The 57,671-nt window shown below is 69.3% G+C and carries 44 protein-coding genes (1 of these 44 running past the window's edge); 16 read left to right on the plus strand and 28 right to left on the minus strand.

From position 1 onward, the window contains the following. Both HLB44_RS33250 and HLB44_RS33255 read left to right on the plus strand, forming a co-directional pair. The coding region (locus tag HLB44_RS33250; RefSeq protein WP_173133961.1) for a toll/interleukin-1 receptor domain-containing protein at positions 1 to 675 on the plus strand (675 nt) is incomplete at its 5' end. 808 nt (positions 676 to 1,483) lie between these two features. Then, positions 1,484 to 2,566: a DUF4062 domain-containing protein gene (locus tag HLB44_RS33255; RefSeq protein WP_173133964.1), complete on the plus strand. Its 1,083-nt coding sequence runs from the start codon at positions 1,484 to 1,486 to the stop codon at positions 2,564 to 2,566. A 137-nt stretch (positions 2,567 to 2,703) separates the two neighbouring features. On the opposite strand, the gene HLB44_RS33260 is transcribed toward HLB44_RS33255, so the two are convergent. From HLB44_RS33260 to HLB44_RS33310, 11 genes are all read right to left on the minus strand, one after another. Beyond that, the gene (locus HLB44_RS33260; RefSeq protein ID WP_173133967.1) at positions 2,704 to 3,279 is read right to left on the minus strand and encodes an NADPH-dependent FMN reductase; all 576 of its coding nucleotides are present in this window, start codon (positions 3,277 to 3,279) and stop codon (positions 2,704 to 2,706) included. Between the two features lie 13 nt (positions 3,280 to 3,292). Continuing rightward, a complete protein-coding gene (locus HLB44_RS33265; RefSeq protein WP_173133970.1) occupies positions 3,293 to 4,138 on the minus strand; it encodes a fumarylacetoacetate hydrolase family protein in 846 nt (281 codons plus the stop codon). A 19-nt stretch (positions 4,139 to 4,157) separates the two neighbouring features. Continuing rightward, complete coding sequence (locus tag HLB44_RS33270) at positions 4,158 to 5,129, minus strand: Bug family tripartite tricarboxylate transporter substrate binding protein (RefSeq protein WP_173133973.1); 972 nt, start codon at positions 5,127 to 5,129, stop codon at positions 4,158 to 4,160. A gap of 14 nt (positions 5,130 to 5,143) precedes the next feature. Then, on the minus strand, positions 5,144 to 6,397 hold the full coding sequence (locus HLB44_RS33275; RefSeq protein WP_173133976.1) for a flavin-dependent oxidoreductase: 1,254 nt from the start codon (positions 6,395 to 6,397) through the stop codon (positions 5,144 to 5,146). Beyond that, the gene (locus HLB44_RS33280) at positions 6,394 to 7,407 is read right to left on the minus strand and encodes a cupin domain-containing protein (protein WP_173133979.1); all 1,014 of its coding nucleotides are present in this window, start codon (positions 7,405 to 7,407) and stop codon (positions 6,394 to 6,396) included. Before HLB44_RS33280 ends, HLB44_RS33275 begins: the two co-directional genes overlap by 4 nt. A gap of 99 nt (positions 7,408 to 7,506) precedes the next feature. Next, positions 7,507 to 8,499 carry a substrate-binding domain-containing protein gene (locus HLB44_RS33285; RefSeq protein WP_173133982.1) on the minus strand — a complete coding sequence of 331 codons (993 nt, stop codon included), beginning with the start codon at positions 8,497 to 8,499 and terminating at the stop codon, positions 7,507 to 7,509. Continuing rightward, positions 8,496 to 9,596, minus strand: coding sequence for a Gfo/Idh/MocA family protein (locus tag HLB44_RS38285; RefSeq protein WP_173133985.1), 1,101 nt, complete (start codon positions 9,594 to 9,596; stop codon positions 8,496 to 8,498). The genes HLB44_RS33285 and HLB44_RS38285 overlap by 4 nt, the downstream gene beginning before the upstream one ends. A 99-nt stretch (positions 9,597 to 9,695) precedes the next feature. Then, positions 9,696 to 12,620 (minus strand): response regulator, encoded by a 2,925-nt coding sequence (locus tag HLB44_RS33295; RefSeq protein ID WP_173133988.1) that lies wholly within the window; start codon positions 12,618 to 12,620, stop codon positions 9,696 to 9,698. 3 nt (positions 12,621 to 12,623) lie between these two features. After that, positions 12,624 to 13,772 carry a sensor histidine kinase gene (locus HLB44_RS33300; protein ID WP_173133991.1) on the minus strand — a complete coding sequence of 383 codons (1,149 nt, stop codon included), beginning with the start codon at positions 13,770 to 13,772 and terminating at the stop codon, positions 12,624 to 12,626. Positions 13,773 to 13,898: 126 nt separating this feature from the next. Then, positions 13,899 to 15,530, minus strand: a complete 1,632-nt coding sequence (locus HLB44_RS33305; RefSeq protein ID WP_173133993.1) for a right-handed parallel beta-helix repeat-containing protein — start codon at positions 15,528 to 15,530, stop codon at positions 13,899 to 13,901. A 116-nt stretch (positions 15,531 to 15,646) separates the two neighbouring features. Then, positions 15,647 to 16,396 carry a helix-turn-helix transcriptional regulator gene (locus HLB44_RS33310; protein WP_173133995.1) on the minus strand — a complete coding sequence of 250 codons (750 nt, stop codon included), beginning with the start codon at positions 16,394 to 16,396 and terminating at the stop codon, positions 15,647 to 15,649. A 354-nt stretch (positions 16,397 to 16,750) separates the two neighbouring features. Between HLB44_RS33310 and HLB44_RS33315 the strand changes: the two genes are divergently transcribed. From HLB44_RS33315 to HLB44_RS33350, 8 genes are all read left to right on the plus strand, one after another. Continuing rightward, positions 16,751 to 17,947: a substrate-binding domain-containing protein gene (locus tag HLB44_RS33315; protein ID WP_173133997.1), complete on the plus strand. Its 1,197-nt coding sequence runs from the start codon at positions 16,751 to 16,753 to the stop codon at positions 17,945 to 17,947. Between the two features lie 94 nt (positions 17,948 to 18,041). Beyond that, positions 18,042 to 19,475 (plus strand): extracellular catalytic domain type 2 short-chain-length polyhydroxyalkanoate depolymerase, encoded by a 1,434-nt coding sequence (locus HLB44_RS33320; RefSeq protein WP_173133999.1) that lies wholly within the window; start codon positions 18,042 to 18,044, stop codon positions 19,473 to 19,475. A 13-nt stretch (positions 19,476 to 19,488) separates the two neighbouring features. Beyond that, positions 19,489 to 20,268, plus strand: a complete 780-nt coding sequence (locus tag HLB44_RS33325) for an ABC transporter ATP-binding protein (RefSeq protein ID WP_173134001.1) — start codon at positions 19,489 to 19,491, stop codon at positions 20,266 to 20,268. Then, positions 20,265 to 20,999, plus strand: coding sequence for an ABC transporter ATP-binding protein (locus HLB44_RS33330; RefSeq protein ID WP_173134003.1), 735 nt, complete (start codon positions 20,265 to 20,267; stop codon positions 20,997 to 20,999). The genes HLB44_RS33325 and HLB44_RS33330 overlap by 4 nt, the downstream gene beginning before the upstream one ends. Continuing rightward, complete coding sequence (locus tag HLB44_RS33335) at positions 20,996 to 22,027, plus strand: branched-chain amino acid ABC transporter permease (protein ID WP_173134005.1); 1,032 nt, start codon at positions 20,996 to 20,998, stop codon at positions 22,025 to 22,027. Before HLB44_RS33330 ends, HLB44_RS33335 begins: the two co-directional genes overlap by 4 nt. Positions 22,028 to 22,038: 11 nt before the next feature. Continuing rightward, the gene (locus HLB44_RS33340) at positions 22,039 to 23,115 is read left to right on the plus strand and encodes a branched-chain amino acid ABC transporter permease (protein WP_173134008.1); all 1,077 of its coding nucleotides are present in this window, start codon (positions 22,039 to 22,041) and stop codon (positions 23,113 to 23,115) included. Between the two features lie 28 nt (positions 23,116 to 23,143). Next, a complete protein-coding gene (locus tag HLB44_RS33345) occupies positions 23,144 to 25,258 on the plus strand; it encodes a 3-hydroxybutyrate oligomer hydrolase family protein (RefSeq protein ID WP_173134011.1) in 2,115 nt (704 codons plus the stop codon). Between the two features lie 17 nt (positions 25,259 to 25,275). After that, complete coding sequence (locus HLB44_RS33350; RefSeq protein WP_173134014.1) at positions 25,276 to 26,121, plus strand: alpha/beta fold hydrolase; 846 nt, start codon at positions 25,276 to 25,278, stop codon at positions 26,119 to 26,121. A 15-nt stretch (positions 26,122 to 26,136) separates the two neighbouring features. Here HLB44_RS33350 and HLB44_RS33355 read toward each other — a convergent pair whose 3' ends face one another. Both HLB44_RS33355 and HLB44_RS33360 read right to left on the minus strand, forming a co-directional pair. After that, on the minus strand, positions 26,137 to 28,557 hold the full coding sequence (locus HLB44_RS33355) for a PAS domain-containing sensor histidine kinase (protein ID WP_173134017.1): 2,421 nt from the start codon (positions 28,555 to 28,557) through the stop codon (positions 26,137 to 26,139). A gap of 60 nt (positions 28,558 to 28,617) precedes the next feature. Next, positions 28,618 to 29,727, minus strand: coding sequence for an ABC transporter substrate-binding protein (locus HLB44_RS33360; protein WP_173134020.1), 1,110 nt, complete (start codon positions 29,725 to 29,727; stop codon positions 28,618 to 28,620). Positions 29,728 to 29,962: 235 nt separating this feature from the next. On the opposite strand from HLB44_RS33360, the gene uvrA reads away from it, so the two are divergent. Then, entirely contained in the window at positions 29,963 to 35,671 is a 5,709-nt protein-coding gene (uvrA, locus tag HLB44_RS33365) for an excinuclease ABC subunit UvrA (protein ID WP_173134023.1), read from the plus strand. A 6-nt stretch (positions 35,672 to 35,677) separates the two neighbouring features. Here the strand turns inward: uvrA and HLB44_RS33370 are convergent, their stop codons facing one another. After that, positions 35,678 to 36,823 (minus strand): trans-sulfuration enzyme family protein, encoded by a 1,146-nt coding sequence (locus tag HLB44_RS33370; protein ID WP_173134029.1) that lies wholly within the window; start codon positions 36,821 to 36,823, stop codon positions 35,678 to 35,680. 414 nt (positions 36,824 to 37,237) lie between these two features. Between HLB44_RS33370 and HLB44_RS38430 the strand changes: the two genes are divergently transcribed. Beyond that, entirely contained in the window at positions 37,238 to 37,342 is a 105-nt protein-coding gene (locus HLB44_RS38430) for a hypothetical protein (RefSeq protein WP_425500892.1), read from the plus strand. Here HLB44_RS38430 and HLB44_RS33380 read toward each other — a convergent pair. From HLB44_RS33380 to HLB44_RS33390, 3 genes are all read right to left on the minus strand, one after another. Continuing rightward, positions 37,324 to 37,563: a hypothetical protein gene (locus HLB44_RS33380; RefSeq protein WP_173134031.1), complete on the minus strand. Its 240-nt coding sequence runs from the start codon at positions 37,561 to 37,563 to the stop codon at positions 37,324 to 37,326. The genes HLB44_RS38430 and HLB44_RS33380 overlap by 19 nt on opposite strands. A gap of 73 nt (positions 37,564 to 37,636) precedes the next feature. Further along, complete coding sequence (locus tag HLB44_RS33385) at positions 37,637 to 39,289, minus strand: phosphoethanolamine transferase (protein ID WP_173134035.1); 1,653 nt, start codon at positions 39,287 to 39,289, stop codon at positions 37,637 to 37,639. Continuing rightward, the gene (locus HLB44_RS33390) at positions 39,283 to 39,966 is read right to left on the minus strand and encodes a phosphatase PAP2 family protein (protein ID WP_173134038.1); all 684 of its coding nucleotides are present in this window, start codon (positions 39,964 to 39,966) and stop codon (positions 39,283 to 39,285) included. The genes HLB44_RS33385 and HLB44_RS33390 overlap by 7 nt, the downstream gene beginning before the upstream one ends. Positions 39,967 to 40,033: 67 nt before the next feature. Between HLB44_RS33390 and HLB44_RS33395 the strand changes: the two genes are divergently transcribed. After that, on the plus strand, positions 40,034 to 40,711 hold the full coding sequence (locus HLB44_RS33395; protein WP_173134041.1) for a response regulator transcription factor: 678 nt from the start codon (positions 40,034 to 40,036) through the stop codon (positions 40,709 to 40,711). Further along, a complete protein-coding gene (locus HLB44_RS33400; RefSeq protein WP_173134044.1) occupies positions 40,708 to 42,057 on the plus strand; it encodes a histidine kinase dimerization/phospho-acceptor domain-containing protein in 1,350 nt (449 codons plus the stop codon). The genes HLB44_RS33395 and HLB44_RS33400 overlap by 4 nt, the downstream gene beginning before the upstream one ends. Before the next feature lie 20 nt (positions 42,058 to 42,077). Here the strand turns inward: HLB44_RS33400 and HLB44_RS33405 are convergent, their stop codons facing one another. The 7 genes from HLB44_RS33405 to HLB44_RS33435 all read right to left on the minus strand — a co-directional run bounded on the left by HLB44_RS33405 (position 42,078) and on the right by HLB44_RS33435 (position 49,882). After that, positions 42,078 to 42,680 (minus strand): hypothetical protein, encoded by a 603-nt coding sequence (locus HLB44_RS33405; protein ID WP_173134047.1) that lies wholly within the window; start codon positions 42,678 to 42,680, stop codon positions 42,078 to 42,080. A 111-nt stretch (positions 42,681 to 42,791) separates the two neighbouring features. Next, a complete protein-coding gene (locus HLB44_RS33410) occupies positions 42,792 to 43,943 on the minus strand; it encodes a tetratricopeptide repeat protein (protein ID WP_173134050.1) in 1,152 nt (383 codons plus the stop codon). Positions 43,944 to 44,002: 59 nt separating this feature from the next. Then, on the minus strand, positions 44,003 to 44,638 hold the full coding sequence (locus HLB44_RS33415) for a ferric reductase-like transmembrane domain-containing protein (RefSeq protein WP_173134053.1): 636 nt from the start codon (positions 44,636 to 44,638) through the stop codon (positions 44,003 to 44,005). 10 nt (positions 44,639 to 44,648) lie between these two features. Further along, positions 44,649 to 45,611 carry a protein-methionine-sulfoxide reductase catalytic subunit MsrP gene (gene msrP / locus HLB44_RS33420; protein ID WP_173134056.1) on the minus strand — a complete coding sequence of 321 codons (963 nt, stop codon included), beginning with the start codon at positions 45,609 to 45,611 and terminating at the stop codon, positions 44,649 to 44,651. Positions 45,612 to 45,672: 61 nt separating this feature from the next. Then, complete coding sequence (gene ccsB, locus HLB44_RS33425) at positions 45,673 to 47,034, minus strand: c-type cytochrome biogenesis protein CcsB (protein WP_173134059.1); 1,362 nt, start codon at positions 47,032 to 47,034, stop codon at positions 45,673 to 45,675. Then, the gene (locus HLB44_RS33430) at positions 47,031 to 49,175 is read right to left on the minus strand and encodes a cytochrome c biogenesis protein ResB (protein WP_425500891.1); all 2,145 of its coding nucleotides are present in this window, start codon (positions 49,173 to 49,175) and stop codon (positions 47,031 to 47,033) included. Before HLB44_RS33430 ends, ccsB begins: the two co-directional genes overlap by 4 nt. A gap of 86 nt (positions 49,176 to 49,261) precedes the next feature. Then, entirely contained in the window at positions 49,262 to 49,882 is a 621-nt protein-coding gene (locus tag HLB44_RS33435; protein ID WP_173134062.1) for a c-type cytochrome, read from the minus strand. Between the two features lie 59 nt (positions 49,883 to 49,941). On the opposite strand from HLB44_RS33435, the gene yihA reads away from it, so the two are divergent. After that, positions 49,942 to 50,655, plus strand: a complete 714-nt coding sequence (yihA, locus tag HLB44_RS33440; protein WP_173134065.1) for a ribosome biogenesis GTP-binding protein YihA/YsxC — start codon at positions 49,942 to 49,944, stop codon at positions 50,653 to 50,655. A 16-nt stretch (positions 50,656 to 50,671) separates the two neighbouring features. Here yihA and HLB44_RS33445 read toward each other — a convergent pair whose 3' ends face one another. Then, positions 50,672 to 52,909, minus strand: coding sequence for a patatin-like phospholipase family protein (locus HLB44_RS33445; RefSeq protein WP_246312618.1), 2,238 nt, complete (start codon positions 52,907 to 52,909; stop codon positions 50,672 to 50,674). A gap of 32 nt (positions 52,910 to 52,941) precedes the next feature. After that, positions 52,942 to 54,486 (minus strand): DUF1631 family protein, encoded by a 1,545-nt coding sequence (locus HLB44_RS33450; RefSeq protein WP_173134071.1) that lies wholly within the window; start codon positions 54,484 to 54,486, stop codon positions 52,942 to 52,944. A gap of 226 nt (positions 54,487 to 54,712) precedes the next feature. On the opposite strand from HLB44_RS33450, the gene HLB44_RS33455 reads away from it, so the two are divergent. Further along, positions 54,713 to 55,570, plus strand: coding sequence for a choice-of-anchor L family PEP-CTERM protein (locus HLB44_RS33455; protein ID WP_173134074.1), 858 nt, complete (start codon positions 54,713 to 54,715; stop codon positions 55,568 to 55,570). Positions 55,571 to 55,712: 142 nt separating this feature from the next. Here HLB44_RS33455 and groL read toward each other — a convergent pair whose 3' ends face one another. Further along, positions 55,713 to 57,356, minus strand: a complete 1,644-nt coding sequence (gene groL, locus HLB44_RS33460) for a chaperonin GroEL (protein WP_173134076.1) — start codon at positions 57,354 to 57,356, stop codon at positions 55,713 to 55,715. Between the two features lie 54 nt (positions 57,357 to 57,410). Further along, positions 57,411 to 57,671: the 3' portion of a co-chaperone GroES gene (gene groES, locus HLB44_RS33465; RefSeq protein WP_173134078.1), read on the minus strand. It continues 30 nt past the right edge of the window; 261 of the gene's 291 nt are visible here — the last part of the coding sequence; the start codon falls outside the window, past its right edge — the gene reads right to left on this strand; it ends in the stop codon at positions 57,411 to 57,413.

The raw sequence follows: 57,671 nt of genomic DNA on the forward strand, positions 1-57,671 counted from the left end.
ACCTTCATCTCGTATGCCGTCGAGGATCACGTCGTGGCGGCGCGTGTGCACGAGGACCTACTTGCTGCGGGCCACATGCCTTGGTTCGCCCCGAAGGACATGCCGCCGGGTGTGCCTTGGCGAGAGTTCATCATGGACAAGATCAGGGGATCGCGCTGCTTCCTTGCACTTCTGTCGAAACAGGCAATTCGCAAGCGAGGCTATGTTCAGACCGAAATTCGGGAGGCGATTGAGTTCAGCCGATCCATGCCGAACCATCGGGTCTTTATCATTCCCGTTCGCCTGGATGATTGCCGACCACGTGACAAGGCGCTCGCCGAACTGAACGGCGTTGACCTCTTTCCGGCCTACGAGGCCGGCTTTGACAAGATTCTGCGTGTCCTTCCTCGGGCCAAACGGCAGCGCCCGCAATACTTCTACGCATATCATGGCGTCGTTGTTCCGCCTGACGTTGCGAATTGGCACGCAACGAAACAGGATCAGTTCATCAAGCAAGTCCTGTGGCCCGCGACGCTGGAACGGGCGAACAGGGCCTACTTGGGTATTGAGGAGGATGGCGTCGCCGACGACAAGCTGAACTATGCCAAGCAGCTTCTTTTGGACACTGCTACCTCCAAAGGGCTTGTCACGGCTTGCGACCGATTTGTCGGTCAACTGCCCAAGCGCGCCGCCTAATTGGCGAACGCCTCACCTCGTCGGGATGCCCACAATGCAAACAGATCCGCCTGTACTCTTGGTACTTCACGACTCCGACATGCAGGCGATCAACCAAGCTCCACACCCTGAGACGGGTATGAATGTGCAGGTCGTGCTGATCGCCGATGGTCCGATAGCAGTCTTGGCTGATGGCTCTGCGCTTCCCTGCTATGCGACTCAGAGTTACTACAACCTATTCGACCTGATGGGGGGAGTTCCGGCGCCCCAGCGCAGCCAGCCGAACTTCACCTTGCCCGCGCTGTATCGCGTTGTTTCAAGCCGACTGCAGGCACAGGCTGCGATCTTCGCAGGTGGCGTCGCTTCGGCGACCACGCCCGCTGTCGGTGCTCATCCATTGATTGCGCGTCGCACTCTCACGACTCCGACCGTATTTCTTCGATACATCAGCTCAGCGAAGGATCGTCGGTTCACGGGGACGAATCTGCTCCCACAGACGTACCTCACTACGACCCTTGAAGCTGGTACAGCCACGTCTGGTTTCGCGGCAGTCGGGAGATTTTCTCTTCCACTGCCCGTACCCGCATGCACGGTGATCGAGTACGAGTTGCCAGTAGGTTCGGTAGTTGACGCAGGGACAGTGGCTCCCTTGTTCGGTCAGTCGGGCGGGGGGGTCGAAGTATGTCTTGCGAGCAGTCCGCACGTCACCCAGCTCAGGTCGAGAACTGTGCCAGAGTACTGACGGCTACCCATCGAGCGGCCGTCGTCCGGCGGGCTTCCCTCCGCCAACAGCACCGCTTACCTCATTCGATAGAGGGCCTCACAACACATGCAGAAGCGCTATCAGGTATTTCTCAGCTCAACCTTTCGGGATCTCGAGTCGGAGCGCCTAGAGGTGATGCGTGCGCTGTTGGAACTGGACTGTTTCCCCTGTGGGATGGAGTACTTTCCCGCCTCCAATGACGATCAATGGTCCTTCATCAAGGACTTGATCGACCAGTGTGACTACTACATTGTGGTCGTAGCCGGACGTTACGGCTCAGTTGATGCTGCTGGAATTAGTTTTACCGAACGCGAGTATCGCTACGCGCTGGAGAAGGAAATTCCCGTCTTGGGCTTCGTCCACGCGGACCCTGGACAGATTCCTCAAGGTAAGTCTGAGCTCGACTCAGAAGGGCAAAGGCGACTCGCGGAGTTTCGCGCGCTCGTGCAGACGCGCCTATGCAAGGACTGGACCACTGCAGCTAATTTGGGAGCGGTTGTCTCCCGCAGCCTAACCCAGCTTATCAGGCGATCACCGCGACCGGGCTGGGTTCGTGCTGATCACTTGGCCGGACCGGAGGCCGCTGAGGAGATCGTTCGGCTCCGGCAGTTGAACGATCAGTTGACTCATAACCTCGGCCGCCTAGCGGTATCGCGTCCAATTGGCTCGGAATCACTCGCGCAGGGCGCAGACGAGGTCGAACTCGCCTACACCGTTACCCTTTCTGAACGAAGCAACGCATATCCCCGCCAACACCATCGACTGGCTGACACGGAGACCTTCACCTGGAAGGACCTACTGGTCGCCGCGGGACCCTACCTGCTTTCAGAGTCCAAGATCTCGAATATCAAGTCCTCCCTCAACCGCATCATTCGAGAGCGCGTCTACGACGAGGTGGTTACCTCCAACCCAGATCTGGACTTTGGTGCTGCGACAGTTCACGAGTCCAGTCTTCAGATGGTGACCGTCCAGTTCGCAGCGCTCGGCTACCTTTCGATCGCGACCACGCGAGAAGAAGGAGGCAAAGAACTGCGGACTGCCGTTTTGACGCCGTTGGGCCGCCAGGAGTTGATGACAGCCACGGCCGTACGAAAGGGAGTGAAGGCGGTTGCCCAGCATAGTAGTTCTGTTGACGAACCAACCGAGTGAGGCCTAGCCAGGTCAGATCCGGTCAGACCCACCTGCGGTCATACATGACCTCATCGGAGGAATCGGCAACAAGGTTCAGGCGCAGGGGACCGGCAGCACCTAGCCTCACTCGGTGAGGGTGCAGCGAACGACCGGCATCACAGCACCTCGACCAGCCGCCGCACGACCCCGGCCACCGATTCCAGCTGCCCCGCATCCTTGAACACCCCGTCGGCATCGAACGCCTCGTGCGCCTTGCCCACCGTGTGCTGCTCAGCCAACGTCGTCACCCCCAACGTCTGCATCATCGCCCGCAAGGCCACGAGCCCCCGCATCCCGCCGTGAAAGCTCGGCGACGCCGCCAGCAGCGCCGCGAACTTGCCCTTGAACGGCTGCGGCCCGGCCGGCCCGCCTTGGCTTGCCGGAATCGGCCGCGACATCCAGTCGATCGTGTTCTTCAGCAGCGCAGAGACGCAGGCGTTGTTCTCGGGCGAGGCAATCAGCAAGCCCTGGTGCTCGGCAAACAAGGCCTTCAAGGTCAATGCCGCCGCGGGCAGGCCTTCGCGCGCTTCGAGGTCGCCGTTGTAGATCGGCATGTCGTAGTCCCGCAGGTCGAGCAGCGTCACGTCGGCGCCGATCTCGGTCGCGATGCCGGAGGCAATGCGGATCAGCTTGCGGTTCAACGAGGCCTCGCGGGTGCTGCCGGCGAACGCGATGATCCTGGGTGCAGTCATGTTGATGTCCTCCTCACGCCGCGCGAACGGTCACATCCATCGCGCCGAGCGCTTCGCATTCTGCGCGCAGCCGGTCGCCCGGCCGGATCGCCCCGACCCCTTCAGGCGTGCCGGTGTACAGCAGGTCGCCCGGCTCGAGCGTGTAGAAGCTCGACGCGAACTCGATCAGCCGTGCGACGCCGTAGACCAGATCGGACGTATGCCCGCGCTGGCGCAATTCGCCGTTCTGATGCAGCGTGATCTGCAGCTGCCCGGGGCCGGGCAATTCGTCTGCGGTCGTCAGCCACGGCCCGAGCACTGTGTAGCTGTCGATCGACTTGCGGAAGCTGCGTTCCTCGGTGCCGCGCACGGTGATGTCCAGGCCCAGGCTGTAGCCGGCGACGTACTGCAGTGCATCGGCAGCGGCCACGCGATCCGCCCGCCGGCCGATCACGACCACCAGCTCGACTTCGAAATCGGTACGCCGGTCGAGAAAGCGCTGCGCGATCCCCTGCGAGGCGCCGACCAGCGACGAAGTCGCCTTGAGGAACAGCCCGGCCTTGCCGATGTCGGTGATGTTGAAGCCGGGCGACACGTTGTTGGCCTGCATCTCCGCGATGTGCGCGTGGTAGTTGACCGGCGCGGCGACGATCTTGCCCGGCTGCGCCACCGGCGCGAGCCAGCGCACCTGGTCCTGCGGTTTGGGCGTGCAGCCGCTCAGGTCGACCAGCATGGCCGGCAGCCGCGGCAGCGCCGCGATCAGCGGGTCGCCCGCGCCGGCGTGCACCGCCAGCAGCGGCGCGAGGCGCTCGGTGACATCGAACACCTGGCCGTGCCGCAGCACGCCGATGCGCTGGTCGTCGAATCGACAGATCTTCATTGCAATTGCTCCTGGGAATTCACTCGGCCTTGACGCCGACCGCGCGCACCAGCTTGCCGAGGCGGTCCGACTCGCGTGCGACGCGCTGCGCCAGCGCCTCCGGCGTGCCGGCGATCACCGCGCCGCCGAAGCCGTGCACCTTCTCGATCACGTCGGGCTGGCGCAGCGCCTTGACGATCTCGGCATTCAGCCTGGTGACCACGGCTTTCGGCGTGCCGGCCGGCGCGAAGATGCCGAACCAGGCGTTCAATTCGACGCCGGGGAAACCGGCCTCGGCCATCGTCGGTACGTCGGGCAGCACCGGTGCGCGCTGGCTGTCGGTGGCCGCCAGCGCGCGCAGCTTGCCCTCCTTGACCAGCGGCGCCGAGGTCGGTCCGTCGAAGAAGACGTCGATGCGGCCGCCGATCACATCGGGCAGCGCACTGGCCGAGCCCTTGTACGGCACATGGCCGAGCTGGATGCCGCTCTTGGCCTTGAACATCTCGCCGACCAGATGCGAGCCGCTGCCGATGCCGACCGAAGCGATGTTCAGCGATCCGCCCTTGGCCTTGGCGAGCGTGACGAACTCGGCCACCGTCTTGGCCGGGCTGGTCGCCGGCACCAGCAGGAAGTGCGTCGACGAGAAGGTCGCGCTGACCGGCTCGAAGTCTTTCACCGGGTCGTAGTTCAGCTTCGCGTACAGCGCGGCATTGATCGCGTGCGTGCCGATGCTGCCCCAGAACAGCGTGTAGCCGTCGGCCGGTTGCTGCTTGAGCGCGGCGATCGCCGTCTGGCCGTTGGCACCGGCCTTGTTCTCGACCAGCATTGGCTGGCCCGTGCTTTCCTGGAACTTCGCGGCGATCAGGCGCGCGGCCTGGTCGCTGGTCCCGCCGGGCGCGAAAGGCACCAGCAGCGTGACGGGGCGGGTGGGGAAGCTCTGCGCCTGCGCCTGCGCGGCGCCGGCGACCAGGAATGCCAACGCGCAAAGGACGTGGCGGAGTGGCAGCTTCATCGTGGGCTCCTTCGTCAGTCAGCCTTGCGCAGGTCATCGGCCGCAAAGCCGGCCACCTTGCGGTAGCGCTCCTGCCATTGCACCAGCTCGTCGCGCGAGATCACGTCGGCGATATCGCGGAAGGGTTGTCCGCCGGTGCGCTCGTGCACCACGCGCAGCACCGCATCGGGCGCGATCTCGCGGTTGGCGAGCACGACGTCGCCGGTGGCCTTCAGCCGCTGCGCTTCGTAGTCCTTCAGCACGGCAGGCCAGTCGTCGCGCGCGGCGAGCATCGGCGCCAGCGTGATGCCGTCGATGATGGCCTGCGCCGCACCGTTGCTGCCGCGCGGCATCATCGGGTGCGCGGCGTCGCCCATCAGCGTGGTGCGGCCGACGGTCCAGAACGGCAGCGGGTCCTGGTCGACCATCGGGTACTCGTAGATCGAGTCGGCCGCGCGCAGCACGGCGGGCACGTCCATCCAGTCGAAGCGCCAGTCTTCGAAGTTGGCGATGAACTCGTCGACGCTGCATTGGCGGTTCCAGTCGCGCAGCAGCTGGTCGTTCGGCTTCGACAGCTCGATGACCCAGTTGACCAGCTGTCGGCCCTCGGCATCGATGTTGTTGCGGATCGGGTAGATGATCAGCTTGCCGGTCTCGTAGGTGCCGAGGTAGGCCATGCTGGCGCCGCTCAGGAAGGGTTGAAGCCGCGTCGTGCCGCGGTACTGCGTCGTGCCCTCGTAGCGCGGCACGGCTTCCTTCGGATGGTGCTGGCGACGCAGCACCGAGTGCACGCCATCGCAGGCCACGGCGATCGCGCCGCGCTGCGGTGCGAGCGTCTCGCCCTTGCCGTTGTCGAAGCGCACGGTGACGCCGGTCTCGTCCTGTTCGACGGCGACGCACTTGTGGTCGAGCACCACCTTGTCGGCTCCGCAACGCTCTTTCACGGCTTCGAGCAGCACGCTGTGCAGGTCGCCGCGGTGGATCGAGATCTGCGGCCAGTCGTAGCCCGCGAACATGCCGCGCGGCTCGCTGTACACGTGCTGGCCGTGGCGCGTGTAGAAGCTGTATTCGCGCGTCTCGACGCCCTTGGCGAGCAGGCGCTTCTGCAGGCCGAGATCCGTCAGCGCCTTGATCGCGTGCGGCAGCAGGTTCAGGCCCACGCCCAGCGGCTTCAGCTCGGGCGCCGACTCGTAGATGCGGAACGGCACGCCGGCACGCTGCAGCGCCAGCGCGAAGGCCAGGCCGCCGATGCCGGCGCCGATGATGATGACGTCGTCGTCCGGATTCATGTCGTCAGTCCCTCCTCTTCACGCAGGTGGTCGATGCGCGACAGGAACTCACGGTCGCTCATCAGGAAGATCGTGGCCGGTCCGGCGCTGGCGCGGTGCTCGGTCCAGGCCCAGCGCGGCAGCGTGAAGACGTCGTGCGGCTTCCAGCGGATCTGCTGTTCACCGATGCGCGTGTCGCCTTCCCCTTCGATGACGATGGCCATCGCGGTGGCGGTGCTGCGCTGCGGTCGCGTCGTCGCGCCGGGCGTCAGGCGCAGCGCATGGCAGTCGATCGTCGGCATCACCGCACCGCCGCTCACCGGGTTGGTGTACCGCAGGCGCTTGCTGCCGTCGGCGGCGGCCGGCATCGCGTTCAGCGCGGCGTTGACCTGCGTCCACGGGTAGCGGTAGAGCGGCGAGTAGGCGGTGCGCGAAGGAAAACCGTCGGGCAGCAGCCCGCCGCCTTGCAGTGCGGCGTCGTCGAGGTCGGCCAGGCCCAGGTCACGCATCGGCCCCGGGCCGTGCTCGAAGAACACGTCCTGCAGCTGGCGCGCGAGCGGGTAGTCCAGGCCATCGAACCAGACCATCGGCTGGTCGCCCTCGTGCACGTGCTCGTGCCAGCTCCACGCGGGGGTCAGCACCAGGTCGCCGGGCTCCATCACGCAGCGCTTGCCGTCGACGATCGTCACCGCGCCGCGGCCGCGCATCACCAGGCGCAGCGCGGCCAGCGTGTGGCGATGCGGCGGCGCCGATTCGCCGGGCAGCAGGATCTGCAGCGCGCCGGACAGCGTCGGCGTCGTGAACACGGTGCCGGGCCAGTCGGGGTGCGTGAACAGCAGCGCGCGGCGCTCGGCCTCCTGCATGTTCACCTCGCGCGAGGCGCGGTCGACCAGCGGCTGCATCACGTGCCACGGCCAGTGCAGGGCGGCATGCGGATGGGGCTCGCGCGTGTTCAGCGCCTTGTAGCGGTCCCACAGCGGCACCGAGTTCACGGCGGCCAGGGCCTCGAGCAGTGGGGGTGGGGCGGTCATGGGGGTGTCTCTGGTGATGGATGCTTCGATGATGATCGGTAAACCAACTATGTCCGTCGAAAAAAGGCCGGTGGCGGCGGGCCCCGGCCGGTGAGTCAGTCAGATCAGGAAGTTCTCGAGCGATTCGGGCGCGAACAGCGCCTCCGGGGCCAGCCGTTTCGGCGACAGGCCTTGTTCGTGGTGGTAGCGCAGGAAGGTGTCGAGCACGTGGCGGTTCGCGGCGAAGCCGTAGGGCCACCAGTCCTCGCCCATCTCGCGCTTGACCTCTTCGACGTGCGAGGGCAGCCACGGCAGCATCGCCTTGAAGGCATGCGATTCGGCGAGGTCGGCGTAGGTCTTGCGCTGCGCGGCGCAGAAGGCCTTCAGCAGCGATTGCGCGATCCAGCGGTTGGCCTCGTAGACCTCGCGCCGGATCACCACGGTGTGCATGATCGGAAAGATGCGCGTGCGCTTGAAATACGCGCGCTCCTCGGCGGCGTAGTCCGGAAAGAGCCGGCGCACGGCATCGGGACGCGTCTCCAGCGTCGACGGCGGGCGCGCGGCCAGCAGCGCATCGACCTCGCCGTCGGCCAGCATGTCGGCCAGCGTCTGCTCGGGGCCGATCGGCTGCCAGCGGATCGACGGCGGCAGGTTCAGCTTCAGTTTCTCGATGCGCCCGGGCTGCTCGACGCCGCCGCTGTAGTGCAGCACCTCGCTCGGCCGCACGCCGTAGTCATCGGACAGGATGCCGCGCATCCACACCGGCGCGGTCATCTGGTATTCGGGGTAGGCGATGCGCTTGCCGGCGAGCTGCGTCGGGCTGCTGATGCCGCTCTTCGTCGAGACGAACATGCTGCCGTGGCGGAACACGCGCGACGGGAACACGGGAATCGCGATGAACGGCGCCGGGTCGCGCGCCAAGGTCATGCAGTACGAGGACAGCGACATCTCGGCGACGTCGAACTCCGCATGGCGCGCCATGCGGAAGAAGGTCTCCTCGACCGGCAGCGTCAGGAAATTCAGGTCGATGCCGTCCGGCCGGACCTGGCCGTTCGACAAGGCGGCGACACGGTCGTAGTCGGAGAAGGCGATCGTCAGCGGCAGTCGGCTCATGGTGCTTCGGTGGGTTCGTCGCGGCCCATCGGGTGAGCCAGGGCATGACGGCGTGCCTGCGGCGTGGCGGTCGCGGCGTAGGCCTGGTCGATGAGTTGCACGCCGCGCCAGCAGTCGTCGGCGCTGGCCGGCGGCGGTGCGCCGTCGCGCCAGGCGGCGAGCGTTTCTTCCAGCACGCGACGCGCGGGGGCCACGTCGGGCTCGCCCGGCAGTGTTTCTTCGCCGTCGCGGTCGACGATGCGCAGCAGTCCGTCCTTGGCCATCAGCAGCGCATCGCGGCCGCACACCTTCCATTCGCCGTCGGCGCCGTCGAGCAGCTTGTCGCGGCCGGGCAGCGGCTTGGCGGCGCCCTCGGTCGTGCGGCGCGGGTAGACGTTGCCGATCTCGACGGTGCCGAGCACGCCGCTGGCCGAGCGCAGCAGCACGGTGACGTAGTCCTCGACCGGCGTGCCGAGCGTGCGCGCGCTCAGCTGTGCGGCGGTGACTTCGGCCGTCTCGCCGGTGAGTTGCAGGAAGACATCGAAGGCGTGCACGCCGAGGTTGCGCAGGCAGCCGCCGCCGGAGGCTGCCGGGTCGAGCATCCAGCCCGAATCCCAGGCCGTGTAGCGCGCCGAGCTGAAGCGGTTCATGCGGATGTACAGGTGCGACAGCGGGCCGAAGCGCTCGCGCATCGCCAGCGCCTGGCGCATGAAGGGCGAATGGCGCTGCGGCAGCGGTGCCGCGACGAAGGCGCCGAGGGCGCGCGCGCGGTCGGCGATCGATCGAACTTCGCCGGCGTTCAGGCCCATCGGCTTTTCCATCAGGAAAGGCAGGCGGCGTTCGAGCAGCTCGTGCGCCAGGGCCGCCTGGCGGTCGTGGCGGCCGAGCGCGAGCACGAAGTCGGGCCGCGCCTGGTCGAGCAGCGTGTTCACCGCGGTGTAGCAGGCCGGCGGCTGCTCGACGCCCAGCTGCGCCGCGCGCCGCTGCACCACGGCGGCGTCGTCGTCCTGGATCGCGACCAGCTGCACGCCGGGCATCGCCACCAGGTGGCGCAGGTAGGCTGCGTCGTAAACCGCATGCCAGTGGCTGACGCCGATCGCGGCGACTCGAATGCTCACATCAGGCTCCTGCACGCTTTAGATGTCGTGCAGATCAATGGTATGCCAACCATTGGCGAGCGTCAAGTGCGCGCGCGGGCGCCTTGCACGCGGCGGTGCTTATTCGGTGGCGGGCGTGCCGGCGCCGAAACGCGCCAGCTGCCCGGCGGCACGCGCATTCAGCGCGCGCAGCGCCTGCAGCTCGCGCAGCAGGTCCGGCGGTGGTGCGGCGTTCGCAGCCAGGCGGCCGATGTTGCCGGCCAGCGCGGCGACCTCGGTGATGCCCAGTGTCGCCGCGGCACCGGCCAGCGCGTGCAGCAGCCGGCGCACGCCCTCGGTGTCGCCGGCCTCGAACAGGCGCAGCGCTTCGTCGGCGTCGCGCGCATGCAGCTGCAGGTAGGTGCCGAGCAGGCTGCGGTACAGGCGCACGTTGCCGCCCAGCCGCTCGAGTCCGCCGCGCACGTCCAGCGCCGGCAACAGCCGCTGCAGGCTCGACGCCTCGTCCTGCAGCGCGGGCGGCACGGCCGGCGCGGCGCGCTCGCCCGGTGTGATCCAGGCCAGCAGCACCGCCTGCAGCTCGGCCGGGTCGATCGGCTTCGGCAGGTGCGCGTTCATGCCGGCGTCGAGGCACTCCTGCCGGTCGGATTCGCGCGCCGCGGCGGTCATGGCGATCACCGGCAGGCCGCCGTTGGGCAGCCGGCGCAACAGGCGCGTCGCCTGCAGTCCATCCATCACCGGCATCTGCACGTCCATCAGCGCCAAGTCGAAGGCCGACTTGCGCAGCCGGTCGATCGCCTCGATGCCGTTGTTGGCGATGATCACCTGCATGCCGGCGCGCACCAGCAGCTCGCCGGCGACCTGCTGGTTGATCGGGTTGTCCTCGACCAGCAGCACGCGCGCGCCGCGGATCGCGCGCAGCGCGCGGGCCTCGGCGTTCGGCACCGCCGGGGCCTCATCGCGGTGGTGCGGCGGCGCTTCCGGCGCGGGCAGCGGCGAGCGCTTCTCGAGCCGCACGATCGCGTCGTACAGCCGCGAGGGCGTCGTCGGCTTCGTCAGCACGCGGTCGGCCGGCACCGCGCCGGCCAGCACCAGCGTGCGCTGCACGCTCGACGACGACACCAGCACCATGATCGCCAGCCGATCCACGGCGGCCGGGTGGCTCTTGCTGTGCAGCGCCTGCGCCAGCTGCGGATCGTCGCCGAGGCCGGGCGTGCGCTCGTCCAGCAGCAGCAGCTGGTAGGGCTGGCCGGCGCTGTCGGCGATGCGCAGCTCGTCGAGCGCGGCGGCGGCGCTGCCGACCACGCTGACCTCGAAGCGCCACGATTCGAGCAGCTGCCGCAGGATGCGCGCCGAGGTCTCCTGCGGATCGATCACCAGCGTGCGCAGTCCGGCGCCGGCGCCCCGTTCCGGGCGCTGACCATCCGGCACGCGGCCGAAGCGCGCGCTGAAGCTGAACACCGAGCCCTCCCCCGGCGCGCTCGTGACCGAGATGATGCCGCCCATCATCTCGACCAGCCGCTTGCAGATCGCCAGCCCGAGGCCGGTGCCGCCGAAGCGCCGCGTCGTCGAGCGGTCGGCCTGCGCGAAGGGCTTGAACAGGCCCGCGGCCTGCTGCGGCGTCAGCCCGATGCCGCTGTCCTTCACTGCGAAGCGCAGCACGGCGTCGTCGCCCTGCAAGGTCAGCAGCTCGGCGCTCAGCACCACCTCGCCGCGGCGCGTGAACTTCACCGCATTGCCGACCAGGTTGTTCAGCACCTGCGTCAGCCGCAGCGGATCACCGATCAAGCGCGGCGGCAGCCGGGGGTCGAGCTCGACGAACAGGCCGAGGCCCGACAGCTCGGCACGCGCCGAGAACAGGCTGGCGACGTTGTCGAGCACCCCCTCGGGATCGAAGGCCTCGTGCTCCAGCGTCAGCTTGTCGGCCTCGATCTTCGAGAAGTCGAGGATGTCGTCGAGCAGCCGCATCAGCGCCTTCGACGCGGTCTGCACCTTGACCAGGTAGTCGCGCTGGCGCTCGTCGAGCTCGGTGTCCAGCGCCAGGTGCGTCAGGCCGATGATCGCGTTCATCGGCGTGCGCACCTCGTGGCTCATGTTGGCGACGAAGCGGCCCTTGGCCTCGTCGGCGGCCAGCGCAGCATCGCGCGCCGCGGCCAGCTCGGTCGCACGCGCCTGCTCGTCGCGGTGCATGTCGACCAGCCGCGCGTGCAGCCGGCCGTTCTCGATCAGCAGCTCCATCAGCACGTAGCTGGCGGCGAACAGGCCGTAGATGCGCCCGGCGTAGAAGCCGAGGTCGTAGCGGCCGGCATTGAAGACGGCCGACAGCGCGATGTCGAAGACCCAGGCCGCCATCACCACCAGCAGCCACAGGTCGAGCACGCTGCGGCGCCGGCCTGCGCGCACCTGCTGCACCAGCACACCCAGCGCCGCAGCGGCGGCCAGCCAGACGCTGCCGACGACGGCGAGCATCGCCGGCGTGTAGCGGTTGCCCACCATGATCGGCGGCAGCAGCGCCTCGCCGGTGGTGGCCAGCAGCGTCAGGCCGAGTGCGGCGGCCATGAGCACGGTGAATCCGCCGGCCAGCTGGTGCATCGACAGCCGGGCGGCCGGGTCGGTCACCGCATAGACGATGACCGCCAACGGGAAGCCGGCGTGCCAGAACATGTACAGCCAGGCGGTGCTCTGGGCACCACCGCCGATCAGCCCGCCGGGCGCGAACAGCCCCGGAAAGCTGAGCAGGTGCGCCAGGGCCAGCAGCGCCGTGAACAGGTAGCCGCCGGCCAGCAGCGCCAGCGCCCGCGAGCGATCGACGCGGAACTGTCCGGCCAGCAGCATCGCAGTGATCAGGTCGCTGACGATCAACGCCGATTCATAGACCGGGATGAAGCCGGCGAACGGCTTCAGCGGCTGCTTGGCGAACGGCAGCAGCGCAGCGAACAGCAGCGCCGAGCCGAGCACCACCGCCAGCGCGCGCCGGCGCATCGTGTCGGTGACCGCATCGGATGACAGCACCAGGGCGACCGGTGCGGCGGCGTTGGCGTGGGGCATGGCTCAGCGCACCGCGTCGCCGAGCGTGAAATAGAAGCTCGCACCGGCGCCGGGCGTCGCATCGGCCCAGACGCGGCCGCCATGGCGCTGCACCACCCGCTCGACGATCGACAGGCCGACGCCGCTGCCTTCGAATTCGTCCTGCCGGTGCAGGCGCTGGAAGGCCTGGAACAGCTGCGCGGCCTGCGCCATGTCGAAGCCGGGGCCGTTGTCGCGCACGTAGAAAACGCTGCGGCCGTCCTGCTTCTCGCTGCCGATCTCGATGCGCGGCCGCGGCGTGTGGCGCGTGAACTTCAACGCGTTCGACAGCAGGTTGACGTAGACCTGGCGCAGCAGCGCCGCATCGGCCTCGATGATCGGCAGCGCATCGCAGACGATCTGCGCGGGATGGTCCGGCTGCGGGCGGCGCAGGTCGTCGAGCACGTCCTGCACCAGCGGCGCCAGGTCCACCGGCTGCAGGTCGAGCGCCTTGCGGCCCAGGTGCGACAGCCGCATCAGGTCGTCGATCAGCCGGTTCATGCGGCGCGCCGAGCGCTCGATGTCGCCGAGCCACTGCAGGTGGTCATCGGCCAGGCGCGCGCCGGCATGCTTGCGCAGCAGCATCGCAAAACCGAGCACGGCGTTCAGCGGCGAGCGCAGGTCGTGCGAGGCCGAGCGGGTGAAGGCATCGAGCTCGCGGTTGCTGGCTTCGAGCTCGGCGACGTGGCGCCGCACGCGCTGTTCGAGCGCCGCATTCTCCTGGCGCAGCCGGCGCATTGCCAGGCCGCGCTCGATCACCGGCAGCACGGTGTCGAGATGGAAGGGCTTGAGCACGTAGTCGCAGGCGCCGGCCTGCATCGCCTCGACCGCGCTGCCGATCGTGCCGTCGGCGGTCATCAGCACGACGGCGAGCAGCGGATCGAGCTCCAGCGCGGCGCGGGTCAGCGCGATGCCGTCGGTGCCGGGCATCATCTGGTCGGTCAGCAGCATGTCGCAGCCGCCGCGGCGCAGCTGCGCCAGCGCTTCGCCGGCACTGCCGACACCGACGATGTCGAAGTCCCGGCCTTCGAGCGCGCCGCACAAGGCCTGCAGCTGGATCGGCTCGTCGTCGACGATCAGCAGGCGCGCCCGACCGGCTTCCGGTTCCCAACTGCTGCGCTCTTGGCCGCTCATCGCATCTCCCGCCACTGCGTTCGGACGATAGAAGGAGAGCACTGCGCCTTTCTCTCCCCGGGGCGCAGCATGCCACGCGCCGCGGCCGGTGTCATCCAGCCGCGGTCCGATGCGGGACGTGGGGTCTTATCGAGGGCAGTTGGCCGCGTTCGCCTCGGCGCCGCGGAAGACCCCGTTGCCGCTGATCGTGCTGCCCGGACTGTTCACCACCTCGCCGTACTGGTGCGGCCCGGTGTTCGGGAAGCAGGCCCGGTTGTTGCGCACGATCGCGCCCGAGTCCGGCGTGTCGCCGGGACCGATCGGGCCGCCGATGGTCACCGCCGCGTGGTAGTTCACATGGTCGACGATGCTGAGGTTGTTCTCGACGACGATGCCGGGCGCGGCGTTGATGCAGAAGCTGCAGTTGCCGAGATTGATCACCGTGTTCCCGCGCAACACGAAGTGGGTGAAGGCCTCGGGCGTGTCGTAGCCGGTGGTCACCGAGAAGCCGTAGCAGCCGCCGGTCGATTGGGCCTGCTCGATGCGGTTGTTCTCGATCAGCAGGCCGTCCATCCGCCCATGGAAGGTCACGTTGCCGCCCTGGCAGACGCCGTTGACGGTCGAGTTGTGCAGGAAGCGGTTGCCGCGCAGCGTGATGTTGCGTCCCGCATGGTCGTTGCCCGACAGGTAGATCGCGTGGTTGAACGCGCTGCCGGAGAAGTTGTTGCGCTCGAAGACGTTGCCCTCGATCAGCGCGTCGTTGAACTGGCCGAGGATGCCCATGCTGCTGTTGAAGGCGATGCGCGAGTTCAGCAGCCTGAAATTGTGGATGCCGTGCAGCGGCGCCGGCTGCGAGTGGATCGCGATCTGGAAGCCGGTGAACTCGACGTTCTCGACCGTGATGTCATGCAGGTTGTCGCGCAGCCACAGGCCCCAGTGGGTTTGGCCCTGGCCATCGAGCTTCAGGTTGCGGATCACATAGCCGCCGTCGTTGACGGCGCTCTGCCAGCGACCGAACTCGATTGCCGCGGCGTAGGCCGGCGAGCGCAGCCAGGGCACCGGACCGCTGCCGTAGGCATCGACGACCAGCGGTTGCGCTGCCGTCACGTTCGGGTTCTCCAGCGGCACGATGCGGAAGCCGTTCCACGCCCCGCCACGCGCGAACAGCAGCTGCGCGCCGGCCGGCAATGCGTTGACATTGAAGCCCTCGACGGTGCGCTTCGGCGCCGTGGCGCTGGTGCCGGGGTTGGCGTTGTCGCCGGCCACGCAGCCGGGTGCGGCGCCTTCCTGGCAGTCGGAGAAGTAGTAGGTGTTTGCCGGTGGCGGCGGGGGCGGCGGAGGAGGCGGCGGAGGAGGCGGCGGGGGCGGGGGCGGGGGCGGGGGCGGGGGCGCGGTGACCTGCACGTCGCAGGCCTTGACCAGCCCCGGCGCCGGGTCGACGCGGAAGAACGTGGCGCTGCAGGTGCCGCTGCCGAGCATCATCTTCGTCACGTACCGGCCTTCGGCGCCGTAGCGCACGAGGGCCCGCGGCACGACGCGGAAGGCCTGGCCTTCGCGGGCGATGCGCCGCCATTCGGTGGTGTCGGCCGCGGCCGGTGCGGCGGCACCGCCGCGGGCGGCCTGCAGCGCCTGGCGGCGCGCCGGCTCGGCGGCGGCGGCGGCCGCGGTCTCGGCCTCGGGGCCGGCGTCGCCGCCGCCGCAGCCGGCGAGCACCGCGGCGGTCAGCCAGGTCGAATGGAAGAGGCGTGAAAACCGCGGGCGGCTGATCGGGTCGTTCATGCGGGGGTCCGTGGAATGAGGATGACGGCTGAGCGCCGGACGGGCGGCAGCGTAGCGAGTGCCGGCAGCCGCTGCGATGACAAGCTCTGGTACTTGTCGGACGTGTGCTTCGTGTGCTAGTGAATGAGTCCCAGCCGCAGCGCCTTGACGACGGCCTGGTGCTTGTTGATGCAGCCGAGCTTGCGCGCAGCGTTGTGCAGATGGCGCACGGCGGTCTGTTCGCTGATGCCGAGGATGCGGCCCAGCTCCCACGCGGTCTTGCCGTGCATCGTCCAGCGCAGGCCTTCGAGCTCGCGCGTGGTCAGCGGCGGCGGCTCGGCGTCGGTCGCCGGCGGCAGCAGCAGCCGCAGCGCGGTGTCCTGTGCATGCACGGCGAAGAGCTGCAGGTCGGCCGTCATCCGGCTCGTCTCGGCAGGGCATCGCGGCAGCGCCCGGTCGCGGTCGACACCGATGAAGAAGTGGCGCCCGCCGGGCAGGTGCAACGCCATCGCGATGCCGTGTGCGAAGCCGAAGGGCGCCTGCGTTTCCCAGACATCGGCCTGGTCGACCGCCGCGTAGGTCTGCCGGTCCCACAGGATCGGCAGGCTGCTGAGCTTGCAGTGCTGCATCACGGGGCAGCGGCGCCCCTGCGCCGTGTCGTGGAACTGCCCGAGGAAGGCCGCCGGAGTGTTGTGCACGCAGACGAAGTCGGAATCTGCGCCGAACCGATCGAGCACGGCCATCGCCGACACGGTGTCGAAGCCGAGCTGGCGCGTGAAGCGCAGCGTCTGCGCCAGCAGTTCATGCGGCGTTGCCACCGCCGTCACCGCCAGGAACTCGTCACGCAACCGTGCGCCTTGCTCGCCCTTCGTCGTCCCCAACGGCATTCCCCACTGCAACAGCGGGGGGATCGTATCGGCCCATTCACTCGGGGCGGTGGTCAACAAATGGCAACGATTGAAACGGTACGCTGCAGAACCGCTTGACTTCTTTCCGGACATTGGAGGGCGGGTGTGTCCAGACTTTAGTCAGTTGAGCTGCCTTGAACTCATACATGACCGATCCGGACAGGTGCGTGGGCACCGGCGTTGCGCGTCTTCGGCGATTGAAACGGCGCCAACCTCCCGTTTGGTCGGGGTTTGCACTAGGTTCGTGCAATCCGGCACGGGCGTTGCACCAAGAGCGTCGACCGGGGCTCGCCAACGGCCCCGAACCATTCCACCGATCGAGGAGCACATCCCATGAAGCGTCGCCCGTTCAGCCTGGGCCTGATGGCCGCCGCCAGCCTCACCGCGCTGGCCGCCGGCTCCGCCGCCCAGGCGGCAGACGAGATCCGCATCGCTCACATCTACAGCAAGACCGGCCCGCTCGAAGCCTACGGCAAGCAGACGGCGCTGGGCTTCCTGATGGGGCTGGACTACGCGACCGGCGGCACGATGGCGGTGGCTGGCAAGAAACTGGTGGTCATCGAGAAGGACGACCAGGGCAAGCCCGACCTCGGCAAGAGCCTGCTGGCCGCCGCCTACAACGACGACAAGGCCGACCTGGCGGTCGGGCCGACCTCGTCGGGCGTCGCGCTGGCGATGCTGCCGGTGGCCGAAGAGGCCAAGAAGATCCTGCTGGTCGAGCCGGCGGTCGCCGATTCGATCACCGGCGACAAGTGGAACAAGTACATCTTCCGCACCGGCCGCAACAGCTCGCAGGACGCGATCTCCAATGCCGTCGCGCTCGACAAGGCCGGCGTGACGATCGCCACGCTGGCGCAGGACTACGCCTTCGGCCGCGATGGCGTGAAGGCCTTCAAGGAATCGATCAAGAACGCCAAGATCGTCCACGAGGAATACCTGCCGACGACGACCACCGACTTCACCGCCGGCGCGCAGCGGCTGATCGACAAGCTGAAGGACCAGCCCGGGCGCAAGGTGATCTGGATCATCTGGGCCGGCGCCGGCAATCCGTTCAAGATCGCCGACATGGATCTCAAGCGCTACAACATCGAGATCGCCACCGGCGGCAACATCCTGCCCGCCATGGCCTCGTACAAGCAGTTCCCGGGCATGGAAGGCGCCACCTACTACTACTTCGGCATTCCGAAGAATGCGGTCAACGAGTGGCTGGTCGCCAACCACTACTCGAAGCACAAGACGCCGCCGGATTTCTTCACCGCCGGCGGCATGAGCGCGGCGATTGCCGTCGTCGAGGCGCTGAAGAAGACCAAGGGCGACACGGCGACCAACAAGCTGATCGGCACGATGGAAGGCATGAGCTTCGACACGCCGAAGGGCAAGATGACCTTCCGCAAGGAAGACCACCAGGCGATGCAGAGCATGTACCACTTCAAGATCAAGGCCGACCCGGCCTTCGCGTGGGGCGTGCCGGAGCTGGTGCGCGAGATCAAGCCCGAAGAGATGTCTGTGCCTATCCGCAACAAGCGCTGACGCGCTTGTTGCGGTAGGCACTGCGTACCCGAACGTTCCGCTCCCCCAGCCCCCTCCGGGAGGGGGCTCCAGTTTGGTCGACGAGGAGACAGGTATGCGCAGATCGTGTGTCTGGCGTGCTGGATTGCTGCTGCTCGTTTGCAGCGCAGTCCAGGGCGCACCTCTTCCGCAACTGGTGATCGACACGTCGAAGACGACGGTCTCGGGCCTCTCGTCGGGCGGCTACATGGCCGTGCAATTGCACGTCGCGTACTCGGCCACCTTCAAGCACGGCGCCGCGGCGATCGCCGGCGGGCCGTTCTATTGCGCCGAGGGGTCGGTGACGCACGCCACCGGCCGCTGCATGGCGCACAACACCAGCATCCCCGTGTCGACGCTGGTCAACACCACCAACAGCTGGGCGGGAAGCGGCTGGCTCGACCCGGTTTCCAACCTGCAGAACTCCAAGGTCTACCTGTTCTCAGGCGCGCTCGACAGCAAGGTCACGCCGCCGGTGATGGACGACCTGAAGACCTATTACCAGAGCTTCGTGCCGGCGGCCAACATCGTCTACAGGAAGGACGTCGCGGCCGAGCATGCGATGGTCACCGACGACTACGGCAACGGCTGCAGCACGCTGGGCGCGCCCTACATCAGCGACTGCAACTTCGACCTGGCCGGCACGCTGCTGCAGCACCTGTACGGCGCGCTGAACCCGCGCAACAACGGCACGCTCGGCGGCAGCTTCGTCGAATACGAGCAAACGCCTTATGTGAGCGGCCACGGCATGGCCACCACCGGCTGGGTCTACGTGCCGCAGGCCTGCGCTGCCGGCCAGAGCTGCCGGCTGCACGTGGTGCTGCACGGCTGCAAGCAGAACACCGCCGACGTCGGCCAACAGTACGTGCGCAACACCGGCTACAACCGCTGGGCCGACAGCAACAACATCGTGATGCTGTACCCGCAGACGAGCCTCGCGGCGACCAACAGCTGCTGGGACTGGTGGGGCTACGACAGCGCCAACTACGCCAAGAAGAGCGGCCCGCAGATGGTGGCGGTCAAGGCCATGGTCGACCGCGTGTCGAGCGGCACGCCGCCGTCGAACCTGCCCGCACCGACCGGCGTCGGCACCTCGGGCGCGACCAACACCAGCATGACGATCGTGTGGAACGCGGTGACCGGCGCCACCGGCTACAACGTCTACCGCGGCGCGACCAAGGCCAACGGTGCGCCGGTCGCGGCAACCACCTTCAACGACACCGGACTGTCGCCCGGCACCACCTACCAGTGGACCGTCAAGGCGGTCGATGGCAACGGCGCCGAAGGCCCCGCATCGGCGCCGCCGGCCAGCGGCACGACGACCGGCAGCGCCGCCACCTGCTTCACCGCCAGCAACTACGCCCACACCACCGCCGGCCGTGCCTATGCGCTGTGGGGCTGGACCTATGCCAACGGCTCGAACCAGTCGATGGGCCTGTGGAACATCTACACGACGACGACACTGAAGCAGACCGGCTCGAACCACTACGTGATCGGCACCTGCCCCTGAACCTCGCGACACCATGCTCGAAACGAAAGACCTGACCATCCGCTTCGGCGGGCACGTGGCCGTCGACCACGTCAGCTGCGCCTTCAAGCCCGGCACGCTGACGGCGATCGTCGGGCCGAACGGCGCCGGCAAGACGACCTACTTCAACCTCATCTCGGGGCAGCTGCCGGCGAGCGAAGGCCGCGTGCTGCTCGATGGTGAGGACCTGACGGGCCTGCCGGCGCCGCTGCGCACGCGGCGCGGGCTCGGCCGCGCGTTCCAGCTGACGCAGCTATTCCCCAATCTGAGCGTGCGCGAGAACGTTCGGCTGGCGATCCAGGCGCGCGAATCCGGCCGCGGCAAGGGCGGGCCGATGGGCGGGCTGGACCTGTGGCGCGTGTGGCTCGATCGCCAGGCCTGGGTCGACGAGGCGGAAGCGCTGCTGGCGCAGGTGCGCCTGGCCGACAAGCGTGACGTCGCCGCATCGGCACTGCCGCACGGCGATCAGCGCAAGCTGGAGGTGGCGCTGCTGATCGCGCTCGACCCGAAGGTCTTCATGTTCGACGAACCGACCGCCGGCATGAGCGTAGACGACGTGCCGGTGATCCTCGACCTGATCCGCAGCCTGAAGCAGCGCCGCGACTGCGCGATCCTGCTGGTCGAGCACAAGATGGACGTGGTGCGCGAGCTGTCCGACCGCATCATCGTGCTGCACAACGGCGCGCTGGTCGCCGACGGCGAGCCGGCCGCGGTGATCGCGTCGCCGGTGGTGCAGCAGGCCTACCTGGGCATGGCCGCCGAGGAGCCGGCATGAGCAATATTCTCGAATTGAGCGGCGTGCACACGCACATTGGCGCTTATCACATCCTGCACGGCGTCGACTTCGCGGTGCCGGCCGGCGAGGTGACGATGCTGCTCGGCCGCAATGGCGCCGGCAAGACGACGACCTTGCGCACGATCATGGGCCTGTGGCAGCCGAGCCAGGGCGACGTGCGCTTCAAGGGCCGCAGCCTGAAAGGCCAGGCGACGCCCGACATCGCGACCCAGGGCATCGCCTACGTACCCGAGAACATGGGCATCTTCAGCGACCTGACGGTCAAGGAAAACATGGTGCTCGCCGCGCGCGCCGCCCGCCACGCCGGCGAGCTGGACACCAAGCGCCTCGACTGGATCTTCGACCTGTTCCCGGCGCTGAAGAAGTTCTGGCTCTACCCGGCCGGAAAACTCTCCGGCGGCCAGAAGCAGATGCTCGCCGTCGCACGCGCGATCTGCGAGCCGCGCGAGCTGATCCTGATCGACGAGCCGAGCAAGGGCCTGGCGCCGTCGATCATCCAGAATCTCATTTCGGCCTTCAACGAGCTGAAGCGCCAGCGCACGACGATCCTGCTCGTCGAGCAGAACTTCATGATGGCCAAGGCGCTCGGCGACCACGTCGCGGTGATGGACGACGGCCGTGTCGTGCACCGCGGCGCGATGCGCGAGCTGGCCGAGGATCAATCGCTGCAGCAGCGCTTGCTGGGTTTGTCGCTGGGAGCGCATCAATGACTGCCACCGTCTCCACCCCCACGGCCGCACCGGCAGCGGCCGCCGCCGCGGCGGTGCCGAAGGCCCGCTTCGACTGGGTTCCGCTGGCGCTCGTCGCGGCGCTGGCGCTGGCCGCCTGGCCGTTGATCGGCAGCTCGAGCACCTGGTTGACGCTGACCGTCGCCGGCCTCGCGATGGGCCTGATCGTCTTCATCACCGCGTCGGGCCTGACGCTCGTCTTCGGCCTGATGGACGTGCTGAACTTCGGCCACGGCGTGTTCATCGCGCTCGGTGCCTTCGTCGCCACCAGCGTGCTCGGCGCCACCGCCGGCTGGACAGGAGGATTCGGCCAGCTCGGCGGCGTGTTCCTCGCGATGCTCGTCGCGATGGCCACCGCCGGCGCGATCGGCTGGGCCTTCGAGCGGGTGATCGTGCGGCCGGTCTACGGCCTGCACCTGAAGCAGATCCTGATCACGATGGGCGGCATGATCGTCGGCGAAGAGATCATCAAGATGATCTGGGGCCCGGGCCAGATTCCGCTGCCGCTGCCCGACGTGCTGCGCGGTTCCTACCTGATCGGTGACGCGGCCATCGGCAAGTACCGCGTGCTGGCGATGGTCATCGGCCTGGTTGTTTTCGCGGCGCTGGTGTTCACGCTGAACCGCACCAAGATCGGCCTCTTGATCCGCGCCGGCGTGCAGGACCGCGAGATGGTCGAGTCGCTCGGCTACCGCATCCGGCGGCTGTTCGTCGGCGTCTTCGTCGCCGGCTCGGCGCTGGCCGGCCTGGGCGGCGTGATGTGGGGCCTGTTCCAGCAGAACGTGATCCCGCAGCTCGGCGGCCAGGTCAACGTGCTGATCTTCATCGTCATCATCATCGGCGGGCTGGGCTCGACGCTCGGCTGCTTCGTCGGCGCGCTGCTGGTGGGATTGCTCGCGAACTACACCGGCTACCTGACGCCGAAGGTCGCGCTGTTCTCGAACATCGGCTTGATGGTGGCGATCCTCTTGTGGCGGCCGCAGGGCTTGTACCCCGTGACGAACCGCTGAAGGCCCTGGCGATGCTGAACCGAATCCTCTCCCACGACCTGCCGAAAAGCCGCTGGCTGGCGATCGCGCTGGTCATCATCCTGATCGCGCTGGCGGTCGCGCCGTTCGCCTTCCCCGGCAGCAAGGCGCTCAGCGTCGCCGCGAAGATGCTGGTCTTCGTGCTGCTGGTGGCCAGCTACGACCTGCTGCTCGGCTACACCGGCATCGTCAGCTTCGCGCACACGATGTTCTTCGGCATCGGCGCCTATGGCGTCGCGATCGCCAGCACGCGGCTCGGCGAGGGCTTCGGCGCGGTGCTGGCCGGTCTCGGCATCGCGCTGGTGATCTCGCTGGTGCTGTCGCTGGTGATTGGCCTGTTCTCGCTGCGCGTCAAGGCGATCTTCTACGCGATGATCACCTTGGCCGTCGCGGCCGCGTTCCAGACGCTGGCCTCGCAGCTGTCGGACCTGACCGGCGGCGAGGACGGCCTGACCTTCAAGAACCCGGGCGTGCTGAGTCCCTCGTTCGAGCTCTTCGAGGAGCCGATCCTCGGCGTGATGGTCGACGGCAAGCTGTTCAGCTACTACCTGCTGTTCGTCGTCGTGCTGGTGCTGTTCCTGGCCTTGCTGCGCATCGTCAACTCGCCGTTCGGCCGCGTGCTGCAGGCGATCCGCGAGAACGACTTCCGGGCCGAGGCGATCGGCTACCGCACCGTCGTCTATCGCACCTTGAGCAACGTGATGGCGGCCCTGTTCGCGACCGTCGCCGGCGCCTTGCTGGCCCTGTGGCTGCGCTACACCGGCCCCGACACCACGCTGAGCTTCGAGATCATGCTCGACATCCTGTTGATCGTCGTCATCGGCGGCATGGGCACGATGTACGGCGCAGTGGTCGGCGCGGTGCTCTTCGTGCTGGCGCAGAACTACCTGCAGGACCTGCTGAAGATCGGCGAGACGGCGCTGGCCAACGTGCCGGTGCTGTCCAGCCTGGTCTCGCCCGACCGCTGGCTGCTGTGGCTCGGCGTGCTGTTCGTGCTGTCGGTCTACCACTTCCCCACCGGCATCGTCGGCAAGCTGCGCGCGCGGGCGCTGCAGCGGGCCGCGGCCTGATCTTCAACAACAAGGACACATCATCGTGATGACAAGACAGCGCAAGCTGCTGATCTGTGCCGCAGCGGCCACCCTGCTCGCCGCATGCGGCGACGACACCGAGGTCACCAGCGGGCCGGTGATCGAGTTCAACGCCAAGCCGGCCTATATCGGCACGGTGCGCAGCACCAGCTACGACGGCAATGCCGACGACCTGCTGACGGCCGGCCTCGGCCGCAGCGGCCTGGCCTCGGCGGTGGCGCCGACGACCTCGGCGACGCCGACCGCCGCCGAGCTGCGCCGGCTGACGATCTACAACAACTACCGTGCGCTGGTCGACATGACGGCGAACGGCGGCTATGGCGTCTTCTACGGCCCCGGCATCACCGCCGAAGGCACTGCGCCGACCAGCGAAGGCAAGATCGCCGGAACCGAGCTGCTCACGTTCAGCGACGACGGCAGCGGACGCCGCAACGTCACGCTGATGGTGCAGATCCCCGACAGCTTCTCGCCCGACAACGCGTGCATCGTGACGGCCACGTCGTCCGGCTCGCGCGGCGTCTACGGCGGCATCTCCACCGGCGAGTGGGGCCTGAAGCGCGGCTGCGCGGTGGCCTACACCGACAAGGGCACCGGCGGCGCGCCGCACGATCTGGCCAACGACACCGTGCCGCTGATCGACGGCACGCGCTCCAGCGCCGCCAGCGCCGGCGCGACCGCACAGTTCCGCGCCAACCTGACCGCCGCCGAGCTTGCTGCGCTGAACACCGCGACGCCGAACCGCTTCGCCTTCAAGCATGCGCATTCGCAGCAGAACCCCGAGAAGGATTGGGGTACGTCCACGCTGCAGGCGGTCGAGTTCGCGTTCTGGGCGCTCAACGAGAAGTACGGCGCGCTGCTCGATAACGGCCAACGCGAGCGGCGGCTGAAGGCCTCGAACACGCTGGTGATCGCGTCCAGCATCTCCAATGGTGGCGGCGCCGCGATCGCCGCGGCCGAAGCCGACGCCGGTGGGCTGATCGATGGTGTCGCGGTCGCCGAGCCGGCGGTCGAGCTGCCGGCCAACCCGGGCGTCACGGTGCAGCGCGGTGTCGCGCCGGTGCCGCTGGCGGCGAAGACGCTGGTCGACTTCACCAGCTATGCCAACCTGTTCCAGAGCTGCGCCGCGCTGTCGACGCAGACGGCCGGCGCGCCCGGCGCGGCCTTCGTTGTCGCCGCGTTCGCGACCAACCGCTGTGCGTCGCTGAAGGCCAAGGGCCTGCTGGCCGCCGACACCCCGGCCGCGCAGGCCGACGAGGCGCTGCAGAAGCTGCGCGACTACGGCTGGGAGCCGGAGGCCGCGATCCTGCATGCCTCGCACGCGGCCTTCGAGGTCGCGTCGGCGGTCACGGTGACTTTCGCCAATTCGTTGTCGCGCTCGAGCGTCAAGGACCATCTCTGCGGCTACAGCTACGGCTCGACCACCGCCGCCGGCGTGCCGAATGCGCTGGCGCCGGCGCCGCTGGCGACGATGGCCGCCACCGGCAACGGCGTGCCGCCGTCGTCCGGCGTGCAGCTGATCAACAACCTGAGCCCCGGCGCGCCGTTGCGCGACCTGTTCTCGTTCTCGCCGTCGACGATGCGGCAGGACTTCAACCTCGACGGCGCGTTGTGCCTGCGTGATCTGCTGAGCGGCAGCAGCGCGCCGGCGCAGGCGCTGCGCAGCGGTCTCGACGAAACCCGGCGCAGCGGCAACCTGCGCGGCAAGCCGGCGCTGATCGTGCACGGCCGCGCCGATGCGCTGCTGCCGGTGAACCACACCTCGCGGCCCTACACGGCGCTGAACAAGAAGGTCGAGGGCGCGGCCAGCAAGCTGTCGTACATCGAGGTTGCCAACGCCCAGCACTTCGACGGCTTCATCGGCCTGCCCGCGCTGCTGCCGGGTTACGACAGCCGCTACGTGCCGCTGCACCTGTACCTGAACCGGGCGCTCGACGCGATGTACGCGCACTTGAAGAACGGCACGGCGCTGCCGGCGAGCCAGGTCGTGCGCACCGTGCCGCGCGGCGGCACGCCGGGCACTGCGCCGGCCCTGACGGCGGCCAACGTGCCGGCCATTGCAGCGGCGCCGGCCGCCGCCAATGCCATCACGATGAGCGGCACCACGCTGACCGTGCCGGACTGATCCAAGGACTGCGAGCGATGAGCGCCTTCAGCTCCCACTACCTGCGCTGCGAAGGGCGCGAGCTGCACTACGTCGAGTGGGGTGCGCAGCACGACGAGGTGGTGATCGCCTGGCACGGCCTCGCGCGCACCTGCCGCGACATGGACGACATCGCCGCGCAGCTCAGCACGCGCTACCGCGTGATCTGCCCGGACACGATCGGCCGCGGCCTGTCGCAATGGAGCCCGGATCCGGATGCCGAGTACTGCCTCGACTTCTATGCCCGCCTCGCCGAATCGCTGGTCGACCAGCTCGGCATCCGGCAGTGCCATTGGCTCGGCACCTCGATGGGCGGTGCGATCGGGTTGAAGTCGGCGGCGACGCGGCTGCGCGGCCGCATCCGCCGCCTGCTGATCAACGACATCGGCGCCGAGGTGGCGCCGCCGGCGTTGCAGCGCATTCGCAACTACGTCGGCCATCCGGAGGCCTTCGCGACGGTCGGCGAGCTGGAGCAGTACTTCCGCACCGTCTACAAGCCCTACGGCTGGCTGAGCGATGCGCAGTGGCGGCGGCTGACCGAGACCAGCACCCGCCGCCTGCCCGATGGCCGCGTGACGTCGCACTACGACCCGGCGATCGTGCGCCAGTTCATCGCCCATCCGAACGACTACGACCAGTGGGACGCCTGGGACAGCCTCGAGCTGCCGGTGCTGGTGCTGCGCGGCATCGATTCGGACCTGCTGCTGCCCGACGTCGCCGACGCGATGCGCTCGCGCGGCCCGCAGGCCGTCGTCGTGACGATCGACGGCTGCGGCCATGCGCCGGCGCTGAACACGCCGGAGCAGTTCGCGCTGGTCGAGCGCTTCTTCGCCGGCACGGCCTGAGCCGCTCGCTCGGCGCTAGCCGCTGCTGCGCGGCGAATTCAGCCACTGGCTGAGCGCCTTGCGCAGCACCTCCAGCGCCAGCGGCTTCGTCAGCACGCCGTCCATGCCGGCGGCCAGGCAGGCGTTGCGGTCGCTGGCACCGGCATGCGCCGTCAACGCGATGATCGGCGCCCCGGGCCAGCGGCCGGCGCGCTGCAGCTCGCGCAGCCGGCGGGTGGCCTCCAGCCCGTCCATACCCGGCATCTGCAGGTCCATCAGCACCAGCGTCGGCGGCCGGTCGAGGCAGGCGTCCACCGCCTGCGCGCCGTCGCCGGCGGTGCGCACCGCGAGCCCGAGGGTGCGCAGGAATTCCTGGCCGATCATCTGGTTCACCGGGTTGTCCTCGACCAGCAGCACCTCGGCGCCGGCCGGCCAGCGCGGCAGGTCGGGTGTCGGCGCGGGGCGCGGGGCCGTGGCGGCATCGGCCGCCCGCGTGGCCTCCATGTCGTCGAACTGCGCCAGCACCGCCGGCGCCATCGGCGTCACCGCGCGCCCGATGCCGAGGTGGCGCGCCTGCGCTTCGAGCCCCGGGTCGTGCCAGTCGGGCCGGATCAGCAGGTGCATGGGAACGCCGGGCAGCGCGTGCCGCAGCGGCGCCAGGTCGAGGCCGGTGTGCAGCGAGAACTCCGACAGCAGCACCAGTTGCGGCCGCTGCTGTTCGGCGGCCTGCAGCACCTGATCGAGGCTGGCCAGCAGCCGAACCTGCCAGCCCAGGCGCCGCAGCCGGCGCGCCAGCCACTCGCCGCCGGCGGTGGAGGTGCTGACCAGCCAGGCCATGCCGCGGCGGCGCGGCGCCGCCAGCGGCATGTTGCCGGGCGCCGGCGCCAGGCGCAGCTTCAGCGTGAAGCGCGCGCCGCCGGAGGGCGGGCTGTCGAGCGTGATGTCGCCGCCCATGTCGAGCGCCAGCGCGCGCGAGATCGCCAGGCCCAGGCCGGTGCCGCCGTGCTCGCGCGCCAGGCTGTCGTCGCCTTGCTCGAAGGCGTCGAAGATGCGCTCGCGCCGCGCCGGCGGAATGCCGGGGCCGGTGTCCTCGACGGCGAGCGTGACATCGAGCAGCCCGTCGGGCGCGTCCATCACGTTGACGGTCACGCCGATCTGGCCGCGCTGCGTGAACTTCGCGGCATTGCCGATCAGGTTGGTGGCGATCTGGCGCAGCGCGCGTTCGTCGCCGATCACCGGCCCGTCGCGGCCGACCCAGTCGAACATCAGCTTGACGCCGCGCTCGCGCACCATCGGCATCATGCCGCGCATCGTCGCGATCAGCGCCTGCACGAGGTCGAACGGGCGCGGCTTCAGCTCGGCGTGGCCGGCCTCGACGCGCGAGAAATCGAGCACCGCGTTGATCACCTGCAGCAGCGTCTCGCCCGAGCGCCGCGCGGTCTCCAGGTACCGCTGCTGCTCGGGCAGCGTCGCGACGCGCTGCGCCAGCTCGAGCATGCCGAGCACGCCGTTCAGCGGCGTGCGGATCTCGTGGCTCATGTGGGCGACGAAGCGCGATTTCGCGGCATTCGCGCGCTCGGCCTCGATCTGCCGCTCGCGCGCCAGCTTCAGCGCCGATTCGAGCCGCGCGGTGCGCTCGGCCACCAGCGCCTCGAGTTGCGCGCGCGTGCCCTCGAGCTCGTGGCGCTGCAGCGTCTGCTCGTGCACGTCGGCCAGCATGCCGGTGAGCAGTTTGCGGCCGTCGGGCAGGCGCTCGGCGCGGCCACGCTGGCGATACCAGCGGTATTCGCCGCCGCCGTGGCGGAAGCGGTAGTCGAGCTCCCAGCGCCGGCCCGCGCGCATCGCCGCGCCGACGACCTGGCGGAAGCGCTCGTGGTCGTCCGGATGCAGCCGTTCGAGCAGCGCTTCGGGCGCGGTCGGCGCATCCTCGCGGCGGAAGCCGATCAGCTCGAGGTAGCGGTCGGTCATGTAGAGGCCCGGCTCGCCGAGCACGCGCTCGAACAGGCCTTCGGCCGACGCGTCGACCGCGCGCTCGAAGCGCCGCGTCAGCGCCAGCAGCGATTGCTGCGCGCTCTTCTCGGCATGCACGTCGCTGACCGCGCCGGTGATGAAGGCCGGCCGCCCGTCATCGCCCGGCCAGACGCGGCCGCGGCCGCGCACCCAGCGCCACTGGTCGCGTGCATCGAGGTAGCGCAGCTCGTAGGTGAAGTGGCCGAGCGTCGCGAGCGCCTGCTGGTAGCGGGCGAGGAATTCCGGCAGGTCGTCGGGATGAACGCGGGCGTTGACGACATCGCGGTCGTCCGGCAGCGCCTCGGGCGCAAAACCGAACAGCTCGCGAAAGCTCGGCGAGTACCAGCTGGTGTCGTGCAGCAGGTCACGTTCCCAGTAGCCGTCGCGCGAGCCGGCGGCGACGCGCTCCAGCCGCTGCAGGCGCTCGCGCAGGTGCTCGTCGGCCATCGCAGCGCTTCCGGCGCGCTACGGACTGCGGTGGGGATCGGGCCGCATGGCTTCAGCCGCCTAACGTTTGAAGCGACCGTCCGCGCCGACGATCGACAGTTCCGAATAGACCAGGCCGGTGTGGTCGCTCGGCGAGTAGCTGACCTCGAGCCCGCCGATGTCGACCCGGTTCATGCTGTCGAGCGCCCGCTGCAGGCCGCTGCGGCTGGCATCCTTGCCGGCGCGGCGCAGGCCTTCGACCAGCACCTTGGCGGCCGCGAAGCCTTCGAGCATCGCCGGCGACACCTCGCCCAGGCCCTTGGCGACCGCCAGGTCGTGGGCTTCCTTGACGATCGGCGCGGCCAGCGAACGTTCGTACGGGAACACCTGGCTGACGATGGTGCCGCGCGCATGGTCCTTCAGCGACTTGACGAAGCCCGTCGACGCATTGTTCGACAAGGTCACCAGCTGGGCCCGCGAGCCGGCCGTTCGCAACTGGTTGACGCCGTCGACGACCGCGTCGCCCGAGCCGATGAACATCACCGCCTGCGCCTGCGAGGCGACGACCTTCGGCACGATGGCGCTGAAGTCGGGCTTGCTGCGGTTGTACTTCTCGTGCAGCACCGGCGCCTGCGCGGCGATCTTGAAGCCCTTCAGCGCGCCGATCGCGGCATCGGCGCCGAACGGATCGTCGACCTGGATGATCGCGATCTTCTGCATGCCGATCGAGGCCAGGTGCTGCACCGCGCGCTCGGCTTCGCGCTGGTAGGTGGCGCGCACGTTGTAGACCCACGGGTTGACCGGCTGGTGCAGCGCCATCGCGCCGGTCGACGGGCCGATCAGCGGCAGCTTGTGCTCGGCCAGCAGCGGCAGGATGGCCTGCGAGTGCGGCGTGCCGCGGGTCAGGAACAGCGCGACCACGCCCTGGTCGATCAGCTTCTTGGCGTTCTCGGCGGCGCGTTCGGGCTTGAAGTTGTCGTCGAGCGACAGCAACTCGATCGGCTGGCCGGCGACGCCGCCCTTGGCGTTGACCGCGTCGAGGTAGAGCTTCGCGCCTTCGGTGATCTCCTTGACGCCGGCGGCGACCGGGCCGGTGAAGCCCGCGGTCTGCCCGACCTTGATCTGCGCCGTCGCGGCGCCCTGCCACAAGCCCAATGCAATCAGCCAGCCCCACAACTGCCACGCTTTCATGCCTTGTCTCCTTTTGTGACGTGCATTCTGTGCTCAGCAACCGGGGTTTCGTCATTACGTAGGAACCGCAGGACCGGTGATCGATTGCTCGATCCGCGCCGTGGCGGGCGCGCGCCGCGCTGCTGACACCCCGTTGTCAGCAGGGATGCGGGGCCCGCCCGACAGCGCAGGAAGGTCAGGGTCGGCTGCATAGAATGCCCCGCTCCGCCCCCTCGTGGGCCGTCCCGAGCGCCCCATGACCGGCCGCGATCTCCCGCCCGACTCCCTCCGCTCCGGTGCCGGCCTGATCCGCATCCGCGGCGCACGCCAGCACAACCTGAAGAACCTCGACCTCGACATCCGCACCGGCGAGATGACGGTGGTCACCGGGCCCTCGGGCTCGGGCAAGTCGAGCCTGGTCTTCGACACGCTGTACGCCGAAGGCCAGCGCCGCTACGTCGAGACCTTCAGCGCCTACGCGCGCCAGTTCCTCGACCGCATGGACCGGCCGGCGGTCGACAAGGTCGACGGCGTGCCGCCGGCGATCGCCATCGACCAGACCAATCCGGTGCGCACCTCGCGCTCGACGGTCGGCACGATGACCGAGCTGAACGACCACCTGAAGCTGCTGTTCGCGCGCGCGGCCGAGCTGTTCGACCAGCAGACGGCGCAGCGCGTGCGGCACGATTCGCCGGAGACGATCTACGCCGATCTGGTCGAGCGGGCAGCGGCGGCGGGTGATCCGCGCATCGTCATCACCTTCCCGGTCGAGCTGCCGGAGAACGTCACGCCCGACGAGGTCGAGCAGTGGCTGTCCGCCAGCGGCTTCACGCGCGTGCAGGCCGAACGCATCGTCAATCACCGCAAGCTGCTCGATGTCGTGGCCGACCGCTTTCGGATCGCCGGCACCGAGAAGGCGCGGGTGATCGAGGCGATCGAGCTGTCGCTGCGCCGCGGCAGCGGCCGCGTCAACGCCTACGCTTCCACGAATGGCGACGCCGCTGAACTGTGGCGTTATTCGACCGGCCTGCACTGCCCCGACAGCGACCTGCGCTACGCCGACCCGCAGCCGGCCCTCTTCAGCTTCAACTCGGCCTTCGGCGCCTGCGAGGCCTGCCGCGGTTTCGGCCGGGTGATCGGCGTCGACTTCGGCCTGGTGATCCCGGACCACCGCAAGACCTTGCGCGCCGGCGCGATCAAGCCGCTGCAGACACCGGCCTGGAAGGAGTGCCAGGACGACCTGATCAAGTACGCCGGCGAGGCCGGCATCCCGCGCGACACCGCGTGGAGCCAGCTGTCGCAGGCGCAGCGCGACTGGGTCATCGAAGGCTCGCCGCACTGGACCGGCAAGTGGAATCAGCAGTGGTACGGCGTGCGCCGCTTCTTCGGCTACCTGGAGAGCAAGGCCTACAAAATGCACATCCGCGTGCTCTTGTCGAAGTACCGCAGCTACACGCCCTGCGAGAGCTGCGGCGGCGCGCGGCTGAAGACCGAGGCGCTGCTGTGGCGGCTGGGGTCGCGCGCCGATGCCGATGGCGTGATGGCGGGCGACAAGCGCTTCCTGCCGCGGGGCACGACGTGGTCGCGCGCACAGCTCGAAGCCTTGCCGGGGCTGGCGCTGCACGACCTGATGCTGCTGCCGATCGATCGGCTGCGGCGCTTCTTCGACGGGCTGTCGTTGCCCACCACGATGCTCGACGAAGCGCTGAAGCTGCTGCTCGACGAGATCCGCACGCGCATGCGCTACCTTTGCGACGTCGGCCTCGGCTACCTGACGCTGGACCGCCAGAGCCGCACGCTGTCCGGCGGCGAGGTGCAGCGCATCAACCTGACGACGGCGCTCGGCACCTCGCTGGTCAATACGATGTTCGTGCTCGACGAACCGTCGATCGGCCTGCATCCGCGCGACATGAACCGCATCGTCGAGGCGATGCACCGGCTGCGCGACGCCGGCAATACGCTGGTCGTCGTCGAGCACGATCCGGCGGTGATGCTGGCCGCTGACCGGCTGATCGACATGGGCCCCGGCCCCGGCGAGCGCGGCGGGCAGATCGTCTTCGACGGCACGCCCGACGAGGCGCGCTACGCCGACACGCTGACCGGCGCCTACCTCGGCGCGCGCAAGCACGTCGGCATCGGCATCCGGCGTTTCGTCAACGAGGCGACGCCGAAGCTGATCCTCGAAGGCGCGCGCGAGCACAACCTGAAGAACGTGCACGTCGAGCTCCCGCTGCAGCGGCTGACGGTGGTCACCGGCGTCTCGGGCTCGGGCAAGAGCACGCTGGTGCAGGACGTGCTGGTGCCGGCGCTGCTGCGCCACTTCGGCAAGCCGACCGAAGGCGCCGGCGAGCACGACCGGCTGCTCGGCACCGACTGGCTCGCCGACGTGGTGTTCGTCGACCAGAGCCCGATCGGCAAGACCGCGCGCTCGAACCCGGTGTCCTACGTCGGCGCCTTCGACGAAGTGCGCAAGCTGTTCGCGCAGGCGCCGCTGGCGCTCGAGCGCAACTACGGCGCCGGCATGTTCAGCTTCAATGCCGGCGACGGGCGCTGCGCGACCTGCGGCGGCTCGGGCTTCGAGCACGTCGAGATGCAGTTCCTGTCCGACGTCTACCTGCGCTGCCCGGATTGCGACGGCAAGCGCTTCCGCGCCGAGCTGCTCGAGGTGAAGCTGACGCGCGGGCCGTACCAGCTGTCGGTGGCCGACGTGCTGGAGCTCACCGTCGCCGAAGCCTGCATCGTCTTCAGCGGCGACATCGGCGTGATCGCGCGGCTGCAGCCGATCGTCGACGTCGGCCTCGACTACGTGCGGCTCGGCCAGCCGGTGCCGACCTTGTCCGGCGGCGAGGCGCAGCGGCTGAAGCTGGCCGGCTTCCTGGCCGAGGCGGCGAGCGGGCCGCGGCAGCCGGCGGCGAAGAAGGGCACGCTGTTCCTGTTCGACGAGCCGACCACCGGGCTGCACTTCGACGACATCGCGAAGCTGATGCGCAGCTTGCGCAAGCTGCTCGAGGCCGGCCACTCGCTGATCGTCATCGAGCACAACCTCGACGTCATCCGCAGTGCCGACTGGATCGTCGACCTCGGGCCCGAAGGCGGCGAGGGCGGCGGCGAGATCGTCTGCACCGGCACGCCGGAGGACGTCAAGGCGCATGGCAGCTCGCACACCGGCCGCGCACTTCGCGAGTACGAGACGGCGCTCGGCGTCGGCGGCCACCGGGTCGAGGAGGGGCGCCCGCTGCAGCTGGTCGCCAAGGCCGCGCGTGATGCGCGCAAGCTGATCGATCAATCGATCCGCATCGTCAACGCCAGGGAACACAACCTGAAGTCGCTGAACGTCGACATCCCGCGCGGCAAGTTCAGCGTCATCACCGGCGTCTCCGGCTCGGGCAAGAGCACGCTGGCCTTCGACATCCTGTTCAACGAGGGCCAGCGGCGCTACCTCGAATCGCTGAACGCCTATGCGCGCAGCATCGTGCAGCCGGCCGGGCGGCCCGAGGTCGACGCGGTCTACGGCATCCCGCCGACGGTGGCGATCGAGCAGCGGCTGTCGCGCGGCGGGCGCAAGAGCACGGTGGCGACGACCACCGAGGTCTGGCACTTCCTGCGCCTGCTGTGGGTCAAGCTGGGGCTGCAGTACTGCGTCAACGACGGCGCCGAGGTGCGGCCGCAAAGCGTCGAGAGCATCGCCGCGCAGCTGCTGCGCGACTACAAGGGCCAGCACGTCGGCCTGCTCGCGCCGCTGGTGGTCAACCGCAAGGGTGTCTACACCGACCTCGCGAAATGGGCCAAGGCGCGTGGCCACTCGCACCTGCGCGTCGACGGTGAGTTCCTGAAGGTCGACCCGTGGCCGCGCATCGACCGCTTCAAGGAACACACGATCGAGCTGCCGGTCGGCGACGTGATCGTCCATGCCGACGACGAGACCGCGCTGCGGGAGCTGCTGGCGAAGACGCTGGAGCTCGGCAAGGGCGTGCTGCACCTGCTGGCGCCGCTGGACGGGCTGGCCGGCGCGATGGCCACCGGCGGCGCCACCGGCCGCATCGGCGCGCTGAAGGTCTTCTCGACCAAGCGCGCCTGCCCGCAATGCGGCACGAGCTACCCCGAGCTCGACCCGCGCATGTTCTCGTACAACAGCAAGCACGGCTGGTGCACCACCTGCGTCGGCACCGGGCTGACCTTGACGCGCGAGCAGCGCAAGGCCTACGACGACTCGGTGCGCAACGACGACGACAAGGGCCGCGAGCAGAGCTTCCCGTCGGAAGAGATCGAGCCCGAAGGCCTGGGCGGCGAGCCCTGCCCCGATTGCGAGGGCACGCGGCTGAACCCGGTGTCGCGCGCGATCCGCTTCGACACCCAGGCGATCACGACGGTCGCGCAGTGGTCGGTCGGCGAGGCGCGGCAGTGGGTCGAAGGGCTGAAGCTGATCGGCCGTGATGCGGCGATCGCGCGCGACGTGGTCGTCGAGATCCGCAACCGGCTCGAGTTCCTCGAAGAAGTGGGCCTCGGTTATCTGACGCTGGACCGCGCGGCGCCGACCTTGTCCGGCGGCGAGGCGCAGCGCATCCGCCTGGCCGCGCAGCTCGGCAGCAACCTGCAAGGTGTCTGCTACGTGCTCGACGAGCCGACGATCGGCCTGCATCCGCGCGACAACGGCATATTGCTCAAAGCGCTCGGCCGGCTGTCGGACCAGGGCAATACGCTGGTCGTCGTCGAGCACGACGAGGACACGATCCGCCGCGCCGACCACATCATCGACATCGGGCCCGGCGCCGGCAAGCGCGGCGGCCGGCTGATCGCTCAAGGGCGCTCGGAGGAGCTGGCGCGGCATCCCGATTCGCTGACCGGCCGCTTCCTCGCGCATCCGCTGAAGCACCCGCTGCAGCCGCGGCGCACCGTCAACCTGGCGACCTTCCAGCTCGGGCTGCAGGGTGCCGAGCTGCACAACCTGAAGCAGATCAACGTGCAGGTGCCGCTGCAGCGGCTGGTCGCGGTGACCGGCGTCTCGGGCTCCGGCAAGAGCACGCTGGCGCGCGACGTGCTGCTGGCCACCGTGCAGACCGCGGTGACGCTGAAGGGCACCAAGGCGGGCCGCGACTCGCTGGCCGGCAAGGGCCTCGCGCTCACCGGCTGCACGGGCCTGACCGGCTACGAGATCATCGACCGCGTGCTCGAGGTCGACCAGACGCCGATCGGCAAGACGCCGCGTTCCTGCCCGGCGACCTACATCGGCTTCTGGGATCCCGTGCGCCGGCTGTTCACCGAGACGCTGGAAGCCAAGGCGCGCGGCTACGCGGCCGCGCGTTTCAGTTTCAACACCGGCGACGGCCGCTGCGCCGCGTGCGAAGGCCAGGGCGTGCGCACGATCGAGATGAGCTTCCTGCCCGACGTCAAGGTGCCGTGCGACCAGTGCCACGGCATGCGTTTCAACCCCGAGACGCTGGCTGTCAGCTGGCGCGGAAAAAGCATCGGCGAGGTGCTGCGGATGGAGGTCGACGAGGCGGTCGAGTTCTTCGCCTCGATGCCGACGATCGCGCATCCGCTGAAGCTGCTGCAGGACGTCGGCCTCGGCTACCTGACCTTGGGCCAGCCGTCGCCGACGCTGTCCGGCGGCGAGGCGCAGCGCATCAAGCTCGTGACCGAGCTGTCGAAGGTGCGCGACGACATCACGCGCCGCGGCAACAAGCCGCCGCACACGCTGTACGTGCTCGACGAGCCGACCGTCGGCCTGCACATGGCCGACGTCGAGAAGCTGATCCGCGTGCTGCACCGGCTGGTCGACGGCGGCCACAGCGTGGTCGTCATCGAGCACGACCTCGACGTCATCGCCGAAGCCGACTGGGTGCTCGACCTCGGCCCCGAAGGCGGCAACGCCGGCGGCACGGTGGTCGCGGCCGGGCCGCCGGAGCTGCTGGTCGCGCGCGGCACGCACACCGGGCGGGCGCTGAAGCCGGTGCTGGCGCGCTGAGGGCGCTCACATCTGCGCGAAGGCCTGCGCGAGGTCGTCGCACAGGTCGCCGGCATCTTCGAGGCCGACGTGCAGGCGCACCAGCCGTCCTTCGTCGGGAAGCGTTGTCAGGCCGCGCAGGTGGTGCGGCACGGCGGGCAGCACCAGGCTTTCGAAACCGCCCCAGCTGGTGCCGAGCGAGAACAGCTGCAGTCCATCGACGAGGCGCGCGAATTGCGCTTCGCTGCACGGCTGCAGCTCGATGCTGAATGGTCCGCCGGCGCCGCTGAACTGCTGCCGCCACAGCGCGTGGCCTGGATCCGACTCGAGCGCAGGGTACAAGACACGACGGACCTCGGGTCGCGTCTGCAGCCAGTGCGCGACCGCCAAGGCCGTTTCCTGATGACGCCGCATGCGCACGGCCAGCGTGCGCAGCCCGCGCAGCGCCATCCAGCAGGCGTCGGGCGTCGCATGCGTGCCGCTGCGGTCGCAGTAGGAGCGCACGGGCGCCATCGCGTCGTGCGTGCCGGTGATCAGGCCGAGCAGGCCGTCCGAATGCCCGCCGATGAACTTGGTCGCCGCATGGATCGACAGGCTGATGCCGAGCGCATGCGGTCGAAAGAACACCGGCGTGCCCCAGGTCGAATCGCAAGCCACCGGAATGCCGCGCGCGGACGCTGCGGCGCAGATCGCACGCAGGTCGAGCATCTGCATCGTCAGCGAGGCCGGCGTCTCGACGCAGACCAGGCTGGTCGTGCTGCGCAGCCGGTGCGTGATGTCCTCGTCGTGCGCGAAGGTCTCGATCAGCGTTCCAGCGCGGGCCAGCTCGGTCTCGGCGTACGTCCGCGCCGGACCGTAGAGGCCGGCGCACAGCAGCAGGTGACGCCCCGGGCCGGCATGCGCCGCGAGCACGGCGGTGAGCGCCGCGAGTCCGCTGGCCGTGGCGATGCAGGCCTCGGTGCCTTCGAGCGCGGCCATCGTGCGCTGCAGCTCGAACGTCGTCGCGGTGCCGGAACGGCCGTAGCGCGGCGCATCGAAGAGCCGCCCGTGTTGCGCCTGCTTGTAGGCCGCGAGGCGGTCGAAGACGATGGTCGATGCGCGCACGATCGGCGGGTTGACGGCGGCGGCGGCCGTCTCGCGGCCGAGGTGGACGAGGGCGGTGTCGGTGTGCATGCGGCGATACTGCCGCGGCATGTCGACGATCGAACGCCAGAAAGCATCGCCGAAGCGCCAAGCCGCCGCAGCGCCTTCGCCCGGCGCGGGCTTCGCTGTGCTGGCCCGAACGCATGCACGCGGCACGCTGCTGCCGTTCGAGGCCAACGGCGACGCAACGCTGCAACGCCTGGCCGCGCGGCTGCTGCTGCACGCGCTGCGCGAGACGCCGGCACTGGCCAGCGATCTGCGCGAAGCCGCGCTGGCAGGCGACGCTCGCCGATTGCGCGGCGCTGGCGGCGATGTCCGAGCGCAGCTTCAGCCGCCATTTCAGCGCCGAGCTCGGCATGAGCTTTCGCGCGTGGCGGCAGCGCGCGCGCATCGTCGGCTCGCTCGACGCGCTGAGCGCGGGACGCGGGACGCTCGGTCAAGCAGATCGCGCACCGGCTCGGCTTCGGCAGTGCGGCGGCGTACACCGCGGCCTTCCGCGCGCTGCTGCACGCGACGCCGCGCGAATTCCGTCAGACGTCGAGCTCGTAGACCTCGGCTGCGGCGCGCGCCGTCGGCGTGCTGCCGGCGAGCGCGCGGTCCCACTCGGGTGCGCCGGCGCTGCGGGTCGGCGCCAGGCCGGTGGTCATCACTGCAATCTCTTCCGTCCCGGCGTCGAACTCGGCGACGCGAACGCGCGCGGCGGTGAACAGCATCGCGGTGCTGGCACCGTCGCTGTCGATGATCACCAGGAACCTCGCGGGCGCTTGCATGCTCTCTCCGGCGTCGGGTGTGCGCCGAGTGTGCCGCAAGTTTCGCGCCGCCATGCTGTCGCCGGCGTGCCGTTCAGGGCTGGCGGCAGGCGCGGTAGAAGTCGCGCTCGGGCCGGTAGGCGCTGGTCTGCACGTCGAGCAAGCCGAGCACCGAGTGGAAATAGTGCTCGTGGCCGAGCCGCTCGTCGCGGCGTTGCTGCAGGCAGCCGGCGGCCACGCCGCTGCGTCGCGCGAAGGCGGGCGAGAACCAGCTGATCCAGGCGACGTGCTTCTGCACGTCCGGCGCGACGGCGTACGGCAGGCCATGCAGGTAGAGGTTGTGCTCGCCCAGCGATTCGCCGTGGTCGGCGACGTAGAGCAGCGCGCTGTCGGCGGCCTCGCCGCGGGCCTGCAGCCAGCGGATCGTCGCGGCCAGGAAGCGGTCGGTGTAGGCGATGCTGTTGTCGTAGGCATTGACCAGCGCCGGGTGCTCGCAGTCCTGCAGCGCCACGCTGCGGCACTCCGGCTGGAAGTGCTTGGCGTCGGGCGGCGAGCGCCGGTGATAGGCCGGGCCGTGGCTGCCCATCTGGTGCAGCACCAGCACCGTGCCGCGCGCGCGGCGCTCGACCGGCAGCGCGGCCAGGCGCTTGTCGAGCCCGTCGAGCAGGATCTCGTCGAGGCACTCGCCGTCGGGGCACAGCGTCGGGTGCCGCAGCGCGCTGGTGTTGACGTTCGGCACGCGGTCGCACACCCCTTTGCAGCCGGCCTGGTTGTCCAGCCACAGCACCGCCAGGCCGGCGTGCTGCAGCACGTCGACGAGCGTGTCGTGGTCGGCGTCGCGGCTGTCGAATTCCTCGCGCGCGAGGTGCGAGAACATGCAGGGCACCGACGCGGCGGTGCTGGTGCCGCAGGACCAGGCATTGCGCTGGCTGGTGACGTCCAGCGCGGCCAGCGCCGGCGTCGTCGGGCGCGCATAGCCGTTGAGCGCGAAGTGGTCAGCGCGCGCGGTCTCGCCGAGCACCAGCACGAGCAGCGGTGCGCGGTCGGTGCGGCCGGCCAGTGCTGCGATGCGCGCATCGGTGCCCAGCGGCTGGCGCGTGGTCGCCTGCGCCGGCCGGCCGACGCCGAGCTTGGCCAGCGCCTGCAGGCTGTTGAGCGGGTTGACCAGGTGCCGCAGCTCGCGGTGCCCGCGCGACAGCGCCGCCAGCGGCTGGTAGGCCGCCAGCACGGTGCCCACCAGAACGGCCAGCGCGCCGGCGAACAGCAGCAGGTTGGCGCGCAGCCGGCCCGGCCAGCGTCCCCAGTCGACCGGCGCGCGCACGATCCACCAGGCCGGAACGATGCCGAGCAAAGTGAGCGTCAGCAGCAGGCGCCCGCTCAGCAGGTCGCGCGCTTCGTGCAGGTCGGTCTGCAGCACGTTGGCCAGCATCGTGCTGTCGATGACGATGCCGTAGGCCCACATGAAATGGCTGCCGGCGGCGGCGGCCAGCAGCAGCAGCGCGAGCGCGGGCTTCAGCGACCGGCGCCAGGCGAACGGCGCGAGCACCAGCGCCAGCGCCGCGCCGATCGCCAGCGCGACGCCGGCAGCCAACGCCGCACCGCGCCAGCCATCGAGCGCGCCCAGCCGGTGCAACGCACGCCACAGCGCCAGGTTGCCGGCGCTGGCCATCCATAGGCAGCCCAGCAGGGCCAGCGTGATCGGCGACCAGCCGTGCCGGCCGGGGCTGCGTGCGCGGTCGCTCAGCATGGGACCGGCGACGCGGCGGTGGTCCGCCGATACAACAGATCGGCGCAGCCGGCGATGACCCAGCACAGCCAGCCGCTCCACAGCGTGTGGCTCATGAAGTGCGCCCCGCGCCATTGCTGCGCCAGTCCGAAGACCAGGCCGGCCAGCAGCGCCGCGGCGAACCAGGCGCGGGCCAGCGCCGGCTGGTCGGTCCGAAACACGAAATAGCCGCCGAAAAAGCAGAAGCCGGCGCTGGCGTGGCCGGCCGGGAAGCAGTGGCCGCTGCCGCCGTCCGAGTGCAGGAAGCCGATCCAATGGTCGACCCGCTGCGCCACGCCGCCGAAGTCGGCCAGGTCCCAGGGGCAGCTGGTCGCGTTCAGGCCCTTCGGCAGCGCGACCGCCAGCGCGGCGGCGAGGGGCGTGGCCGCCAGCTGCATGCGGCGCGCGCTGTCCAGCTGCCGCAGCGGGCCGACGGGCCACCATACGCCCAGTGACAGCGCCAGCACCAGCGCCCACGAGACGCGCCGGCCGCCTTCGTGCAGCAGCGAGGTCAACAGCCAGTGTTCGCGCCAGGCGAATCCCAGCGGGCCGCCGGCCAGTCCGGCCACCAGCCGGTCGCCGCCGCTGGCCTCCCAGGCCAGCAGCAGCGGGATCGACAGGGCGGCCGTGGCCACCGAGGGGAAAGGGCGTGCTTGCATCGGCGCGCAAGGTAGGCCCGGCCGCTTAAGACAGGCTTAAGCGCCGCGCCGCGCGGACAATCGCTGCATGCGGGTCTTGGTGGTCGAGGACGACGACGGCATTGCCGAGGGCTTGCGTGCTCATCTGCGCCAGCAGGGCTGCGCGGTCGACCGCTGCGCGACGCTGGCGCAGGGCTGGGCCGCGCTGCAGGCCGAGGCGTTCGACCTGCTGCTGCTGGACCTGGGCCTGCCCGACGGCGATGGCAGCACGCTGCTGCAGCGGCTGCGCCGCAGCCCGCCCGGCGGCCTGCCGGACCCGCAGCTGCCGGTGCTGGTGATGACCGCACGTGATGCGGTGGCCGCGCGCATCGCGGCGCTCGATCTCGGCGCCGACGACTACGTCACCAAGCCGTTCGACCGCGACGAGCTGGCCGCGCGCATGCGGGCGCTGCGCCGCCGTGCCGCCGGCCGGGCGCTGCCCGGCCTGCACATCGGCGACACCGTGCTCGAGCCGGCGACGCGCACCGCGCAGCGGGCCGGCCGGCCGGTCGAGCTGTCGGCGCGCGAGTTCGACGTGCTGCTGGCACTGGCCGAGGTGCGGCCGCGCGTGCTGTCGCGCCAGCAGCTCGAGGCGCGGCTGTACGACTGGGACAGCGGCCCCGACAGCAACGCGATCGAGGTGCACGTGCACCGGCTGCGCCGCAAGCTCGGCGAGGGCGTGATCCGCACGCTGCGCGGCGTCGGCTACTTCGTGCCCGCCGAATGACGATGCGCGCACCGCGCACGCTGCTGGGCCGGCTGCTCGCCTGGGCGATCGGCGCCTTCGTGCTGGTCTGGATCGGCTTTGCGCTGATCGGCTTCGCGACCGGACAGCACGAAGCCGACGAACTGACCGACGGGCACCTGGCGAGCGTCGCCGCTTTGCTGCTGAGCCAGACCAGCAACCAGTTCGACGAGGTGCGCGAGCCGCTGGTCGGCATCGACGGCGGCGGCTCGTCGATGCGCGATCACGACTACCAGCGCTCGATGAGCGTTGTCGTGTGGGATGCGCAGGGTCGCGTGATCAGCCGCACCGGCGATGCGCCGGCGCCGCCCTTCGAGGTCGGCGAAGGCTTCGCCAACCTGTCGCTGGGCACGCCGGCCAGCGAGTGGCGCACCTTCACGCGCTGGAAGCACGACCGCAGCCGGCGCGTGATGGTGCTGCTGAGCATGGCCGAGCGCGACGACCTGGCCTGGGACATCGGCACCCAGGTGATCGAGCCGGGCTGGTGGTTCCTGCCGGTCCTGACGCTGGTGCTGGGCCTGGCGATCCGGCGCGGCCTGGAGCCGTTGAACGCGCTGTCGCAACAGGTGCATGCGCTCGACGTGCAGCGCGCGACGCCGCTGGCCCCCGCCGAGCGCCCGCACGAGCTCGCAGCGCTGGCCGACGCGATCAACACGCTGGTGGCGCGCTACCACGCGGCGCTGGGCCGCGAACAGCAGCTGGCGAGCGAGCTGGCGCATGAGCTGCGCACGCCGCTGGCGTCGTTGAGCCTGCATGCGGGTGCGCTGCGCGGCGCGATGGCTGAGCCCGAGCGGCAGGAGTCGTTGCAGCGCATCGAGCACGACGCGCTGCGCGCCGGGCAGTTGCTGACCGAGCTGCTGGCATTGGCCCGCGCCAGCCGCGCGGAGCTGGCCGAAGCCGCGGCGCCGCTCGACCTGGCCGCGCTGGCGCGGCGGGTGGTCGCCGAGTACGGCCAGGCAGCGCTCGACAGCGGCCACGAGCTCGGCGTCGCCGCGCCGGCGGCGTGGACCATCGACGGGCATGCGCTGCTGCTCGAGATGGCCTTGCGCAACCTGATCGACAACGCGCTCGCGCACACGCCGCGCGGCAGCCGCGTCGAGGTGCAGCTCGATGCCGCGGCCGGCTGGCTGCAGGTGTGCGACGACGGCGCGCACCAGCCGCCGGACGCGCCGCCGGCCGCCACGGGCACGCATGCGCTCGGGCTCGGGCTCGGGCACCGCGTGGTCGAGAAGATCGCCGCGATCCATGGCGGATCGTTCGCGGCCGTGCCACCGCCGCCCGGCTTCGGCACCTGCTATCGCTTCCGTTTCGCGGCCGCCTCGGCCTAGGATGTCGGCCCCGCGCCGCGCTACATCAGCAGCGTCGACCCCGGCGCCAGCGGCAGCTCGCCGCCGGCATCCCGTGCGGCGCGCGCCAGGTCGCCGTTCAGGCCCATCAGGCTGATCGCGCGGTTCTGCATCGTCGCGGCATCGTCGTGGTCGCCGCAGCGCTCGAGCACGTCGCTGATGCGCAGCAGCACCTTGACTTCCCACTGCGCGTCGCTGGTCTGGCCGGCCAGGCTGGCGGCCTCGAAGGCATGGTCACGCGCACGCTCGAGCGCATTGCGCATGACCTGGGGATCGTCCTCGCCGGCGGCCTGCGCGGCTTCAGCGATCGCGCAGGTGACCTCGGACAGCTCGCAGACCAGGTCGACGCGCGCGTCGGTGCCCGGCACCAGCACGGTCCAGCGCAGCGACTGCATCAGGTAGTCCTCGGCCGCACCGAACGCGCCGAGCGCCTTCAGGCAGCGTGCGACCTGCGCCAGCGCGTTGCTGACGTCGGCCGGTCGGCCGCGCAGCTCGGCGGCGTCGAGCGCGCGCATCGCGAGCGTCAGCGCCTGGCGCGCAAAACCTTCGGGCAGACCGCGCTCGGCGCGATCCTTCAGGGCGGCGAGGGAACGGTCGGACTTCATGGGATTCGATGCTAGGCGTGCCGCCGGCCGCTGCCTTCCCCGCAAGCCCGGGGGAGCGGGGGCGGGGATTCGTGACCGGCATCACGCCGGGGGGTGGGCGCCCGGCGGCGTTCAGCCGCGCTGCAGCGGCATCGGCGCGCTGGCGAACGGCGCCGGCGCCGAGGCGAGCGCCAGGTCGATGTCCTGCCGGTTGACCATCAGCCGGGCTTGCGCGCGCGCCTGCAGCGACAGCCGCTGCATCTCCATTGCGTGGTAGGCCTCGAAGTGCTTCAGCGCCGGCTCGAACTGGCCGAGCGCCTTGTACGACTGGTGCAGCGCGCGGTGCACGCGCATGCGCGTGATCGCGTGGTCGTGCTGGCGTAGGCCTTCGAGCGTTGCCTGCAGCTCGGTCAGCGCATCGGCGTGCCGGCCCTGCATCATGCGCAGCTCGCCGAGGTTGTAGCGCGTGCGCAGCTCGACGGCGCGGTAGCCGCGCTCGCGCGCCAGTTCGATCGTGCCCTGCAGCAGCGTCTCGCCGGCGTCGAACTCGCCGAGCAGCGACAGGATCTCGCCGAGGTTGCCGCGCACGACGCCCTGGCGATAGGCATCGGCGCCGCGATCGACCAGCAGCAAGACCGCCTCGGCGTGCACGCGGCTGCGCTGCAGGAAGGCATGCGCGCTGGCGTTCTCGCCGCGCTGGCTCAGCAGGTGATAGGCGCCGATGCCGGTCGCGGCCAGGTTGTTCAGCGCCATCATCTCGGCGCCTTCGTCACCCACCTGGCGGGCCTGCTGCAACGCGCTGAGCAGGTATTGCTCGCCGCGCTCGGGGTCGCCCAGCCGCTCGTGGCAGATGCCGAGCCGGTTCAGCGCCTCGATCTCGCGCGCGGGCAGGCGATGACGGCGCGCCAGGTCGAAGGCGGCGGCGGCGTGGCGCAAGGCTTCCTCGTACAGGCCCAACTCGGTGAAGGCGGTGGCGATCAGGCAGTGGGTTTCGCAGCTCGGGCCGGGATCGGCCAGCTGCTGCCACAGCACCAGCGCGCGGCGGGCGGTGAGCGCGGCGTCCTCGAACAGGCCGAGCCGCCATTGATGGGTGGCCAGCAGGTGGAAGGCGCGGGCCAGCTCGGCGGCCGGCAGCGACTGCAGCTGCGCCCGCTCGATCGCCAGCTGGGCTTCATCGGCACCTTGCGCGTGCCGCCCTTCGGCCAGCGCCCGTATCGACGCCTGCAGCCGGTCTGCGAACTCGGCATCGCTGGTAGGTTGGGGCGGTAAGGCTGTCTCGGTCATCGGGCGCGCCGATTGCGAGGCCGCATTGTCGCGCTGCGGCGCCGGCCGCGCCAAGCTCGTTACCGAGCGTCAGCCGGCGTGCGGGCCCGCTTGATGAACACCCGGCCGGCCAGCTTGCGTAGCCGCCAGCCGAGCAGCAGCGCGACGAACAGCGCGTAGATCGACCACTCGGCGAAGTCGTTCTTGCCGGCGCGCATCCAGAAGAAATGCAGCAGTCCGAGCAGCACGATGGCGTAGACCAGCTTGTGCAGCATCTTCCAGCGCGCCGCGCCGAGCGCCTTGATGGCGCGGTTGAACGAGGTCGCGGCGAGCGGCGTCATCAGCAGCAGCGCCAGCGTGCCGACGAGGACGAACGGGCGCTTCGGGATGTCGCGCACGATGTCGTCCAGCACGAGGCCCATGTCGAGCCAGGCGTAGCACAGGAAGTGCAGCACGGCGTAGAAGAACGCGTACAGGCCGGTCATTCGGCGCAGCCGCGCCAGCGCGCTCCAGCCGCTGATCTCGCGCAGCGGCGTGATCGCCAGCGTGATGCACAGGAAGCGCAGCACCCAGTCGCCGGTGCCGCGGATCAGCGCCTCGGCCGGGTTGGCGCCGAGCGTGTTGGCGATCGCGCCCCAGAGCAGCTGCGCGAACGGCAGCAATGCGAGCAAGAACAGCACCGGCTTGGTCGCCGGGTGCAGCAGCAGCTTGTTCACCGGCGCCGCGTCAGAAGTTCTTCGCCAGGTCGAGCCCGCTGTAGAGCTGGCCGACCTGCGGCTCGTAGCCGTTGAACATCAGCGTCGGCCGCTTCTTCGCGAAGATGCCGCCGGCGTCGCCGATGCGCCGCTCGGTGGCCTGGCTCCAGCGCGGGTGGTCGACCTTCGGATTGACGTTCGAGTAGAAGCCGTATTCCTGCGGCGCGGCCTTGACCCATGCAGTGTTCGGCTGCTTCTCGACGAACCGAATCTTGACGATCGACTTGCCGCTCTTGAAACCGTACTTCCACGGCACGACCAGGCGCACCGGCGCGCCGTTCTGGTTCGGCAGCACCTCGCCGTACATGCCGAAGCTCAACAGTGTCAGCGGGTGCATCGCCTCGTCGAGGCGCAGGCCCTCGACGTACGGCCACTCGAGCACGCGAGAGCCGACATAGGGCATCGTCTTCGGGTCGGCCAGCGTGATGAACTCGACGTACTTCGCGTTGCCGGTCGGCTCGACCTGCTTGATCAGCTCGGCCAGCGAATAGCCGATCCACGGGATCACCATCGACCAGCCTTCGACGCAGCGCAGCCGGTACAGGCGCTCTTCCATCGGCGACAGCTTCAGCAGCTCGTCGAGGTCGTAGGTCTTCGGCTTCTTGACCGCGCCTTCGACGGCAACGGTCCACGGCCGCGTCTTCAGCGTGTGCGCATTGCGCGCCGGGTCGGACTTGTCGGTGCCGAACTCGTAGAAGTTGTTGTAGCTGGAGGCGTCGTTGAAGGCGGTCGGCACCGTCATCGCGTTGGCGCCGGCCACGTTGCTGGGCGTCGCGGCGAGCTTCGCGCCCTTGCCCTGCGCGACGGCCGCGCCGCCGAAGGCCAGCGCGGCGCTGCCGAGCAGCCAGTCGCGCCGGCGCAGGTAGAGGTCGCGCGGCGTGATCTCCGAGGCGACGGAGTGGATGAATCCGCGGTCTTTGGGCAACAACAGCATGGTGCTCGGGCTCCTTGTCTACTGCTTCAGTCGGGTGGGAGCCTCGAGCCTTACGCCAAGTTCAAAGTTCGCCGTACGAGTGCAGCCCGGACAGGAACATGTTGACGCCCAGGAACGCAAAGCTGGTGACCAGCAGACCGGCCAGCGCCCACCACGCCGACATCGTGCCGCGCAGGCCCTTCATCAGGCGCATGTGCAGCCAGGCCGCGTAGTTCAACCAGACGATCAGTGCCCAGGTCTCCTTCGGATCCCAGCTCCAGTAGCCGCCCCAGGCTTCGGCAGCCCAGAAGGCGCCGAGGATGGTGGCGATGGTGAAGAACGCGAAGCCGACGGCGATGGACTTGTACATCACGTCGTCGAGCACCTCGGGCGCCGGCAGGCGCGCGGCGATGCGGCGGCGGCCGGCGAGGATGCCGCCGACGATCAGGATGGCGACACCGAAATACACGGCCCAGTAGCTCGACAGCCCGGCGATCGCATTTCTGCGGAAAACGACGGGTTGCAGGCACAGCACGATGCCCATCAGCGCCAGCGGCGCCAGCTTCCACCAGTTCGTCTCGCCGGCTTGGCGCTGCACCAGGTAGGCGAAGGCGACCATCGCGGCGAGCGAGAAGGTGCCGTAGCCGATGAAGTTCGCGGGCACGTGCAGCTTCATCCACCAGCTCTGCAGGGCCGGGACCAGCGGCTGGATCTGGTGCGCATCACGCGCCACCGTGTACCAGGCCAGGAAGCCGACCGCCGCCGAGACCACCAGCATCACGAAAGCGCCCAGCGCGCGCGTCTTGTAGTGCTGCTCGTAGTACAGGTAGAAGGCGGCAGTCAGCCAGCAGAACAGCACGAACACCTCGTACAGGTTGCTGACGGGGATGTGGCCGATGTCGGGGCCGATCTGGTGGCTCTCGTACCAGCGCACCAGCGTGCCGGTGAGCGCCATGAAGACGCCGGCCCAGGCCATCAGCGAGCCCAGGCGCTGCGCGCTGTTGTCGTCGGACCGCACGAACAGGCCGATCCAGTACATCGCGGTGCTCATGAAGAACAGCACGCCCATCCAGAGGATCGCGCTCTGGCTCGACAGGAAGTACTTCAGCAGGAAGACGTTCTCGGCCTGCGCCAGGTCGGCACCGAAGCCGTCGCTGGTGCGGCTGTACAGCGCCACCGCCAGCAGCGCGGCGGCGCCGACGCCGACCGACAGCGCCCGCAGCGAACGCCAGAACCAGCCCAGCGCGATCAGCGCCGGCACGGCGCCGACGAGGATCGCCTGCTCGTAGCCGTCCATCGACGCCTGGTAGCGGCGGAACGCATAGGCCGCGCCGGCGGCGATCGCCAGCGCGAACAGCCAATCGCCGAGGTTGCGCCGCGCCAGCAGCCCGGGGCGGCCGAGGGCGATCGTCGTGGCAGTGGTGGAGGTTGTCGTGGTGTTCATCGCGCTTCCTCGTCGGTCGCGGGTTCGTCGGGCAGGGCGTCGTGCAGCAGCGCGGTCTTCAGCGATTCAAATTCGGCATCGGCATCGAGTGTGCGCCGAGTCGTCGACAGCGCGGCACGCATTCGCGTGCCGCCGCCCGAGTCCGGTTGGAGCCAGATCCACAGGCGCCGTTCCCGGATGTACAGCATCGCGAAGACGCCGATGATCAGCAGCGCCGCGCCGAGGTAGACCAGCTTCTGCCCCGGCGCGCGCGCGACCTGGAACACGCTGGCCTGGACCTGCTTGAAATCGCTCAGCTGCAGCAGCACCGGCGCCGGATAGAACGTCGCGTCGGACAGCGACAGCACGGCCTGCTGCATGAAGCGCGCGCTGGCCTCGTCGCTGGTCATCGGCTTGACGCCAGCCTGCTCGCGCGACAGGTTCGCCAGCTCGAACAGCGTGCCGTTGAGGATGCGCAGCAGCACCTCGGAAATGCGCGTGCGCTCGGCCTCCGGCACCGTCGACTCGATGAACTGTGCCAGCGCGTTCAGGCCCGATTGGGTCGCGCCCTGCGCAGCGCCGCTGCCGGCGAATAGCTGCAGCACGCGCTGGGCGGTGACCAGCAGCTGATCGGCCATCTGCGGCTTGTCGGCCGGCGTCGCCAGCGCCACGTAGCGGCGCGCGGCCTGCTCGCGCAGCGCCGGGTTGGCCAGCGCTGCCTTCAGGCGCAGCCAGCCGTCGAGGTTGCCCTGGTCGTCGGCCGGCATGCGCAGGTAGCGGAAGGGCTCGGCCGGCGTGTCGCGAACGCCGGCCAGGAACAGCGATTGGCCCTCCATCTGCACCGGCAGCATGTAGTTGTTGTACTCGCGCGCCTGGCCGCTGGCGTCGCGCAGCTTGTAGCTGAACGACGGGCCGACGTTGCGCAGCGTCTTGTCCTTCGTCGTCTTGGCGCCCGAGCCGAGGTGCTTGTCGAGCGAGCTGACCAGGTCGACCTTGCGCACGTCGGTGGCGCTGTTGTCGGCGCTGCCCGCGCTGTCGAGGTTCTCGACGTTGATCACGCGCAGCCCGGTGAATTCGATCGTCAGCTTCTGGTCGCCGTTGGTCAGCGACGTCGAGCCGCCGACCGTCGATTCGATCGGGAAGCGCTGGCCGCCGGCCGTCATCGGCAGCGCCTGCACCGTCAGCTGCGAGCCGCCGTCATCGAAGCTGCTCTGGTAGATCGCGACGCCGCGGTGGAAGGCCGGCTCGTTGACCTTGACGGTGGCCTCCTTGCGCTCGCCGCTCGCGCGATCGTGGATCACGATGTCGCTGGCGAAGAGCTTGGGCATGCCGGTGTCGTAGAAGTCGACCTTGAACTTCTTCAGCTCGATGTCGAACGGCAGCTCCTGCAGCACGATGCCGTCGGACATGTTGAGCACCGCGACGCCGGCGCGCGCGCCTTCGGTGACCAGCAGGTTGCCGCGGAAGGTGGGGTTGCGCTCGGACAACCGGTGCTGCGGCGCGACGTCGCGGATCAAGCCGCCGCCCGCATAGGTGCTCTTGCCGAGCAGCGCCATCTGCGTGCGCACGATCAGGTCGCCGTCGAGCAGCCCGCCGATGCAGATCAGCACGATCGCCGAGTGCGCGGCGAGGTAGCCGAGCTTGTTCGCCACGCCCTTGCGCGCGGCGACCATCGTGCCGCCTTCGCGCACCTGCGCACGCGCCTGCCAGCCATGCGACGCGAGCAGGGCCGAGGCGCGCTGCAGCGCGGCGTCCGGGGCCAGCGCCAGCCGCCCGTGGGCGCGGTGATGGAAGGCCATCAGCGCCTGCTCGCGCACCGATTCCTTGTAGCTGCGCAGGTCGGCAACGATCTTCGGCGCGTTGCGCGCGATGCACAGGCTGGTCGAGACCACCAGGAAGGCGAGGATCAGCAGGAACCACGGCGTGCTGTAGATCGCATAGAGCCCCACCGCGCCGAAGGCCTCGGCCCAGAACGGACCGAACTGGTTGACGTAGTTGTTGTACGGCTCGTTCTGCTTGACGACGGTGCCGATGATCGACGCGATGCAGATCAGCACGAACAGCGCGATCGCGAAGCGCATCGAGGACACCAGCTCGAACGCATCGCGCACCGCGTGCGACGGCTGCTCGCGCGGCGCGGTGCCGGAAGGGGCGGGAAGCATGGGGCGGATTATCCGGTTCGAAGACGCGAAAACGCCGAGGGCCGGTCAGTGACCGGCCCTCGTGCAGGAAAAGGGGGAGTCTGCAGTCAGCGCAGCCCGGCCATGTAGTCGGCGACGGCGCGGATCTCGCGATCGCTCATCTTCTGCGCGACCTGCTGCATCTGCGTCGAGTTGCCGCGCTTGCCGTCGCGGAAGGCCATCAGCTGCGCTTCGGTGTAGTCGGCGTGCTGGCCGCCCAGGCGCGGGTACTGCGCCGGGATGCCGGCGCCGCTCGGGCTGTGGCAGCCGGCGCAGGCTGGGACCTGCTTGTCGGCGATGCCACCGCGGTAGATCTTCTCGCCCAGCGTCACCGATTGCTTGTTGCGGGCGACGCCCGGCTTGGTGTCCTTGGCCGCGTAGAACGCGGCGACGTTCTTCAGGTCGGCTTCCGACAGCGGCGCGACCATGCCCTGCATCACCGGATTCAGCCGCTTGCCTTCCTTGAACTCGGCCAGCTGCTTGAACAGGTAGTCGCGATGCTGGCCGGCGATGATCGGATTGGCCGGCGTGCCGCGCGTGCCATCGGCGGTGTGGCAGGCGGCGCACACCTGCTTCGAGATCGCCTCGCCCTTGGCCAGGTCCGGCTTGGCGGCAGCGGCGGGGGCGTCGGCGGCGAGGGCGGGCGCGGCCAGCGCGGCCAGCAACGTCAGGGCGAGCATCGACTTCATGTCGGGATGAACCTTGGATGGGTGCGGGTAGGCAAAACCGAGCGATTTTACAATGCTCCATGACCTCTCCCGACCGCGCGCCCTCCAAGCCCACCGATCCGGCCGGTGCCACCGCCGAAGAACGCGCGGCGCTGGGCTGGACGCACAGCGCACGTTTCCTGACCACCGCCAGCCGGCTCGACCAACTTCCGCCACCCGACCGGCCCGAAACAGCCTTCGTCGGCCGCAGCAATGCGGGCAAGTCGACGGCCATCAATACGCTGGCGCAGGTGCGGCGGCTCGCGTTCGCATCGAAGACGCCGGGCCGCACGCAGCACATCAACCTGTTCGAGCTCGGCCCCCCGGATGCGCCCGACGCGCTGTGGACCGACCTGCCGGGCTACGGCTATGCCGCCGTCGCGCGCGATGCGAAGCTGCGCTGGCAGCAGGTGATGGCCGATTACCTCGCGCACCGCAGCGCGCTGGCCGGCGTCGTGATGATGGTCGATTCGCGCCATGGTTTCACGCCGCTCGACCGCCAGCTGCTCGACTTCGTCGCCCAGCGCGTCGGCAACGGCGAGGTCAAGCTGCTGGTGCTGCTGACCAAGGCCGACAAGTTGAGCCGCAACGAGGGCGCGAAGGCGCTGATGGCGGCGCAGAAGGTGCTGGGTGAGCTGGCGACCGATGCGGCCGACATCAGCATCACACTGTTCTCGGCCCTGACGCGGCAGGGGTTGGGCGACGCCGCGGTGACGCTGCATGCATGGAACCGTCGGTCGAGAGCTTCGACCTGACGCTGCCGCACGGCTTTCAGGGCCTGCCGATGAACAGCACGACGCCCGGCACGCCGCGCGGTGCGTAGGTGAAGCCGAGGTAGAGCGGGCCGATGCCGGTGTCGGCGCCGACGAACAGGCTCATGCCGCTGCGCAGCGAGCCCAGGCGCACGTCGCGGCGCTCGGCCCAGGCGTTGCCGAGCTCCAGCGAGCCGCCGATGAAGAAGCCGCGCGTCAGCGTCGGCGCCTGCGTGAGCCGGCGGTACCAGGTCAGACGCGTCAACAGCACGTTGTTGCCGCTCAGTTGGCCGCTCTGATAACCCGATAGCTGGTGGAAGCCGCCGAGCGAATAGCGCTGGATGCTGTCGCCGCGGCGCTGGCCGGCCATCAGCAGCGTGCCGTGCAGATTGACGGTGTGGGCGCCGAAGCTGCGCGCGCCGGTGGCGTGCAGCTCGATGCGCGTGAAGTCGCCGCGCAGGTCGCCGCTGCGCCGGCCCCACGCGAGCTCGCTGTCGAGGCGGTAGCCGGACTGCGGGAAGCTCGCGAAGTCGAGCTGGTCGATCACCACGCGGGCGCGCAAGCCGTTCTCGGCGAAGTGCAGCCGTTGTGTCGGCCCCTGGAAGCCGGCGCCGATGACGATCGGCACGGCACGCAGCCCGAGCGTCGACCAGCCCAGCCGCAGCTCGCCGAATTCACCCCACGGCTGGCCGATGTCGATGCCGCTGAAGAACAGGTCGCGCCGGAACACGGCGTCCTCGTCGCCGGTGTCGGCGGCGTAGATCGGCTGGCGGCGGCGTTCGACGCCGGTGTAGCCGGCGACGAACCAGTCGTCGGCGCGTGACGAGGTCCACAGCAGCGGGTGGTACAGCTCGGTGAACAGCCCCGGCGCCTCGCCGATCTGCACGCGGTTGCGCCACTCGGTGCCGTTCTTCGTCAGCCAGTGCCGGTTGTGGCTGAGCTTCAGCGTGAAGGCGCTGCGGCCGCGGAAATCGGTGCTCAGGTCGAGCCCGGCGCGCAGGTAGTGAGGGCCCCAGGACTTGTCCTCGAGGTCGAAGACCAGGCCGTCGCCACTGGCTTCGCGCACCAGCTGGAAGTCGGCGCGCACATAGTCGCCGCCGCCGGCCAGGCGCTTCGCGTCCAGCTCGGCGCGCGCGGCGTCGAACGCCTGGCCCGGCTTCGACTCGAGCATCTGCTGCAGGCGCTCGGGGTTGGTCCGCGTCGTGCCCTCGATGCGCACGAAGGCCAGCCGCGTCGGCTCGAGCGAGCGCGCGGCATGGCCGGCGCGCCACGCGGCGTAGGCGCGGGCATCCAGGCCCAGCCGCGACAGCTGTTCGCTGCGGCCGCGCGCGCCGGCGTCGCCGAGTGCGATCAGCTGCCGCACCTGCGCGAAGTCCGATGAGCTCAGGCGGCCGAGCGACGGCGCGATCAGCACGTCCTGCGCCGCCAGCGACGCCAGGCTGCGCTGCACGTTCTGCTCGGTCAGGATGTTGATCATCTGCTGCGTCAGGCCGAGCGCCGAGCCGAAGCTCTCGCGGCCGGCCAGCGGCGTGCCGATGTTGACGACGATCACCACCTCGGCACCGAGCGCACGCACCACGTCCACCGGCGTGTTGTTGACCAGACCGCCGTCGCCGAGGATGCGGCCGTCGACCTCGGTCGGCGCGAAGACGCCGGGCACGCTCATGCTCGAGCGCAGCGCCAGCGCCAGGTCGCCGCGGTCGAGGATCACCGCCGCGCCGGTTTCCATGTCGGTGGCGACGGCGCGGAAGGCGATCGGCAGCTCGTCGAAGGTTTTGGCGGCGCGCACCGGCAGCGTGTAGCGGCGCAGCAGCGATTCGAGGCCACGGCTGGACACCGCGCCTTGCGGCGTGCGCAGCTCGCCGTCGCGGTAGCCCAGCTCGATCAGCGGCGAGATCTCGAAGTCCTCTTCCTTGCGCCGCTGCGAGAGATGGCGGCGCTCGATGCGCGGCGAGAAGACCTCGTCCCAGTGCACCTGAAGCAGCTCGCGCTCGAGCTCGTCGGCCTGCATGCCGCTGGCGTACAGGCCGCCGACGATGGCGCCCATCGAGGTGCCGGCGATCACGTCGATCGGCACCTGCATCTGTTCCAGCACCTTCAGCACGCCGACGTGCGCCAGTCCGCGCGCGCCGCCGCCGGACAGCACGAGCCCGATCTTCGGGCGCCGTGCTTCAACGCCGCGCGCGGCATCGGCTGGCGCGGCGGCGGCGATCGTCGACAGGCCTGCGAGACAGGCCAGCGCAGCCAGAAGCGGCATCACCGCGCGCCCGGCCCACGCCGCGCTGCGCATCAGCGCGTGATGGGGGGCATCGAGCGCAGCACGCGGTCGGCCGCGGCGCGCACCAGCGAACGCGGCCGCACCGGCAGCGCCAGCTGCGCGGCCGCCAGGCGTTCGATCGCCCGCAGGCGCAGCGCCCAGTGGCGCGGCGTCGCCGCATCGCGCAGCAGCCAGGTGTCGCCGCTGCGATCGAACCACAACAGCTGCATCAGCCGCCAGTCGCCCTGCAGGTAGGCGCGCAGGTGCTCGCCGAGCTGCAGCACGATCGGCTGGTTGGCGCTGGCCGGCGAGATCGTGGCCTCGTCCGGCAGCAGCTCTGCCGGCACGGTGTCCATCGTCTCGATGTCCAGCGTCTGCTCCGCCGGGTCGGTCGTCTGCTGCAGGCTGCTGATCTCCGGCTGGGCGACCAGCAGCGCGCGCTCGAAGCTGTGGCGCTCGTAGGCGGTGACGCGTTCGAGGGCCCATTCGAACCGTGCGACGTCGGCGGCACTGTCCGCGACGAGGTGGTCGACGAGCTGGCGGGCGAAGGCCAGCCAGCGCTCGAGCTCGATCGTGTGCGCCGTCGCGATGCCGAAGGCGAGCCGGTCCATGAAGCGCCAGACCGCGTGATCGTAGTCGTCGAGCATCGACGCGTCCTGCACCGCGAGGCGCAGGGCCGTCGGATGCAGCCGCAGCAGCAAGGCCATGCACGGCGGTGACAGCAACCGGTCGGACTGGATCGCGTCGAACAGGCGCGACAGCAGGTCGATCAGCTGCTGATCGATGCGCGGGCCGGCGCTGAGCGCGCCATGCACGCTGGGCGTCGGCTCGCCGAGCGGCGCCGGCAAGCTGTGGCGGATCTGCTGCAGGCTGACCGGAACCGAGGACGGCGGCGCTTCGTGATGCACCGGGCCCCGGGTGGTCGGTGAGACGACGATGGTGCGGTAGACCGCTGGCTCGACCCCCTGGTCCTCGAGTCGGCTGCAGGCCGCGGCATAACCCTGGCGCAGCGTCCGCGCCAGCATGTCGGCGCCGTCATGCAGCAACGCGGCCTGGCCGCCCCGGCTCATCGGCAGGCATTGCGCCCCCTGCCACAGGGCCCGCACATAGGCCTCGGGGCGGAACGGATTGGTGTCCTTCGAGACGTTGAAGTCGCCGACCAGCGCGGAGGTGAACGCCTGCAACTCGCGCAGCTCGAACTCGGCCATCGACTTGATGCGTTCGATGGCGCGCGAGATCTCGATGTCGACGGTCACTTCGTCTTCGTCGATCAAGGACAGCTCGAGCTTCGGCGCGGGCGCCGGTGCGGCAGGCGCGCCGCCGGGCGCCGGGGCGGGCGGCGCGGTGCCCCGATGGGCTGCGATTTGCTGGCGCAGCGCCCTCACGGCCGCGGCGACGAGATCGCCGCGATGGTTCTGCAGCACGCGCGGTGCGTCGATGCCGTGACGCAGCCCCTGGCCCATCGACTTGCGCCACATTTCGAGCACGGCATCGACGACCTGATCGAACAGCAAGGGCGCGCGCAGCATCTCGTCGTCGACGAAATCCTGCAGGGTGGGGCGGCGGTTCGGCTGCATGTGTTGCTGGGCGGGATTATGCGTCGCGCGCCACGCACGACTGCCGGCGCTCCCGGCACACCGAGATCAGGGGTGTCGACAGGCCTTACATCAGGCCGGGACACGGTTCGATACGAGTCGGTAACTCATTGATCGATCGGTACTTTCTCTTGATGGCACAGAGTTTGCTGTTTGTCGAGCGGATTGGGCCGCCAGGCTACCCAAAACTCACCAGGAGAATCAGATGATGTTCAAGCAGATCGCCGCCGCTTGCGCTCTGGCCGCTGCAGCGGTTGGCGCTCAGGCTGTTGCTGTGACAAGCACCAAGAACGCCGACACGCTTGCCACGGCCATCGTCGGCGCGGGCATCTCGTTCAGCAATGCGACCCTGACCTCCGGGCTGAGCTCGCCTTCGGGGACATTCACGGGCGGCGGAACGGGCGCGCTTGCGCCGGTCGGCTTCGATACCGGCATCGTCTTGACGACGGGCACGACCGATTGCGTCCCTGCCTCGACCGGACCGAGCGGACCGAATGCACTGACCGATTGCACCGGCGACGGTGGCGGCGCCACGGTATTGCCCAACGGTGAGACGGTCTTCGACTTTACGTCCCTGAAGTTCGATTTCGAGTCGGACACGGGCAAGGTGTTCTTCAAGTACGTCTTCGCGTCGGAGGAGTACACGGACTTCGTGGGCCAAGGCTTCAACGACAAGTTCGAGTTGTTGCTCAACGGCGTCAACATCGCGACGGTGCCGGGTGGTCCGGTGGAAGTCGACAACATCAACTGCACGACCAACTCGAATCTCTACCGTAACAACGCGCGTCCCGAAGAAATCAACAACTGCGCGAGCCTCGGCCTGGACATCGAGTACGACGGGCTGACGGTGGTGCTGAAGGCGAGTGGCCTGTTGGTCAACGCCGTCAACACGTTCGAGTTCCGCATCTACGACCGAGGCGATGATGCACTGGACTCGGCCGTCTTCATCGAGGCAGGTTCGTTCACGAGCGTTGATCCGGATCCCGTGCCCGAGCCGGGGACGCTGGTCCTGGCCGGTGTTGCGCTCGCCGGGCTGGCAGCGGCTTCGCGTCGTCGCCGCACCTGATCCATCTGTTGCCCGCCGTGCAGGTGGGCAAGAAGCACAAAGGGCGCCAAGGCGCCCTTTGTGCTTTCTGGCTCTCGCGACAAAGAAAAAAACCCTCCCGAACAGCGTTCGGGAGGGTTTGTGCGAGCTGTCCGGGCAGGACTTACATGTCCATGCCCATGCCGCCCATGCCGCCCATGCCGCCGCCGCCCGGCATCGGGGTGTCTTCCTTCGGCGCTTCGGCGACCATCGCTTCGGTCGTCAGCATCAGGCCGGCGACCGACGCGGCGTTCTGCAGCGCGGTGCGGGTGACCTTGGTGGGATCCAGGATGCCCATCTCGATCATGTCGCCGTAGGTGTCGTTGGCGGCATTGAAGCCGAAGTTGCCCTTGCCTTCCAGCACCTTGTTGATCACCACGCTCGGCTCGCCACCGGCGTTGGCGACGATTTCGCGCAGCGGCTGCTCGATCGCGCGCAGCACGATCTTGATGCCGGCGTCCTGGTCGGTGTTGTCGCCCTTGATCGAGCCGATCGCGGCGCGTGCGCGCAGGAACGCGACGCCGCCACCCGCCACGATGCCTTCTTCGACGGCAGCGCGCGTGGCGTGCAGCGCATCTTCGACGCGGGCCTTCTTTTCCTTCATCTCGACTTCGGTCGCGGCGCCGACCTTGATCACCGCCACGCCGCCGGCCAGCTTGGCCACGCGCTCCTGGAGCTTTTCGCGGTCGTAGTCGCTGGTCGCTTCCTCGATCTGTACGCGGATCTGCTTGACACGCGCTTCGATGTCGGCCGCGGCACCGTTGCCGTCGATCAGCGTGGTGTTCTCCTTGCCCACCTCGACGCGCTTGGCCTGGCCCAGATCCGCCAGCGTGACCTTCTCGAGCGTCAGGCCGACTTCTTCGGCGATGACCTTGCCGCCGGTCAGGATCGCGATGTCTTCGAGCATCGCCTTGCGACGATCACCGAAGCCCGGTGCCTTGACGGCGACGACCTTCAGGATCCCGCGGATCGTGTTGACGACCAGGGTCGCCAGCGCTTCGCCTTCAACTTCCTCGGCGATGATCAGCAGCGGACGGCCGCTCTTGGCCACCTGCTCCAGCGTCGGCAGCAGGTCGCGGATGTTGCTGATCTTCTTGTCGTACAGCAGCACGAACGGATTCTCGAGCACCGCCGACTGCTTGTCCGGGTTGTTGATGAAGTACGGCGACAGGTAACCGCGGTCGAACTGCATGCCTTCGACGACGTCGAGCTCGTTGTTCAGGCTCTTGCCGTCTTCGACGGTGATGACGCCTTCCTTGCCGACCTTGTCCATCGCGTCGGCGATGATCTTGCCGATCGACTCGTCGGAGTTCGCCGAGATCGAGCCGACCTGGCTGATTTCCTTGCTGGTCGTCGTCGGCTTCGAGGCCTTCTTCAGCTCTTCGGTCAGGGCCAGCACGGCCTTGTCGATGCCGCGCTTCAGGTCCATCGGGTTCATGCCGGCGGCGACGAACTTCATGCCTTCGCGCACGATCGACTGAGCCAGCACGGTCGCGGTGGTGGTGCCGTCACCGGCGTTGTCGCTGGTCTTGGAAGCGACTTCCTTGACCATCTGCGCGCCCATGTTCTGGAGCTTGTCCTTGAGCTCGATCTCCTTGGCGACCGAGACACCGTCCTTCGTGACGGTGGGGGCGCCGAACGAGCGCTCGAGCACCACGTTGCGGCCCTTCGGGCCCAGCGTGACCTTGACCGCGTTGGCCAGAATGTTCACGCCTTCGACCATGCGGTGGCGCGCGTCAGCGCCGAAGACCACGTCTTTTGCTGCCATGTCTATTTCTCCGAATTCAGTGCTTGGGGTTCAGGCGGGGGAGCCTCGGCCGATTTACTTCTCGACGACGGCGAAGAGGTCTTCCTCGCGCATCACCAGCAGCTCGTCACCGTCGACCTTGACAGTCTGGCCGCTGTACTTGCCGAACAGCACACGGTCGCCGACCTTGACGTTCAGGGCCACGAAGTCGCCCTTGTCGTTGCGCTTGCCCGGACCGATCGCCAGCACCTCGCCCTGGTCGGGCTTCTCGGCGGCGTTGTCGGGGATCACGATGCCCGAGGCGGTCTTGGTTTCTTGTTCGAGGCGCTTGACGAT

The sequence above is a fragment of the Pseudaquabacterium terrae genome (assembly GCF_013266755.1).
In the GTDB taxonomy this organism is placed as follows: domain Bacteria; phylum Pseudomonadota; class Gammaproteobacteria; order Burkholderiales; family Burkholderiaceae_C; genus Pseudaquabacterium; species Pseudaquabacterium terrae.

Bases quoted from the DNA above. Each gene is read 5' to 3' on its own strand.
- HLB44_RS33255 (WP_173133964.1), top strand. From the start codon at position 1,484: ATGCAGAAGCGCTATCAGGTATTTCTCAGCTCAACCTTTCGGGATCTC.
- HLB44_RS33260 (WP_173133967.1), bottom strand. From the start codon at position 3,279: ATGACTGCACCCAGGATCATCGCGTTCGCCGGCAGCACCCGCGAGGCC.
- HLB44_RS33265 (WP_173133970.1), bottom strand. From the start codon at position 4,138: ATGAAGATCTGTCGATTCGACGACCAGCGCATCGGCGTGCTGCGGCAC.
- HLB44_RS33270 (WP_173133973.1), bottom strand. From the start codon at position 5,129: ATGAAGCTGCCACTCCGCCACGTCCTTTGCGCGTTGGCATTCCTGGTC.
- HLB44_RS33275 (WP_173133976.1), bottom strand. From the start codon at position 6,397: ATGAATCCGGACGACGACGTCATCATCATCGGCGCCGGCATCGGCGGC.
- HLB44_RS33280 (WP_173133979.1), bottom strand. From the start codon at position 7,407: ATGACCGCCCCACCCCCACTGCTCGAGGCCCTGGCCGCCGTGAACTCG.
- HLB44_RS33285 (WP_173133982.1), bottom strand. From the start codon at position 8,499: ATGAGCCGACTGCCGCTGACGATCGCCTTCTCCGACTACGACCGTGTC.
- HLB44_RS33295 (WP_173133988.1), bottom strand. From the start codon at position 12,620: ATGCCCCACGCCAACGCCGCCGCACCGGTCGCCCTGGTGCTGTCATCC.
- HLB44_RS33300 (WP_173133991.1), bottom strand. From the start codon at position 13,772: ATGAGCGGCCAAGAGCGCAGCAGTTGGGAACCGGAAGCCGGTCGGGCG.
- HLB44_RS33305 (WP_173133993.1), bottom strand. From the start codon at position 15,530: ATGAACGACCCGATCAGCCGCCCGCGGTTTTCACGCCTCTTCCATTCG.
- HLB44_RS33310 (WP_173133995.1), bottom strand. From the start codon at position 16,396: ATGCCGTTGGGGACGACGAAGGGCGAGCAAGGCGCACGGTTGCGTGAC.
- HLB44_RS33315 (WP_173133997.1), top strand. From the start codon at position 16,751: ATGAAGCGTCGCCCGTTCAGCCTGGGCCTGATGGCCGCCGCCAGCCTC.
- HLB44_RS33320 (WP_173133999.1), top strand. From the start codon at position 18,042: ATGCGCAGATCGTGTGTCTGGCGTGCTGGATTGCTGCTGCTCGTTTGC.
- HLB44_RS33325 (WP_173134001.1), top strand. From the start codon at position 19,489: ATGCTCGAAACGAAAGACCTGACCATCCGCTTCGGCGGGCACGTGGCC.
- HLB44_RS33330 (WP_173134003.1), top strand. From the start codon at position 20,265: ATGAGCAATATTCTCGAATTGAGCGGCGTGCACACGCACATTGGCGCT.
- HLB44_RS33335 (WP_173134005.1), top strand. From the start codon at position 20,996: ATGACTGCCACCGTCTCCACCCCCACGGCCGCACCGGCAGCGGCCGCC.
- HLB44_RS33340 (WP_173134008.1), top strand. From the start codon at position 22,039: ATGCTGAACCGAATCCTCTCCCACGACCTGCCGAAAAGCCGCTGGCTG.
- HLB44_RS33345 (WP_173134011.1), top strand. From the start codon at position 23,144: ATGACAAGACAGCGCAAGCTGCTGATCTGTGCCGCAGCGGCCACCCTG.
- HLB44_RS33350 (WP_173134014.1), top strand. From the start codon at position 25,276: ATGAGCGCCTTCAGCTCCCACTACCTGCGCTGCGAAGGGCGCGAGCTG.
- HLB44_RS33355 (WP_173134017.1), bottom strand. From the start codon at position 28,557: ATGGCCGACGAGCACCTGCGCGAGCGCCTGCAGCGGCTGGAGCGCGTC.
- HLB44_RS33360 (WP_173134020.1), bottom strand. From the start codon at position 29,727: ATGAAAGCGTGGCAGTTGTGGGGCTGGCTGATTGCATTGGGCTTGTGG.
- uvrA (WP_173134023.1), top strand. From the start codon at position 29,963: ATGACCGGCCGCGATCTCCCGCCCGACTCCCTCCGCTCCGGTGCCGGC.
- HLB44_RS33370 (WP_173134029.1), bottom strand. From the start codon at position 36,823: ATGCACACCGACACCGCCCTCGTCCACCTCGGCCGCGAGACGGCCGCC.
- HLB44_RS33380 (WP_173134031.1), bottom strand. From the start codon at position 37,563: ATGCAAGCGCCCGCGAGGTTCCTGGTGATCATCGACAGCGACGGTGCC.
- HLB44_RS33385 (WP_173134035.1), bottom strand. From the start codon at position 39,289: ATGCTGAGCGACCGCGCACGCAGCCCCGGCCGGCACGGCTGGTCGCCG.
- HLB44_RS33390 (WP_173134038.1), bottom strand. From the start codon at position 39,966: ATGCAAGCACGCCCTTTCCCCTCGGTGGCCACGGCCGCCCTGTCGATC.
- HLB44_RS33395 (WP_173134041.1), top strand. From the start codon at position 40,034: ATGCGGGTCTTGGTGGTCGAGGACGACGACGGCATTGCCGAGGGCTTG.
- HLB44_RS33400 (WP_173134044.1), top strand. From the start codon at position 40,708: ATGACGATGCGCGCACCGCGCACGCTGCTGGGCCGGCTGCTCGCCTGG.
- HLB44_RS33405 (WP_173134047.1), bottom strand. From the start codon at position 42,680: ATGAAGTCCGACCGTTCCCTCGCCGCCCTGAAGGATCGCGCCGAGCGC.
- HLB44_RS33410 (WP_173134050.1), bottom strand. From the start codon at position 43,943: ATGACCGAGACAGCCTTACCGCCCCAACCTACCAGCGATGCCGAGTTC.
- msrP (WP_173134056.1), bottom strand. From the start codon at position 45,611: ATGCTGTTGTTGCCCAAAGACCGCGGATTCATCCACTCCGTCGCCTCG.
- ccsB (WP_173134059.1), bottom strand. From the start codon at position 47,034: ATGAACACCACGACAACCTCCACCACTGCCACGACGATCGCCCTCGGC.
- HLB44_RS33430 (WP_425500891.1), bottom strand. From the start codon at position 49,175: ATGCTTCCCGCCCCTTCCGGCACCGCGCCGCGCGAGCAGCCGTCGCAC.
- HLB44_RS33435 (WP_173134062.1), bottom strand. From the start codon at position 49,882: ATGAAGTCGATGCTCGCCCTGACGTTGCTGGCCGCGCTGGCCGCGCCC.
- yihA (WP_173134065.1), top strand. From the start codon at position 49,942: ATGACCTCTCCCGACCGCGCGCCCTCCAAGCCCACCGATCCGGCCGGT.
- HLB44_RS33445 (WP_246312618.1), bottom strand. From the start codon at position 52,909: ATGCCGCTTCTGGCTGCGCTGGCCTGTCTCGCAGGCCTGTCGACGATC.
- HLB44_RS33450 (WP_173134071.1), bottom strand. From the start codon at position 54,486: ATGCAGCCGAACCGCCGCCCCACCCTGCAGGATTTCGTCGACGACGAG.
- HLB44_RS33455 (WP_173134074.1), top strand. From the start codon at position 54,713: ATGTTCAAGCAGATCGCCGCCGCTTGCGCTCTGGCCGCTGCAGCGGTT.
- groL (WP_173134076.1), bottom strand. From the start codon at position 57,356: ATGGCAGCAAAAGACGTGGTCTTCGGCGCTGACGCGCGCCACCGCATG.